The 56220-nt window shown below is 67.3% G+C and carries 50 protein-coding genes (2 of these 50 running past the window's edge); 16 read left to right on the forward strand and 34 right to left on the reverse strand.

All coding sequences use genetic code 11. The features are described 5' to 3' along the window. On the forward strand, positions 1–136 hold the 3' end of the coding sequence (locus NR101_RS11580; protein ID WP_256775232.1) for an epoxyqueuosine reductase QueH. It extends 551 nt beyond the left edge of the window; 136 of the gene's 687 nt are visible here — the last part of the coding sequence; its start codon lies beyond the left edge, outside the window; its stop codon occupies positions 134–136. A gap of 57 nt (positions 137–193) precedes the next feature. Further along, on the forward strand, positions 194–823 hold the full coding sequence (gene pncA, locus NR101_RS11585) for a bifunctional nicotinamidase/pyrazinamidase (protein ID WP_256775233.1): 630 nt from the start codon (positions 194–196) through the stop codon (positions 821–823). A gap of 261 nt (positions 824–1084) precedes the next feature. Here the strand turns inward: pncA and purU are convergent, their stop codons facing one another. The 3 genes from purU to aceE form a co-directional block, all read right to left on the reverse strand. Then, on the reverse strand, positions 1085–1936 hold the full coding sequence (gene purU, locus NR101_RS11590; protein ID WP_256775234.1) for a formyltetrahydrofolate deformylase: 852 nt from the start codon (positions 1934–1936) through the stop codon (positions 1085–1087). Between the two features lie 67 nt (positions 1937–2003). After that, positions 2004–2915, reverse strand: a complete 912-nt coding sequence (locus NR101_RS11595) for a hypothetical protein (RefSeq protein ID WP_256775235.1) — start codon at positions 2913–2915, stop codon at positions 2004–2006. A 109-nt stretch (positions 2916–3024) separates the two neighbouring features. Further along, positions 3025–5697, reverse strand: coding sequence for a pyruvate dehydrogenase (acetyl-transferring), homodimeric type (aceE, locus tag NR101_RS11600; protein ID WP_256775236.1), 2673 nt, complete (start codon positions 5695–5697; stop codon positions 3025–3027). A gap of 180 nt (positions 5698–5877) precedes the next feature. On the opposite strand from aceE, the gene NR101_RS11605 reads away from it, so the two are divergent. Further along, positions 5878–6810 carry a LysR family transcriptional regulator gene (locus tag NR101_RS11605; RefSeq protein WP_256775237.1) on the forward strand — a complete coding sequence of 311 codons (933 nt, stop codon included), beginning with the start codon at positions 5878–5880 and terminating at the stop codon, positions 6808–6810. Between the two features lie 48 nt (positions 6811–6858). On the opposite strand, the gene NR101_RS11610 is transcribed toward NR101_RS11605, so the two are convergent. The 5 genes from NR101_RS11610 to NR101_RS11630 form a co-directional block, all read right to left on the reverse strand. Then, entirely contained in the window at positions 6859–7968 is a 1110-nt protein-coding gene (locus tag NR101_RS11610; protein WP_256775238.1) for an NADH:flavin oxidoreductase/NADH oxidase, read from the reverse strand. A gap of 121 nt (positions 7969–8089) precedes the next feature. Then, positions 8090–8911 carry an NAD-dependent protein deacetylase gene (locus NR101_RS11615; protein ID WP_256775239.1) on the reverse strand — a complete coding sequence of 274 codons (822 nt, stop codon included), beginning with the start codon at positions 8909–8911 and terminating at the stop codon, positions 8090–8092. A 40-nt stretch (positions 8912–8951) separates the two neighbouring features. Then, entirely contained in the window at positions 8952–9365 is a 414-nt protein-coding gene (locus tag NR101_RS11620) for an acyl-CoA thioesterase (RefSeq protein WP_256775240.1), read from the reverse strand. Positions 9366–9820: 455 nt separating this feature from the next. Beyond that, positions 9821–10840, reverse strand: a complete 1020-nt coding sequence (locus NR101_RS11625) for a ribonucleotide-diphosphate reductase subunit beta (RefSeq protein WP_256775241.1) — start codon at positions 10838–10840, stop codon at positions 9821–9823. A gap of 234 nt (positions 10841–11074) precedes the next feature. Continuing rightward, the gene (locus NR101_RS11630) at positions 11075–13486 is read right to left on the reverse strand and encodes a ribonucleoside-diphosphate reductase subunit alpha (RefSeq protein WP_256775242.1); all 2412 of its coding nucleotides are present in this window, start codon (positions 13484–13486) and stop codon (positions 11075–11077) included. A 573-nt stretch (positions 13487–14059) separates the two neighbouring features. On the opposite strand from NR101_RS11630, the gene NR101_RS11635 reads away from it, so the two are divergent. Then, entirely contained in the window at positions 14060–14881 is an 822-nt protein-coding gene (locus NR101_RS11635; RefSeq protein WP_256775243.1) for a DUF2884 family protein, read from the forward strand. A 12-nt stretch (positions 14882–14893) separates the two neighbouring features. On the opposite strand, the gene zapE is transcribed toward NR101_RS11635, so the two are convergent. Together zapE and NR101_RS11645 are read right to left on the reverse strand one after the other, a co-directional pair. Then, positions 14894–15994, reverse strand: coding sequence for a cell division protein ZapE (gene zapE, locus NR101_RS11640; RefSeq protein WP_256775244.1), 1101 nt, complete (start codon positions 15992–15994; stop codon positions 14894–14896). Further along, positions 15991–16665 carry a CocE/NonD family hydrolase gene (locus NR101_RS11645; RefSeq protein ID WP_256775245.1) on the reverse strand — a complete coding sequence of 225 codons (675 nt, stop codon included), beginning with the start codon at positions 16663–16665 and terminating at the stop codon, positions 15991–15993. The genes zapE and NR101_RS11645 overlap by 4 nt, the downstream gene beginning before the upstream one ends. A gap of 56 nt (positions 16666–16721) precedes the next feature. On the opposite strand from NR101_RS11645, the gene NR101_RS11650 reads away from it, so the two are divergent. Beyond that, complete coding sequence (locus tag NR101_RS11650) at positions 16722–17588, forward strand: EamA family transporter (RefSeq protein ID WP_256775246.1); 867 nt, start codon at positions 16722–16724, stop codon at positions 17586–17588. Between the two features lie 537 nt (positions 17589–18125). Here NR101_RS11650 and NR101_RS11655 read toward each other — a convergent pair. The 3 genes from NR101_RS11655 to NR101_RS11665 form a co-directional block, all read right to left on the reverse strand. Continuing rightward, entirely contained in the window at positions 18126–19571 is a 1446-nt protein-coding gene (locus NR101_RS11655) for an ExeM/NucH family extracellular endonuclease (RefSeq protein WP_256775247.1), read from the reverse strand. Between the two features lie 94 nt (positions 19572–19665). After that, the gene (locus NR101_RS11660) at positions 19666–20184 is read right to left on the reverse strand and encodes a c-type cytochrome (RefSeq protein ID WP_256775248.1); all 519 of its coding nucleotides are present in this window, start codon (positions 20182–20184) and stop codon (positions 19666–19668) included. A 114-nt stretch (positions 20185–20298) separates the two neighbouring features. After that, positions 20299–20904 (reverse strand): TetR/AcrR family transcriptional regulator, encoded by a 606-nt coding sequence (locus NR101_RS11665; protein WP_256775249.1) that lies wholly within the window; start codon positions 20902–20904, stop codon positions 20299–20301. A gap of 140 nt (positions 20905–21044) precedes the next feature. Here NR101_RS11665 and NR101_RS11670 point away from each other — a divergent pair, with 140 nt between their 5' ends. The 3 genes from NR101_RS11670 to NR101_RS11680 all read left to right on the forward strand — a co-directional run bounded on the left by NR101_RS11670 (position 21045) and on the right by NR101_RS11680 (position 25875). After that, positions 21045–22208, forward strand: coding sequence for an isovaleryl-CoA dehydrogenase (locus tag NR101_RS11670; protein ID WP_256775250.1), 1164 nt, complete (start codon positions 21045–21047; stop codon positions 22206–22208). Positions 22209–22217: 9 nt separating this feature from the next. Then, complete coding sequence (locus tag NR101_RS11675; RefSeq protein WP_256775251.1) at positions 22218–23828, forward strand: carboxyl transferase domain-containing protein; 1611 nt, start codon at positions 22218–22220, stop codon at positions 23826–23828. Positions 23829–23892: 64 nt separating this feature from the next. Next, positions 23893–25875 carry an acetyl/propionyl/methylcrotonyl-CoA carboxylase subunit alpha gene (locus NR101_RS11680; protein WP_256775252.1) on the forward strand — a complete coding sequence of 661 codons (1983 nt, stop codon included), beginning with the start codon at positions 23893–23895 and terminating at the stop codon, positions 25873–25875. Positions 25876–26396: 521 nt separating this feature from the next. On the opposite strand, the gene NR101_RS11685 is transcribed toward NR101_RS11680, so the two are convergent. Then, a complete protein-coding gene (locus NR101_RS11685; protein ID WP_256775253.1) occupies positions 26397–27575 on the reverse strand; it encodes a putative peptide maturation dehydrogenase in 1179 nt (392 codons plus the stop codon). A 191-nt stretch (positions 27576–27766) separates the two neighbouring features. On the opposite strand from NR101_RS11685, the gene NR101_RS11690 reads away from it, so the two are divergent. Continuing rightward, positions 27767–28045, forward strand: coding sequence for an NHLP-related RiPP peptide (locus NR101_RS11690; protein ID WP_256775254.1), 279 nt, complete (start codon positions 27767–27769; stop codon positions 28043–28045). Here the strand turns inward: NR101_RS11690 and NR101_RS11695 are convergent. From NR101_RS11695 to aceB, 4 genes are all read right to left on the reverse strand, one after another. Beyond that, positions 28008–30560, reverse strand: coding sequence for a putative peptide modification system cyclase (locus tag NR101_RS11695; protein ID WP_256775255.1), 2553 nt, complete (start codon positions 30558–30560; stop codon positions 28008–28010). The two genes, NR101_RS11690 and NR101_RS11695, sit on opposite strands and share 38 nt — an antisense overlap. A 15-nt stretch (positions 30561–30575) precedes the next feature. After that, a complete protein-coding gene (locus tag NR101_RS11700; protein ID WP_256775256.1) occupies positions 30576–31622 on the reverse strand; it encodes a GGDEF domain-containing protein in 1047 nt (348 codons plus the stop codon). A 272-nt stretch (positions 31623–31894) separates the two neighbouring features. Next, entirely contained in the window at positions 31895–33187 is a 1293-nt protein-coding gene (gene aceA / locus NR101_RS11705) for an isocitrate lyase (protein ID WP_256775257.1), read from the reverse strand. A 63-nt stretch (positions 33188–33250) separates the two neighbouring features. Beyond that, complete coding sequence (aceB, locus tag NR101_RS11710) at positions 33251–34900, reverse strand: malate synthase A (protein ID WP_256775258.1); 1650 nt, start codon at positions 34898–34900, stop codon at positions 33251–33253. A 107-nt stretch (positions 34901–35007) separates the two neighbouring features. On the opposite strand from aceB, the gene NR101_RS11715 reads away from it, so the two are divergent. Both NR101_RS11715 and NR101_RS11720 read left to right on the forward strand, forming a co-directional pair. After that, positions 35008–35976 (forward strand): LysR substrate-binding domain-containing protein, encoded by a 969-nt coding sequence (locus NR101_RS11715; RefSeq protein ID WP_256775259.1) that lies wholly within the window; start codon positions 35008–35010, stop codon positions 35974–35976. A gap of 13 nt (positions 35977–35989) precedes the next feature. Next, entirely contained in the window at positions 35990–36892 is a 903-nt protein-coding gene (locus tag NR101_RS11720) for a LysR substrate-binding domain-containing protein (RefSeq protein WP_256775260.1), read from the forward strand. Here the strand turns inward: NR101_RS11720 and NR101_RS11725 are convergent. Further along, positions 36882–38159 carry an MFS transporter gene (locus NR101_RS11725; protein WP_256775261.1) on the reverse strand — a complete coding sequence of 426 codons (1278 nt, stop codon included), beginning with the start codon at positions 38157–38159 and terminating at the stop codon, positions 36882–36884. The genes NR101_RS11720 and NR101_RS11725 overlap by 11 nt on opposite strands. Before the next feature lie 132 nt (positions 38160–38291). Next, positions 38292–38915: a signal peptidase I gene (gene lepB / locus NR101_RS11730; RefSeq protein ID WP_256775262.1), complete on the reverse strand. Its 624-nt coding sequence runs from the start codon at positions 38913–38915 to the stop codon at positions 38292–38294. A 177-nt stretch (positions 38916–39092) separates the two neighbouring features. Here lepB and NR101_RS11735 point away from each other — a divergent pair, with 177 nt between their 5' ends. Next, positions 39093–39509, forward strand: coding sequence for a hypothetical protein (locus NR101_RS11735; protein WP_256775263.1), 417 nt, complete (start codon positions 39093–39095; stop codon positions 39507–39509). 3 nt (positions 39510–39512) lie between these two features. Then, positions 39513–39962: a 3-dehydroquinate dehydratase gene (locus tag NR101_RS11740; RefSeq protein WP_256775264.1), complete on the forward strand. Its 450-nt coding sequence runs from the start codon at positions 39513–39515 to the stop codon at positions 39960–39962. A gap of 429 nt (positions 39963–40391) precedes the next feature. Here NR101_RS11740 and dcp read toward each other — a convergent pair whose 3' ends face one another. The 3 genes from dcp to arfB form a co-directional block, all read right to left on the reverse strand. Then, a complete protein-coding gene (gene dcp / locus NR101_RS11745) occupies positions 40392–42548 on the reverse strand; it encodes a peptidyl-dipeptidase Dcp (RefSeq protein ID WP_256775265.1) in 2157 nt (718 codons plus the stop codon). A 151-nt stretch (positions 42549–42699) separates the two neighbouring features. Beyond that, positions 42700–43260 carry a lysophospholipid acyltransferase family protein gene (locus NR101_RS11750; protein WP_236546331.1) on the reverse strand — a complete coding sequence of 187 codons (561 nt, stop codon included), beginning with the start codon at positions 43258–43260 and terminating at the stop codon, positions 42700–42702. A 46-nt stretch (positions 43261–43306) separates the two neighbouring features. Continuing rightward, complete coding sequence (arfB, locus tag NR101_RS11755; RefSeq protein ID WP_256775266.1) at positions 43307–43738, reverse strand: alternative ribosome rescue aminoacyl-tRNA hydrolase ArfB; 432 nt, start codon at positions 43736–43738, stop codon at positions 43307–43309. 139 nt (positions 43739–43877) lie between these two features. Here arfB and NR101_RS11760 point away from each other — a divergent pair, with 139 nt between their 5' ends. Beyond that, positions 43878–44438: a DUF2059 domain-containing protein gene (locus NR101_RS11760; protein ID WP_256775267.1), complete on the forward strand. Its 561-nt coding sequence runs from the start codon at positions 43878–43880 to the stop codon at positions 44436–44438. 132 nt (positions 44439–44570) lie between these two features. Here the strand turns inward: NR101_RS11760 and NR101_RS11765 are convergent, their stop codons facing one another. From NR101_RS11765 to NR101_RS11780, 4 genes are read right to left on the reverse strand one after another with little or no spacing between them, the layout of a single operon-like run. Further along, positions 44571–45311 carry a pseudouridine synthase gene (locus NR101_RS11765; protein WP_256775268.1) on the reverse strand — a complete coding sequence of 247 codons (741 nt, stop codon included), beginning with the start codon at positions 45309–45311 and terminating at the stop codon, positions 44571–44573. Between the two features lie 46 nt (positions 45312–45357). Continuing rightward, a complete protein-coding gene (locus tag NR101_RS11770; RefSeq protein WP_137191330.1) occupies positions 45358–45942 on the reverse strand; it encodes a class I SAM-dependent methyltransferase in 585 nt (194 codons plus the stop codon). Position 45943: 1 nt separating this feature from the next. Beyond that, positions 45944–47602, reverse strand: coding sequence for a ubiquinone biosynthesis regulatory protein kinase UbiB (gene ubiB / locus NR101_RS11775; protein ID WP_256775269.1), 1659 nt, complete (start codon positions 47600–47602; stop codon positions 45944–45946). Further along, positions 47599–48240 (reverse strand): SCP2 sterol-binding domain-containing protein, encoded by a 642-nt coding sequence (locus NR101_RS11780; protein WP_256775270.1) that lies wholly within the window; start codon positions 48238–48240, stop codon positions 47599–47601. Before NR101_RS11780 ends, ubiB begins: the two co-directional genes overlap by 4 nt. Before the next feature lie 144 nt (positions 48241–48384). Between NR101_RS11780 and ddlA the strand changes: the two genes are divergently transcribed. Next, positions 48385–49485 (forward strand): D-alanine--D-alanine ligase, encoded by a 1101-nt coding sequence (gene ddlA / locus NR101_RS11785; protein ID WP_256775271.1) that lies wholly within the window; start codon positions 48385–48387, stop codon positions 49483–49485. Between the two features lie 98 nt (positions 49486–49583). On the opposite strand, the gene NR101_RS11790 is transcribed toward ddlA, so the two are convergent. From NR101_RS11790 to oleC, 3 genes are all read right to left on the reverse strand, one after another. After that, a complete protein-coding gene (locus NR101_RS11790; protein WP_038691201.1) occupies positions 49584–49739 on the reverse strand; it encodes a DUF1328 domain-containing protein in 156 nt (51 codons plus the stop codon). A 61-nt stretch (positions 49740–49800) separates the two neighbouring features. After that, positions 49801–50811 (reverse strand): 2-alkyl-3-oxoalkanoate reductase, encoded by a 1011-nt coding sequence (oleD, locus tag NR101_RS11795; protein ID WP_256775272.1) that lies wholly within the window; start codon positions 50809–50811, stop codon positions 49801–49803. Next, complete coding sequence (gene oleC / locus NR101_RS11800) at positions 50808–52463, reverse strand: olefin beta-lactone synthetase (RefSeq protein WP_256775273.1); 1656 nt, start codon at positions 52461–52463, stop codon at positions 50808–50810. The genes oleD and oleC overlap by 4 nt, the downstream gene beginning before the upstream one ends. 103 nt (positions 52464–52566) lie before the next feature. On the opposite strand from oleC, the gene NR101_RS11805 reads away from it, so the two are divergent. After that, positions 52567–52992, forward strand: coding sequence for a YkgJ family cysteine cluster protein (locus tag NR101_RS11805; RefSeq protein ID WP_137191336.1), 426 nt, complete (start codon positions 52567–52569; stop codon positions 52990–52992). A 137-nt stretch (positions 52993–53129) separates the two neighbouring features. On the opposite strand, the gene NR101_RS11810 is transcribed toward NR101_RS11805, so the two are convergent. From NR101_RS11810 to NR101_RS11825, 4 genes are all read right to left on the reverse strand, one after another. Beyond that, positions 53130–54020 (reverse strand): alpha/beta fold hydrolase, encoded by an 891-nt coding sequence (locus NR101_RS11810; protein ID WP_256775274.1) that lies wholly within the window; start codon positions 54018–54020, stop codon positions 53130–53132. Between the two features lie 61 nt (positions 54021–54081). Beyond that, positions 54082–55098 carry a 3-oxoacyl-ACP synthase III gene (locus NR101_RS11815; RefSeq protein ID WP_038691210.1) on the reverse strand — a complete coding sequence of 339 codons (1017 nt, stop codon included), beginning with the start codon at positions 55096–55098 and terminating at the stop codon, positions 54082–54084. A gap of 114 nt (positions 55099–55212) precedes the next feature. After that, positions 55213–55530: a DUF4156 domain-containing protein gene (locus NR101_RS11820; protein ID WP_256775275.1), complete on the reverse strand. Its 318-nt coding sequence runs from the start codon at positions 55528–55530 to the stop codon at positions 55213–55215. Between the two features lie 101 nt (positions 55531–55631). Beyond that, positions 55632–56220 carry the 3' portion of a pitrilysin family protein gene (locus tag NR101_RS11825; RefSeq protein ID WP_256775276.1) on the reverse strand. Its footprint extends 2276 nt past the window's final position, so the window shows 589 of its 2865 coding nt (coding positions 2277–2865); its start codon lies beyond the right edge, outside the window — the gene reads right to left on this strand; the stop codon is at positions 55632–55634.

Here is a 56220-nt window from a genome sequence, read left to right on the forward strand (position 1 = left end):
CTACCAGCAGGAGTACTGCGGCTGCGTGTACTCGCTGCGCGATGCCAACCGCCACCGCCGCGAAAACGGCCGTGAGCGCATCAAAATCGGCCTGCTGTATTACGGGCAGGACAACGACGCGCCCAAGGGCGATTGACGCGAGCGCGCGGGGCCGCCACGCTGGTTGCCCCGCTTTCGTTGTGTTGGATCTGCCATGACCGCCGCCCTTCCCGCCGATGTGGCCCTGCTGGTGATCGACCTGCAGCCAGACTTCATGCCCGGCGGCGCGCTGGCCTGCGAGCAGGGCGACACGCTGGTGGCACCGATTGCCGCCTTGCTGGCCCAGCGCCGCTACCGCACCGTGGTGGCAACCCAGGACTGGCACCCGGCCGACCATGCGTCCTTTGCCAGCCAGCATCCGGGACATCTTCCATTCGAAGCGATCCTGCTGCATGCGCAGCCGCAGACGCTGTGGCCCGATCACTGCGTGCAGGGCAACGCCGGCGCGGCGTTGCACGCGGGCGTGGACTGGACCGTGGCCGACCTGATCCTGCGCAAGGGCACGCGCCAGCAGGTGGACTCGTACAGTGCCTTCCGCGAGAACCATGGACCCGACGGCACGCGCCCGGCCACCGGGCTGGCAGGCTGGCTGCATGAGCGCGGTATCCGCGAGGTGCATGTGTGCGGGCTGGCGCGCGATTACTGCGTGCTGTGGAGTGCACAGGACGCAGTGAAATCCGGGTTCCGGGTGAAGTTCCTGTGGGACCTGACCCGGCCGGTGACCGAGGCGAACGACGGCATGGTGCGTGAGGCGTTGGCGAAGGCGAAGATCGCGGTTGTTTGACGGCCGACCTCCGGGCGCCGGCCGCAACGGCGTACCGACCAACGGTCGGTGCCTCCGGTAGTGCCGGCCGCTGGCCGGCTCCCGATACCGTTTGGAGCGTGCGAGTAGTGCCGGCCGCTGGCCGGCTCCCGATACCGTTCGGAGCGCGCGAGTAGTGCCGGCCGCTGGCCGGCTCCCGATACCGTTTGGAGCGTGCGAGGAGCCGGCCAGCGGCCGGCACTACCGGAGCGTCGTACCCACAAACGGTGGGTAGCTAGCGGTTCAGCGGAATACGACCGTGCGGTGGCCGTTGCGCAGGATGCGGTGCTCCACATGGCGGCGCACGGCGCGGGCCAGCACCTGTGATTCGGTGTCGCTGCCCAGGCGTACCAGGTCGCGCGGGGTCATGGCGTGGTCCACGCGCGCCACGTCCTGTTCGATGATCGGGCCTTCATCCAGGTCTTCGGTGACGTAATGCGCGGTGGCGCCGATGATCTTGACCCCACGCGCGTGCGCCTGGTGGTACGGCTGGGCGCCCTTGAAGCTGGGCAGGAAGCTGTGGTGGATGTTGATCGCCCGGCCCGCCAGCGCCTGGCACAGACGCGGCGACAGGATCTGCATGTAGCGCGCCAGCACCACCAGGTCGATCTGCTCGCGCTCAACCAGATCGATGATCTGCTGTTCCTGCACGGCGCGGTTGTCGGCGTTGACCGGCAGGTGGTGGAACGGCACTCCGTACGAACCGGCCAGCGCGGCGAAGTCGTCATGGTTGGACGCCACCGCAGCGATATCCACCTGCAGCTGGCGGCTGTGTGCGCGGAACAGCAGGTCGTTCAGGCAATGCCCCTGCTTGCTCACCAGCACCAGCAGCCGCGCACGGCGGCGCGCATCGTGCAGTTGCCAGTCCATCTGGAATTCCGCCGCCAGCGTGCCCATCCGTGCTTCCACATCGGCCAGTGACTGCGTGGCGGCACGATCGAAGTGCACACGCAGGAAGAAGCGGCCGCTTTCCTCATCGCCAAACTGCTGGGCATCGAGAATGTTGCAGCCCAGGTCGAACAGCAGACCGGACACACGGTAGACGATCCCGGTACGGTCCGGGCATGACAGGGTGAGGATGGAATCAGGGCGCATCGCGTGAGTGTAAGCGAGCACCATCACGACGCGAACGATGCTCTCAGATGCAACCAAGCGCGTGGACTCAATGTGACTCGGCGTCCAGTGCCGCGCGGATGCGGCGCAGGTCGGCACCTTCCGTTGGCCAGCCGGCCACGGTGTGGATGACCTCGCCATCGCGGAGCAGATGGAAGACAGGTGTCTGGTCGGTGTCCAGCCCTTCCCATGAGGCATCGCGCACCATCGGCTGCATGGGCAGGTCCGGATGGGTGCTGTTCCAGTCGAGCATCTCCTGGCCGGGCCATGCCTGCCCGATCGGCACCACCAGTTGCAGATGACCACGGAGCCACGCGTATTCGGGCTGGGTGATGATGGCCTGCAGCGCGCGGCGGGAGAAACCACAGTGTGGGTGCACCACCGCGACCACGCGCAGACCGTCTTCGGCCAGTGCTGCGCGCTGCACGTGGGCGATGCGCTCCAGCTGCAGCAGTGGCCTGCCGGCCGGCGCAGGACCACGGATCACCGGCAACGCAGTGGGTGCCGTCCGCAGGCGGGCGTTGAGTGCATTGGCCTGGTCGAAGCGCTGCAACGCGATAAGGGAACCGCGCATGCTGCGGTGGTGGTCATCCACGGCGAGATCACGCGCGACCAGCGCCTCATACAGGCACTGCAGGCGCAGTAACGTGGCTGGTTCACGTGCGTAGAAGGCGATCAGCGCGGTGGACTGGAAAAGATCCTGCAACCGGTCATCCGGCAACGCCGCGCAGTCGCCGGGCTGCATCACCTCCGGTGCGATGTGCGCATACACGGCGCGCATGGCCGCCAGCCGCTCGGCCACAGGCTGTGCCGGATCGGCATCCAGCGCAACCAACCGGCCATGCAGGCTACCGGGAACGGGTTCGGTGCGGGCGATGGCGCACGACGGCAGCAGCCCGCAGCACAGCACTAGCGCGAGGAACAAGACGAAGCCGGGGCCCGGCTGTCGATCGCGCTTCATCACTGCCTCCGTTCTGTCAGCTGGATACCAGGCATCCAGCATGCCAGTGTCCCTGTCGTGCCGAAGAGACTTGGGTCGCGCTATCGATGGCGTGAATGCATTGGTCTGCCTACACCGCCGCCGGGTCCACCTTCTCCACATCGATCCCGTATTTCTCGATCGCCACCTGCAGCTGCCCGCGCGCGATCCGCCCGTCATCGGCCAGTGCCTTCAGCGCGGCCAGCGCGATGAAGTGCCGGTCCACCTCGAAGAATGTACGCAGTGCCTCGCGCGTGTCCGAGCGGCCGAAGCCGTCGGTGCCCAGCGCGGTGAAGCGGCGGCCGTCGACGAACGGGCGGATCTGGTCGGCGACGATCTTCATGTAGTCGGTGGCCACCACCAGCGGACCGGCGTGCGCGGCCAGGCACTGCTGCACGTACGGTACGCGCGGTTCCTGCAGCGGGCGCAGCAGGTTCCAGCGCTCGATGGCCAGGCCGTCGCGGCGCAGTTCGGTCAGGCTGGTGGCGCTCCAGACGTCGCTGGCAATGCCGAAATCCTGCTGCAGCAGCACGGCGGCCGCTTCCACCTCGCGCAGGATCGCGCCGCTGCCCATCAGCTGCACGCGCAGCGCCGGATCGCTGTCGGCGGTGGCCGGATGCAGCAGGTACATGCCCTTGAGGATGCCTTCCTCGGCACCGTCGGGCATGGCCGGGTGCGGGTAGTTCTCGTTGAGCACGGTGATGTAGTAGTAGATGTCTTCCTGGTCCACGTACATGCGGCGCAGGCCGTCCTGGATGATCACCGCCAGCTCGAAGTTGTAGGTGGGATCAAACGACACGCAGCTGGGAATCACCGAGGACAGCACGTGGCTGTGGCCGTCGTCGTGCTGCAGGCCCTCGCCCATCAGCGTGGTGCGCCCGGAGGTGGCACCCAGCAGGAACCCGCGGGTGCGGGCGTCGGCGGCAGCCCAGGCCAGGTCACCCACGCGTTGCAGGCCGAACATCGAGTAGAAGATGTAGAACGGAATCGTCGCCAGGCCATGGTTGCTGTAGGCGGTGCCGGCGGCGATCCAGGAGCAGATCGCGCCGGATTCGTTGATGCCTTCCTGCAGGATCTGCCCGTCCTTTGCTTCCTTGTAATAGCTGAGCTGGCCGGCGTCCTGCGGCGTGTAGAGCTGGCCCAGGTAGGAGTGGATGCCGATCTGGCGGAACAGGCCTTCCATGCCGAAGGTGCGCGATTCATCGGGCACGATCGGGATGATCAGCTTGCCCAGTGCCGGGTCCTTGAGCAGGGTGCCCAGGATGCGCACGAAGCCCATGGTGGTGGACTGGCCGCGCTCACCGCTGCCCTGCAGCTGGGTGGCAAAGGCCGACAGCGCCGGCACCGGCAGCGGATCGACGTGGGTCAGGCGCGCGGGCAACTGGCCGCCCTGGGCCTGGCGGCGCTGGGCGAAGTAGCGTTCCTCCACGCTGCCCGGTACCGGGCGCAGGTACGGCATGTCTTCGAGCTGGTCGTCGCTGACCGGCAGGTCGAAGCGGTCGCGGAAGGCGCGCACTGCGTCCAGGCTCATCTTCTTGAGCTGGTGGTTGATGTTCTGCCCTTCGCCGGCCTCGCCCATGCCGAAGCCCTTGACCGTCTTGGCCAGGATCACGCTCGGGCGGCCGTTGCCGGCCACGGCCTGGGCATAGGCGGCATACACCTTCTGCGGATCGTGACCGCCACGGGCGAGCGCCCAGATGTCGTCATCGCTCATGTCCGCGACCAGGTCGAGCAACGCCGGATACTTGCCGAAGAAATGCTCGCGCACGTAGGCGCCGCTCTGCGACTTGAAGGTCTGGTAGTCGCCATCCACGCATTCCATCATGCGCTGGCGCAGCAGGCCGGTGCTGTCCCTGGCCAGCAGCGCGTCCCAGCCGCCGCCCCAGATCACCTTGATGACGTTCCAGCCGGCGGCGCGGAAGGTGCCTTCCAGTTCCTGGATGACCTTGGCGTTGCCGCGCACCGGGCCGTCCAGGCGCTGCAGGTTGCAGTTGACCACGAACACCAGGTTGTCCAGGCGCTCGCGCCCGGCCACCGAGATGGCGGCCAGCGATTCGGGCTGGTCCATTTCGCCATCGCCGAGGAACGCCCAGACCTTGCGGCCCTGGTGCTCCTTCAGGCCGCGATATTCCAGGTAGCGCATGTAGCGTGCCTGGTAGGCCGCGGTGAGCGGGCCCAGGCCCATCGACACGGTGGGGAACTGCCAGAACTCGGGCATCAGCCGCGGGTGCGGATAGGAGGACAGGCCATCGCGATCGGACTCGCGGCGGAAGTTGTCCATGCGCGCCGGATCGATGCGGCCCTCGACGAAGGCGCGGCCGTAGATGCCCGGGGCGGAGTGGCCCTGGATGTAGATCATGTCGCCGTCGAAGGTATCGGTGCGGCCGCGGAAGAAATGATCGAAGCCGACGTCGTACAACACCGCGGCCGACTGGTAGGTGGCGATATGCCCGCCGACGTTGGAGTGCTTGCCGGCGCGCAGCACCATCACCATCGCGTTCCAGCGGATCATCGCGTTGAGCCGACGCTCGATCGCCAGGTCGCCCGGATAGGCCGGCTGGCGCTCGACCGGGATGCTGTTGACGTAGGCCGTCCAGGCCCGGGCATGCAGGTCGCCATGGCGGGCCACGTCCAGGTCGCTGAGCTGGTCGATCAGGTAGTGCGCGCGCGGGCGCCCGGCCACGTCGGTGACCGCCTGCAGCGCTTCACGCCATTCCTGGGTTTCCTGGGGGTCGCTATCGAGGGGGGCGAGCGCTGGGTCCATGGTCCATCTCCGGCAAAGGCAGCCACTCCTGGCCGGCGTGCACTCACCGGGGAGGGAGGCCGCCGCGCGGAGTGGCGGGGAGCACCACCATAGGAGCCGGTCCGGGCGGCCGGTAGATGCGGCGCTCTTGGCTCTTTATAAAGACAAACTTTGCAATCACAGGCGAGAATGGCGGTCAGCATGAATATTCTCCAGTCAATCCGCAGCTTCATCCGTACCGCCGATGCCGGCAGCCTGGCCGCGGCGGCCCGTACCCTGGGCATCAGCGCCGCGGCGGTGGGGCAGAACATCGCGCGGCTCGAGGCGCACCTGGGCGTGCGCCTGTTCAACCGCACCACCCGCCAGCTGGCGTTGACCGAGCGCGGCGCGCTGTACCTGGCGCAGGTGCGCTACATCGAGCGTGACCTGCAACGCGCGCAGGCGGCGGTGACCGACCTGGACGCCACCCCCGAAGGCCGCCTGCGCATCGCCTGCAGCACCTCCTTTGGACGCCACAAGCTGGCCCCGCTGCTGCCGTCGCTGAAGGCGCGCTACCCGCGGCTGGCGATCGAGCTGCTGCTGGCCGACCGGGCGGTGGACCACGCGCGCGAAGACGTGGATGTGAGCATCCGCATCGAGCCGCAGCTGGAGGAAGGCCTGGTGGCGCGCCCGATCGCGCAGGTGCCGTTCGTGTTCTGTGCGGCGCCTTTCTACCTGGCGCGCACCGGCGTACCGCGCACGCCCGAAGCCCTGCGCGAGCACCGCTGCCTGTTGTTCCGGCATCCCAAGGATGGCCGCCACCTGCGCTGGGGCTTCGTGCGCGATGGCCTGCGTTTCGATGCGGAGGTGAGCCCGGCCCTGGTCAGCGACGATATCGATGCGTTGGCCGCGATGGCGCTGGCCGGCGGCGGCATCACCCGGCTGGCGGCATTTGTCGCCGCGCCGTATCTGGCGCGGGGTGAATTGCAGGCGTTGTTCGAAGGCAACGAGGCCGGCGATGCACAGGCGCTGCCCGAGCCGATGCGGCTGTTCCTGTGCGTCAGCGATCGGCGCGATCTCACCCCGAAGGTGCGTGCCTTGATGCAGCACATCGTGGACGGGCTGCCGGCCGAATGGCGGGTCGACGGCGGCTGACGCCGGCGTGTGCAGGCGGTGGCACGTGGCCACCGCCTGCCGGATGCATCAGCGCGGCGGTGCGATGAACACGCCGCGTGCTTCACGCGGCTCACAGCGCAGGTACTGCGGCGCCGGTTCCAGCGAATCGCCGAGTGCGGCGGCGGCATGCCACGGCCAGCGCGGGTCGTAGAGGATGCCGCGGGCCAGCGCGATGGCGTCGGCGTGGCTGTGGCGCAGAATCGACTCGGCCTGGGCCGGATCGGTGATCAGGCCGACGGCGATCACCGGCATGCGCAGCTTCTGCGCCTTGATCGCTTCAGCGAACGGCACCTGGTAGCCCGGCGACAACGGAATCTGCTGGCGCGGATCATTGCCGCCGCTGGAGACATGCAGGAACTGGCAGCCGCGCCCGTCCAGCACATGCGCCAGCGTGGTGGTCTGCTCGATATCCCAGCCGCCGGCGACCCAATCGCTGGCCGAGATGCGCACGCCCACCGCGATGCGGTCGGACACGGCCTCGCGCACGGCATCGAACACGCGCACCAGCAGGCGCATGCGGTTCTGCAGCGAGCCGCCGTATTCGTCCTCGCGCTTGTTGCTCAGCGGCGACAGGAACTGGTGCAGCAGGTACCCGTGCGCGGCATGCAGTTCGATCAGGTCCAAGCCGATGCGTTCGGCGCGCTGTGCGGCGACCACGAACGCCTCCACCACCGCATCGATGCCGGCACTGTCCAGCGCCTGCGGGGCCGGATCGGTGGGGCTGAAGGGAATGGCCGAGGGCGCGTAGGTGGTCCAGGCGCGCGGGTCGGAGGCCGGCAGCGCGCCGCCGCCTTCCCACGGTCGCGCCGAGGACGCCTTGCGACCGGCATGGGCCAGCTGCACGCCGATGGGCATCGGCGACCAGCGCTTCACCGCGTCGATCACGTGCTTGAGCGCGGCTTCGGTTGCATCGTTCCACAGGCCCAGGTCGGCCCAGCTGATGCGGCCTTCGGGCAGCACGGCGGTAGCCTCCAGGATCAGCAGGCCGGCGCCGGACTGGGACAGCTGGCCCAGGTGGATCTGGTGCCAGTCGTTGGCCAGACCATCGGTGGAGGAGTACTGGCACATCGGCGCGATGACGATGCGGTTGGCCAGCGACAGCGGGCCAAAGGACACGGGGGAGAAAAGCTGGCTCAAGTGGGGGACTCTGGCGAATGCGGAAAACCGGACGCTATTGCACTCCTGCTGGGCCTGCGAGGCAACCGTGTCGATGGATCACAGTTTCGCGGTGGCACACGTGGGGCGGCACCGTCGGCCCTCAGGCGTTGGCCGCCGACGGCAGCAGGAAGGCCAGGGCCGGGGCACAGGGCTGCTCGATCTTGAGGCTGAGCAGCGCATCGGCGCGGGTGCGGCCCAGGTTGAGCGCGGCCACCGGCAGGCCGGCCGTCGCGGCCGCCTGGACGAAACGGAAGCCGGAATAGACCATCAGCGAGGAGCCAACCACCAGCACGGCATCGGCCTGGGCCAGGTGGGCGTGGACGGCGGCGACGCGCTCGCGGGGCACGCTTTCGCCGAAAAAGACCACATCCGGCTTGAGGAGGCCGCCGCACTGCGGGCAGGCCGGGACCTGGAAAGCGCTGAAATCCACGCCCTCCAGATCGGCATCGCCATCGGGGGCCTGGGCGGCGTCGAGCCGGTCCCAGCCAGGGTTGTGGTCGAGCAGGCGTTGCTGGAACGCATCGCGCGGGGTGCGCGCCTCGCAGCCCATGCAGCGCACCTGGTCCAGCCTGCCGTGCAGGTCGATGACCGCCTGGCTGCCGGCGCACTGGTGCAGGCGGTCGACGTTCTGGGTGAGCAGCACCTCGAGCTGGCCGCGCGCTTCGAGTGCGGCCAGGGCGGCATGGGTGCCGTTGGGGTGTGCCTGGCCGAAGCGCGGCCAACCCAGCAGGCTGCGCGCCCAGTAGCGCTGGCGGGTGGCCAGCTCGCCCATGAAGGCCTGGTAGGTCACCGGCGGGGTGCGCTTCCACTGGCCATCGGCATCGCGGTAATCGGGGATACCCGAATCGGTGCTGCAGCCGGCGCCGGTGAGGACGAACAGGCGTTGGGCACGGTCGATGAAGTCGGCGAGCGGGCTGGACATGCTGATCAGGTGGGGGCGTGCGGCGGCGAACCCAATCCGCTTACGGGCCGGGGATGGCGTCGGGCAGCGGCGGCACGGCGGTGGGATGGCCGTCGGCATCCAGGGCGATCATGACGAAATGGCCGCGGGTGCAGAGCTTGCGCTCGCCGGTGTGGAGGTCTTCGGCGATCAGCTCCACTTCCACCTTCATCGAGCTGCGGCCGACCTCGGCGATGCGGCCGATGGTCTCGACCATCTGGCCGATGCGGATGGGCAGCTTGAAGTCGACCTGGTCCGAGCGCGCGGTGACCACGGTGCGGCGCGAGTAGCGGGCAGCGGCGAGGAAGGCGGCCTTGTCCATCCAGGCCAGCGCCTGGCCACCGAACAGGGTGCCGAGGTGGTTGGTGTGGTTGGGGAAGACGATCTCGGCCATGCTGATTTCAGTGGGCGGGATGGGGTCGGGGGTGGAGGACATGGGGGTGGCCGGTGTGAGGGGAGTCGGCGCGGATGATACGGCAGGGGGTGGGGTGGGTGTGTCGGGTTGTTGGCGTTTTGTCTGCCATCGCGTGGAGAAGGCTGGGCCCCCGTTGCAGGACACGCCGCAAGTACGTCCTGTAGGCTCGCATGCGCCATCCATGGCGCATGACGGTCCTGCAACGGGGGCCCAACCTTCTCTGGACGGTTTGCCTGCGCGCGGATGCGAGAGCGGGTTGGCTGGGTGGGCACGGATCTGGGGGACGGGGAGAAGAGCAGCCGAGCGTGGCTCGGCTCTACCGGGGGCTGCGTCCGGGTAGAGCCACCCCATGGGTGGCTGCCTCGTAATCCAGCACCGCGCGCAGCCACCCATGGGGTGGCTTTACCGCCGCCGCTCGGAAACGAAAAACCCCGGCGCGTGGCCGGGGTTTTTCGTTGACGCGTGTGGCGCTGGAATCAGAACGACATGTCGAACGAGACTTCGCCCTTCACACCCACCTGGTAGGCCGAGGAGCGGCGTTCGAAGAAGTTGGTCAGCTCCTGCACGTCCTGCAGCTCCATGAAGCTCAGCGGGTTGCGCACGTTGTACTTGCGCTCCATGCCCAGGCGGTGGAAATGGTTGTCGGCGCAATGCTGCAGGTACTGGCGCATGTCGCGGGTGGAAATGCCGGCCACGCCGCCGGACAGCACGTCCTCGGCGAACTGCACTTCGCATTCGATCGCCTCGGCCAGCATGTCATACACCTGCTGCTTCATCGCATCGTCGAACAGGTCCGGCTCTTCCTCGCGGATCACGTCCACGCACTCGAAGGCGAACTCCATGTGCGCGCTCTCGTCGCGGAACACCCAGTTGGTGCCCGAGGCCAGGCCGTTGAGCAGGCCGCGCGAACGGAAGTAGTACACGTAAGCGAAGGCGGCAAAGAAGAACAGGCCTTCGATGCAGGCGGCAAAGCAGATCTGGTTGAGCAGGAACTGGCGGCGCTCGTCGCGGGTTTCGATGCGCTTGAGGTCTTGGATCGAGTCGATCCACTTGAAGCAGAAGTCGGCCTTCTTCTTGATCGAGTCGATGTTCTCCACCGCCGCGAACGCCTTGACGCGCTCGTCCGGGTCCGGCAGGTAGTTGTCGAGCAGGGTCAGGTAGAACTGCACGTGCAGCGCTTCTTCGTACAGCTGGCGCGACAGGTACATGCGCGCTTCGGGCGCGTTCAAGTGCTGGTACAGGTTCAGCACCAGGTTGTTGGACACAATCGAATCGCCGGTGGCGAAGAACGCGACCAGGCGGTGGATCAGGTGGCGCTCGCCCGGCGACATCTTGCTGTGCAGGTCGCTGATGTCGATCTGGAAGTTGATTTCCTCGACCGTCCAGGTGTTCTTGATCGCATTGCGATACATGTCATAGAACTGCGGGTAGCGCATCGGGCGCAGGGTCAGTTCAAAACCTGGATCGAGCAACATCTGGTTTGGCTTGTCTGCCATGGGGATTTCCTTGGTTCAGTGGCGGCGTCCCGATCGGGGAAGCGTCGAAAGACCCGCGCGTGTGCGCGACGGGCTTCCGGCACCGCGGGCAGAGGCAACGCCCGGCGGTGTCAGCGTGTTTGGGGTGGAGCGGTGAAGCAGCCGGGCCGGGCCCGGCGGTGTCGATCATTTTTTCGTACCCACCAACGGTGGGTACCTACCCAAGGTTGCCGGCCCAGTGGGCCGGCACGCCTTTTATTGGCACGCCTCGCAGCTTTCCGGGTTTTCCAGCGAGCAGGCTACGGCTTCGTCCGGGGTGAACACCTTCTCCGGTGCGGCATGCGAGCCCTGGCTGATCGTGGTCTTGGCGATCTTGGTGGCCGGGCGCGAGCGCAGGTAGTAGGTGGTCTTGATGCCCTGCTTCCAGGCGTACATGTACATGGAAGACATCGCGCCGATGTTCGGGCTTTCCATGAACAGGTTGAGCGAGGCGGACTGGTCGATGAACGCGCCGCGGTCGGCGGCCATGTCGATCAGCGACCGCATCGGCAGTTCCCAGGCGGTGCGGTAGATGTGGCGCAGGGTTTCCGGGATCTGGGCGATGCCCTGGATCGACCCTTCGGCCATCTTGATCGCGTCGCGCATTTCCGGCGTCCAGTGGCCCAGCTTCTTCAGCTCGGTCACCAGGTAGCGGTTGACCTGCAGGAAGTCGCCGGACAGGGTTTCGCGCTTGAACAGGTTGGACACCTGCGGCTCGACGCACTCGTAGCAACCGGCGATCGAGGCGATGGTCGCGGTCGGGGCGATGGCGATCAGCAGCGAGTTGCGCAGGCCATGTTCCTTGATGCGCTCACGCAGGGCATCCCAGCGCGCGGTGTCTTCGGGCACCACGTTCCAGGCGTCGAACTGCAGCTCCCCGCTGGCCGCACGGGTGTCGGCGAAGGACGGGTGCTTGCCGCGCTCCTGGGCCAGTTCGCACGAGGTTTCCAGGGCGTGGAAGTAGATCGCTTCGGCGATCTTCTTCGACAGCGCGCGGGCTTCGGCACTGTCGAAGGCCAGGCGCTTGCGGAAGAACACGTCCTGCAGGCCCATGCAGCCCAGGCCGACCGGACGCCAGCGCAGGTTGCCGCGGCGGGCGGTTTCGATCGGGTAGAAGTTCAGGTCGATGACGCGGTCGAGCTGGCGCACGGCCAGGCGCACGGTGTCGGCCAGCTTGTCGAAATCGAACTCGCCGTGGGCATCGAAATGGTTGCCCAGGTTGATCGAGCCCAGGTTGCACACCGCGGTCTCTTCGGCCGAGGTGATCTCCAGGATTTCGGTGCACAGGTTGGACAGGTGGATGACGTTGCCCGGACGCAGGGTCTGGTTGCTGGCGCGGTTGCACTTGTCCTTGAAGGTCATCCAGCCGTTGCCGGTCTCGGCCAGGGTACGCATCATCCGCGAGTACAGCTTGCGCGCGGAGATGGTGCGCTGGGCCTTGCCCTGGGCTTCGGCCTGCAGGTAGGCCTGCTCGAAGGCTTCGCCGAACAGGTCGGTGAACTCGGGCACCACGCTGGGATCGAACAGCGACCATTCCTGGTCGCTCTCCACCCGCTGCATGAACAGGTCGGGGATCCAGTTGGCCAGGTTCAGGTTGTGCGCACGGCGCGATTCGTCGCCGGTGTTGTCACGCAGTTCGAGGAAGTCCTCGATGTCGGCGTGCCAGGTTTCCAGGTACACACAGGCCGCGCCCTTGCGCTTGCCGCCCTGGTTCACCGCGGCCACGGACGAGTCCATGGTCTTCAGCCACGGCACGATGCCGTTGGAATGGCCGTTGGTCGACTTGATCAGCGAGCCACGCGAACGCACGCGGCTGTAGCTGACGCCGATACCGCCGCTGAACTTGGACAGCTGGGCGATGTCGCCGTACTTGGCGTAGATCGACTCCAGCGAATCCTGCGGCGAGTCCAGCAGGAAGCACGAGGACAGCTGCTCATGCGTGGTGCCGGAGTTGAACAGGGTCGGGCTGGACGGCAGGTAGTCCAGGTTGCCCATGCGCTTGTACAGCGCCAGGGTTTCCGGCACGTCTTCACTCAGCGCGCTGGCGATGCGCAGGAAGAACTGCTGCGGGGTCTCGATCACCTTGCGGGTATGCGGATGGCGCAGCAGGTAGCGGTCGTACAGGGTACGCAGGCCGAAGTAATCGAAATGCAGGTCCAGCGACGGATCGATGGCGTCGTTGAGCTTGCGGGCGTTGATCTGCACGAAGTCCAGCAGGCGCGCGTTGATCAGGCCCACTTCGTGGCCACGACCGACCGACTGGGAGAACGCGTGGATTTCCTGGCCGGACACTTCCTTGGCGATGAAGTTGGCCAGCAGGCGCGCAGCCAGGCGGCCGTACTCGGGCTCTTCACCGATCAGCAGGGCGGCGGTGCGGATGGACAGCTCGTCCAGCTCCTGGGTGGTGGCGCCGTTGTACAGGCCGGAGATGGTGCGGGTGGCCACGCGCATCGGGTCCACGGCATGCAGGCCCTCGCAGCAGCGCTGCACCGCACGCACGATCTTGTTCAGGTCCACCAGTTCGGTAGTGCCGTTGCGCTTGGTGACGCTCATGGCGTTGGCCGTGGGCGGCGAGGTCAGAAGGAACTCGCTTTCCTGCTCGGTGGCTGCGCTGGTTTCGGTGCTCACGGCGTTTTCCTCTTGGCGTGATTTGGGGTCGTACAGCGTCACCTGCGTGGCAGGCGCCGGACCGGTGCACGGACTCCCAGAGTGGACCTGTGGCGTCGCAAGGGCCGCGACTGCGCAGGCAGGCCTGCGTGGCGGTTTCCTTGCGTTACAGGTCCCCTCCCCCGGGAGTGGTGCGACCGGCACCGCACGCTGTACTTACGTGCGGTTGTCAGTAGGTCTTCAGGCCATCGGCGTGAAGGCGAACTACCCGTCGACTTGTGGTCGCCGGTACCGACGGCCACAAGATAGTGGGGGTACCAGGTGTCGTCAACGCCAAATGTAGTGAAATTGGCCAATCCCTTGGGGCGCAAGGATTCGCATTTGGGACGCGCCGACGAACGGTCTGGACCTGTCGAAACCGAGTGCGCAGTCAAGGCCGGAACAGCCACGTCCGGTGAGAAACAGGCAGGCCGAAAACAGAACGACGGCATCACGCGGCGCTAACGAACAGACGGCGGTCAGGGTGACTTCCGACCCGCGCAGGCGGTCCAGCCCGGTGCCACGCTCGCCCTGCCCCTTTCCTGCCCGATGCCCATGCGCCTGCCCGTGACCGGATGTCTGTTGTTGAGCCTGGCCGTGGCCGCCACCGCGATGGCCGGAGAGAACACGCCGCCGGCGCTGTCCTCGCGCCAGTGCGGGGTCGGCACGCCCTACAACGTACTGGTGGACAGTGGCGGGATCTGGCTGCGCAACCGCGACCAGGTCCCGGCGGAGATCTTCTTCCACGACGGCGAACTCAATATCGACCGCCAGCCGATCCCGGTCAGTGCCGCCGATGCCCAGCGCCTGCGCCAGCTCGAGTGGGGCACCCGGCAGCTGGTCCCGGCCGTGGCCGGGGTGGCCGGCGAGTCGGTGGACATCGCCTTTGATGCATTGGGGGCCACGGTGGAGATCATGACCGGCAGCCGCGGCAAGGCGCGCCAGGTGGAAACCTTGCGCAAGGATGCCCACGACTACGTCGGCCGTACGCTGGGCCGTGGCATCTGGGAGCAGGACCTGTTCGGCGAACAGTTCGAGGCCCGCATCGAACACGCCGCCGAATCGATGTCCGGCGCGCTGGCCCGCGGGGTGATGTGGTCGACGCTGACCGGCGGCGCGGACCGCATCGAAGCCCGCGCCGAGAAGATGGAGGCCGACCTGGACCGCCGGATGGAGGCCCGCGGCCAGGCGCTGGAGGCGCAGGCCCAGTCGCTGTGCAGCCAGGTGCTGGCGCTGGATGCGCTGCAGCAGTCGCTGGAAGTGCGCTACCAGGGCAAGGCCCTGGCGATGATGGTGATGGACCGCGACGAGGACGCCGCCCCGGTCATCGCCCATGAGCAGCCGCGCGGCGATGCCCTGGCGCTGCCGAAACCGTAAACCGCCGCCCGGTCACGCCCGGTGCGGCGTGCCCAGGTACTCGGCGCTCTGCATTTCGATCAGGCGCGAGGCGGTGCGCTCGAAGGCGCCCTGCAGGCGCGTGCCCGAGTACAGCGCGACCGGGGAGTCGGTGGCGGTGCAGACCAGGTTGACGTGGCGGTCGTAGAGTTCGTCGATCAGGTTGACGAAACGACGCGCGGCATCTTCGTTGAGTGTGTCGAAATGCGGAATGTCGCCCAGCAGCACGGTGTTGAACTCGTGCGCGATCTCGATGTAGTCCGACGGCCCGCGCGGACCTTCGCACAGCGCCTTGAAGTCGAACCAGACGATGCTCTTGCCGCGCCCGCGTACCGGGATCTTGCGGCTTTCGATCTCGATGTTGCCCGGCTTGGCGGGCTGGCCACCGCTGAGCTCGGCCCAGCGCGTGTCCAGCCAGGCATCGCTGCCGGCATCGCGTGGGGCCTGGTACACCGGCGAGCGGGTCAGCGCGCGCATCCGGTAGTCCTCGGTACCTTCGGCGTACAGCTCCACGCAGTAGGTCTGCAGCAGGCCGATGGCGGGCAGGAAGCTGTCGCGCTGCAGGCCGTTGAGGTACAGGTTTTCCACGGCGGTATTGGAGGTGGTCACCAGGGTCACGCCCTCGGCGAACATGCGCTCGAGCAGGCGCGCCAGCAGCATTGCATCGCCGATGTCGGTGACGAAGAACTCGTCCAGCACCAGCACGCGCAGCTTGCTGCGCCATTCCTGGGCGATCTTCGCCAGCGGATCGCTCTGTCCCTGGTGCTCGCGCAGGCGCTCGTGGATGCCGCGCATGAAGCGATGGAAATGGGTGCGGTACTTCTGTTCGATCGGCAGCCCGTCGTAGAACAGATCGACCAGGAAAGTCTTGCCGCGTCCCACCCCGCCCCAGAAATACAGGCCCTTGACCGGCTCGGGCTTCTTCCAGAATGCGGAGAGGCGATCCAGCCAGCCGTCCTGGGCGCTGTCGACCAGCGCGAGATGGATGCGATCCAGCTCGGCCAGGGCGGCGTGCTGGGCCGGGTCGTTCTGCCATTCGCCCCGGGCCACGCCATCGGCGTAGCGCTGCGACGGGGTCATCACGGTGTCGCTCATGCCGCGTCGGGGGCCGCGTCGGGCAGCCACTGCTTGACGCCATGGATGAGCGCGCCGCGCAGGTCGACGATCTTGCGGTGGAAGAAGTGGCTGGTATCGGGCATGCGCACCAGTTCGTGCGGTGCATCCATACCGTCCAGCCAGTCATAGACCGCCTGCGGATCGACGATCTCGTCTTCCTCGCCCTGGACCACCAGCCACTGGGCCGGCGGCTGCATGCCCTCGAAGTCCCAGCGCCCGGCCGGCGGCGCGATCGAGATCAGCGTGGTCGGCTGCAGGTCGCCCGCTGCGCGCAACGAGACGTATGCCCCGAAGCTGAAACCGGCCAGCCATAGCGCCTGGCCCGGCCGCTGCGCACGCACCCAGGCGGCGATGGCCTTGAGGTCGTCCTGCTCGCCCACGCCATTGTCGAAGCTGCCGGCCGAGTCGCCGACGCTGCGGAAGTTGAAGCGCACGGTGGCGATGCCCAGGTCGCGCAGCGCGCGCGCCGCCATGGTCACCACCTTGTTGTGCATGCTGCCGCCCTCGGTGGACAGGGGGTGGCAGACGATCGCCACCACCGGCTGCACGGCGACATCGGCCTCGGGCAGATCGACCACGACATCCAGCGGACCGACCGGTCCGTCCAGCGTCAGCGCACCGCTTTCTTGGGGAAATGGGGGATTGTGCATGGCGTCATAATACCGTCCCTCCGCGTGCTTCACCGCCGCCCCTGCCAGGTCCGTACATGCACTATCTGGTTTTCAGCGTTTTCTGCAGCGTGCTGGTCTCGGTCCTGCTGAAGCTGGCGCCGCGCCGGCGGCTGGACATGCCGCAGGTGGTGACCTGGAATTACCTGGTCGCCAGCGTGCTCAGCGCAGTGCTGCTGCAACCCTCGCTGGCCTCGCTGCAGACCGCGCATGCGCCGTGGGCCGCTCTGCTCTGTCTGGCCGTGGCGCTGCCGGCCATCTTCCTGATGATGGCCCGCGCGGTGAACCGCGCCGGGATCGTGCGCAGCGATGTGGCCCAGCGGTTGTCACTGCTGCTTTCGCTGCTGGCCGCGTTCCTGGTGTTCGGCGAGACGGCCAACGGTTGGAAGCTGGCCGGGCTGGGGTTGGGGCTGTTGGCGATCCTGGGTATCAGCGCGCGCCCGCGGGCCGGTGCGGCCGAGCCCACCAGCGGGCGGGCCTGGCCGTGGCTGCTTGCAGTGTGGGTGGGCTATGCCCTGGTCGACATCCTGCTCAAGAAGGTGGCGTTGTCGGGCACGCCCTCGATGGCGGCGCTGCTGGCCAGCTTCAGCCTGGCCTTCGTGCTGATGCTGGCCCTTCAGCTATGGCGCCACCTGCGCGGGATCGCCCGCCTGCAATGGCGCAACGGGGTTGGTGGCGCCCTGCTCGGCCTGCTCAACTTCGGCAACATCCTGTTCTACGTGCGCGCCCACCAGCACCTGCCGGACAGCCCGGCGGTGGTGTTTGCCGGCATGAACATCGGCGTGGTGGTGCTGGGTGCGCTGGTGGGCATGCTCGGCTTCGGCGAGCGCACCAGCGTGTGGAACCGGGTCGGGCTGGCGCTGGCCGTGGTGGCGATCGGGTTGATCGCGTGGGGCACGTGGTAGGCAGCGACCAGCCTCATTGACGCAACAAACCGCGCAGTCGCGACGCGATGTTTCGATTGATACGCCGACGGAGATCAGATTCGCACCTGCCAGATCGTGGACCCCACTACATAGACTCGCGGGTCTCCACTGGCCAGGAAGCCTCCTGTGACACGACCATCCTCTGCGCGACTCCTGACATCACTGGCATGCCTGGCCTTGGGCGGCTGTGCGAGCCTGGGGGGATTCCCTGATTTCACCGCACCGGCCTACCCGCCACCATCCAATTACCCGACCTATCCCCCCGCGTATCCCGTTGGGGGCGACCGACCGGATTCAGAGGTGGTGAGCTGCCACAGTAGTGACCACCGTTTCCAACGCTGCAACGTACAGATTTCGGCAAAAGACACGGTGCACCTGATCAGCCGGGATTCGCGCTCGCCGTGCGAGTTCGGCCGCGACTGGGGCCAGGACCACAGCGACCTTTGGGTCGACAACGGGTGCCGCGCCACCTTCCGGATCGAACGCTACTACTGGCGATGAAGTGACGATGCAGGATCAGCGATCAAACCCCAGTAGCAGCGGATCATGGTCCGAGCTGCGCCATGGGCCGGCTTCGTTGCGGTCGCGGTAGCCGACATCGTCGGCCTCGTCGGCGTTGATGTGCCACTCCGCAGCGGCGCGCAGGCGCTTGGCCATGCCCGGGCTCAACAGCGCGTGGTCCAACCGGCCGGTCATACCGTTGTAGACATAGCTGTAAGGCCGTTCAACCTTGGCCAAGGCGAACGCATCCCGCCAGCCGGCCGCGTGCAGGGTGCGGATCGGGTCTTCCATCGCGTAGGCGTTGAAGTCGCCCAGCAGCACCGCATCGCGGGTGCCCGCGCCGGTGGGATCGGTCGCCAGCCACTGGTCCAGCAGCGTGGCCGAGGCGACCCGGGTGGCATTCCAGCAGGCCTGGCCGTCCTTCTGGTCAGCGTCCGCGCCGGTGGCGTCCGAGCAGCCCTTGGATTTGAAGTGATTGGCCACGACCACGAACGGCGCGCCCTTGCCCGCACGGAAGGCCTGCGCCAGCGGCACGCGGCTGCGCTCGCCGAAGGGCTCCTTCGCCAGCACTGCGGGGGCCCCGACCGGGGTCACGCGGGAAGCACGATAGAGGATGCCGACCCGGATCGGGTTGTCGCCCGGGCCCTGCCGGGCATCGATGAAACGCCAGTCGGCCCCTTCGCCTTGATCGGCGTTGAGGGCATCGACCAGCTGGGCGATCGCCGACTGCGGACCGTAACCATCGTTCTCCAGTTCCATCAGCGCGGCGACATCGGCACCGAGGGCGTTGATGGTCGCCACCAGTTTGGCTTTCTGCGCCTGATGCTCGGCTAGGGTACGGGCGCCGCGCAGGGTCGGGTAACCGCCGCCCTGACCATCACCGTTGAAGAAATTCTCCAGGTTGAACGCCGCCACGTGCAGGGCGCCCGCCACCACCGGCACCGCCGGGCGTTCCAGCGCCGGCAGGTTCAGCGGGCGGGTCACCTGCAGACGGATGTTGCCCTTGGGATCGATGCGGACGATGCCTTCGATATTGCGCAGGACCATGCCGGTGCGCAGGTTCGCGGCCGCCGGCAGGTAGGCGGCCGGGCCAGGATCACGGGCATCGCTGCCATCGTCCAGCAGCAGCCGGCGATGCAGGTTGTCGGCCACCACCTGCGCGTGCCCCGCGGTACCGGGAGCGGCCACTTCACTCGGCTGCCACAGACGCCCACCGAAGGCCACGGTCAGCTCACCGAAGCGCGACAGGCCATCGGTGCCGGCCAGGGTCAGCGGCGCGGCGATGCGCACCTGCCGGCCATCCAGCGTGCGCCAGTCGGTCGGCGGCGCGGTCAGGGTGACCGTGGCCGACGTGGTCGGCGCCGGACGCACCTGCGGCGAGGTGGCGGGCTGCGGCTGGGCGGCATGGACCGCGCCGGACAACGCCAGCGCAAGGGCGAACACGAGGGGGGTACGGCGCATCGGAAGCAGGACTCCAGGAAAGTGCGACAAGGCTAACCACATAAAGTGAAACGCCGCCCTTCGGCGGCGTCGGTGGCCTGATCCGGCAAAGCCGTCATTTCAGGTTGGCGAGCATCCAATCGACCGTGGCATGGATCTGCTCCTCGGTCAGCGCCGGATTACCGCCCTTGGGCGGCATGATGCCACCGTCCGGGCCGGTGTAGCCCTCCACCGCGTGCTTGTAGAGCGTGTCCTTGCCCTGGGCGATGCGCGCATCCCAGTGGCTGTGGTCCAGGGTCGGTGCCTTGCCCACGCCATTGGTATGGCAGGCGGTGCACAGGTTGTCGAAGATGACCTTGCCGTCGGTGGTACCGCCGTAGGCCACCTGCGAGGCGGCCTTGGCCAGGGCCGCAGCCTTGGCCGAGGCCTGCGCGGCGGCGCCGGTGCTGCCGGCATAGACCGCGCCGGCCGGGGCAATGCGCTGTTCAGTGCGCTTGGCGGCCAACGGGGAGACTTCCGGGGGAATGCTGGTGTGCAGGTAGGCAGCGAACAGAATCAGGCCGAGCGTGATGGCCATCAACAGCGCGATGACCATGGAAAAGCGTTTCAGGAACTCGAGGTCGTAATTCCGCACTCTCTATACCCCTGGCTGGTAGTCGTTGGACCACGGCTTGTCGGTCGAGTATGACCAGCGTCAGCGGGGCTCTGCAAGCTGCCGCTTTCTATCGCAATGCAGCATGGGCATGGCTCAGCCGCCCGCGGCCCGCAGGCAGAAAACACAGATCGACTCCACCAGCGCGTGTTCGTCGCCGTGCGCGTCGCGGCTGGGCGCGGTTGGACCGACCAGCGCTTCGGTGAAGGCACCGACGATGCAGGCCGCCGCCACGTGGGTGTCCTGCGGCGGAAAGGTGCCGTCCTCGATGCCGTCGGCGACGATGCGCCGGAACACCTCACCGAACAAGCGGCGGCAGCGGATGCGCTCGGCTTCCACCTCCGGATCGACCGGCTCGGCGATGAAGGCGTAGGCCAGGCCGGGGCCGGCCAGCGCCCGCCGGACGAAGGCGGTGATCGCCCGGCGCAGGCGCTCCGGGGCGGGCAATGGCTCGGCGGCAATGGCTTCAAAGATGCGCAGTTCGTGCTCGACCGCGGCGGTGAGCACCTCCACGAACAGCTCGGCCTTGGACGGGAAGTGGCGGTAAATCAACCCGGTGGAGACCCCGGCCTCCGCCGCCACGGCGGTCACCGGGGCGTTGCGGTAGCCGCCGGCGGCCACCAGCGCACGGGTCGCCAGCAGGATCCGTTCGCGGGCCCCGGCGAGGCGTTCTTCCATCAGTGCGGAGCGTTTGTAGGCCATTTGTTGATTCTATGTTCAATTTTTGAATTTGTGTTCACTTCTTCTGCAAACCCCGCTACGCTGGGCCAAATCGCCCGCGGGACGGTCCTTGCCGTCCACCTCAACCGGCGCGTCCCTTCCAGCTGTTGCGGAGTCGCCCCATGCACGTCCCGACCATGAATTTCGATCTCGGCGAAGAGATCGACCTGCTGCGCCAGAGCGTGGCCCATTTTGCCTCGGTGGAAATCGCGCCGCTGGCGGCCCAGGCCGATGAAGAGAACCTGTTCCCCAATGCGCTGTGGCGCAAGCTCGGCGAGCAGGGCCTGCTCGGGCTGACCGTGGAGGAAGCATACGGCGGCAGCGGCATGGGTTACCTGGCCCACGTGGTGGCGATGGAAGAAATTTCGCGCGCCTCCGGCAGCATCGGCCTGTCCTACGGCGCGCACTCCAACCTGTGCGTGAACCAGCTGCGCAAGAATGGCACCGAAGACCAGAAGCAGCGCTTCCTGCCCGGCCTGTGCAGCGGCGAGAAGGTCGGTGCGCTGGCGATGAGCGAACCCGGCGCCGGCTCGGACGTGGTGTCGATGAAGCTGCGCGCCGACAAGCGTGGCGACCACTACGTGCTCAACGGCAACAAGATGTGGATCACCAACGGCCCCGATGCGGACGTGCTGGTGGTCTACGCCAAGACCGACCTGGAGGCCGGTGCCAAGGGCATCACCGCGTTCCTGGTGGAGAAGGGCATGAAGGGCTTCTCCACCGCGCAGAAGCTGGACAAGCTGGGCATGCGTGGCTCCAACACCTGCGAGCTGGTGTTCGAGGACTGCGAAGTGCCGGAAGAGAACGTGCTGGGCGCGGTCGGCGGCGGCGTCAACGTGCTGATGTCCGGCCTGGATTTCGAGCGCGTGGTGCTGTCCGGTGGCCCGCTGGGGCTGATGGCCGCGGCCATGGACGTGGTGATGCCCTACGTGCACGAGCGCAAGCAGTTCGGCCAGGCCATCGGCACCTTCCAGTTGATGCAGGCCAAGCTGGCCGACATGTACGTGGGCCTCAACGCCTGCCGCGCCTATGTGTATGCGGTGGCGCGCGCCTGCGACCAGGGCCGCACCACCCGCCAGGACGCCGCCGGTGCGATCCTGTACTCGGCCGAGAAGGCCACCTGGCTGACCGGCCAGGCCATCCAGGTACTGGGCGGCAACGGCTACATCAACGACTACCCGACCGGGCGTTTGTGGCGCGATGCCAAGCTGTATGAAATCGGCGCGGGCACCTCGGAGATCCGCCGCATGCTGATCGGCCGCGAACTGTTCCAGCGCACCAAGTAAGGGCACGCCATGACCGTCTTGAGCACCCAGCTGCAACCGGGCAGCGAACTTTTCGACGCCAACCGCGCTGCGTTGCAGGCGGTGGTCGATGACCTGCGCAGCACCCTGGCGCGCACCGCGCTGGGTGGCAGCGAGGCCGCCCGCGCCAAGCACACCGCGCGCGGCAAGCTGCTGGTGCGCGATCGCATCGATGCCCTGCTTGATCCGGGCAGTGCCTTCCTGGAAATCGCGCCGCTGGCCGCGCACGGCATGTACGGCGATCCGATCCCCAGTGCCGGCGTGGTGGCCGGCATCGGCCGGGTGTCGGGCGTGGAATGCGTGATCGTGGCCAACGATGCCACGGTCAAGGGCGGCACCTACTACCCGATGACGGTCAAGAAGCATCTGCGCGCGCAGGAAGTGGCCGAGCAGAACCGCCTGCCGTGCATCTATCTGGTCGATTCGGGCGGTGCGTTCCTGCCGCTGCAGGACGAGGTCTTCCCCGACCGCGATCATTTCGGTCGGATCTTCTACAACCAGGCCAACCTGTCAGCGCAGGGCATTCCGCAGATCGCCTGCGTGATGGGCAGCTGCACCGCCGGTGGCGCCTACGTGCCGGCGATGAGCGATGAAACGGTCATCGTGCGCGAACAGGGCACCATCTTCCTCGGCGGTCCGCCGCTGGTGAAGGCGGCGACCGGCGAAGTGGTCACTGCCGAAGAACTCGGCGGTGCCGATGTGCACACGCGCATCTCCGGCGTGGCCGACCATATGGCCGACAACGACCTGCAGGCGCTGGCCCGGGTCCGCGCGATCATCGCCCAACTCAACTGGCGCAAGCCCGAGCCGGCCCTGGCCGTGCAGGCCCCGGTTGAACCGCGCTATCCGGCCAGTGAGCTGTATGGCGTGATTCCCGCCGACACCCGCAAGCCCTACGACGTGCGCGAAGTGATCATGCGCATCGTCGACGACTCGCGTTTCGACGAATTCAAGCCGCGCTACGGCGCCACCCTGGTCACCGGCTTCGCGCACCTGCACGGCTACCCGGTGGGCATCATCGCCAACAACGGCATCCTGTTCTCCGAGTCCGCGCTGAAGGGCGCGCACTTCATCGAACTGTGCACCCAGCGCGGCATCCCGCTGGTGTTCCTGCAGAACATCACCGGCTTCATGGTCGGCCGCAAGTACGAACACGGCGGCATCGCCAAGGACGGCGCCAAGCTGGTGATGGCGGTGGCCTGCGCGAAGGTGCCCAAGTTCACCGTGGTGATCGGCGGCTCGTTCGGCGCCGGCAACTACGGCATGTGCGGCCGCGCCTACTCGCCCAACTTCCTGTGGATGTGGCCGAACGCGCGCATCGGCGTGATGGGCGGCGAGCAGGCCGCCAGCGTGCTGGCCACGGTCAAGCGCGACGGCATCGAAGCCAAGGGCGGGCAGTGGTCGGCCGAGGACGAGGACGGCTTCAAATCCCCGATCCGCGACCAGTTCGAGCAGCAGGGCCACCCGTATTACGCCAGCGCGCGGTTGTGGGACGACGGCGTGATCGATCCGGCCGATACGCGCCGTGTGCTGGGCCTGGCCTTGTCGGCCAGCCTCAACGCGCCGGCGCAGAAAACCGCGTTCGGTGTGTTCCGCATGTAAGGCACGCGCGGCACCGCGAGGTGCCGCCCCCTGCTCCGCCATTGGCCCGCGCCACGAGACCTCCATGTTCACCAAGATCCTGATCGCCAACCGCGGCGAAATTGCCTGCCGTGTCATCGCAACCTGCCAACGCCTGGGCATCGCCACCGTGGCGGTGTACTCCGACGCCGACCGCAATGCGCGCCACGTGCGCCTGGCCGACGAGGCCATCGCGATCGGCCCGGCGCCGGCACGCGAGAGCTACCTGCGCGGCGACGCCATCCTGGAGGCCGCACGCCGCACCGGCGCGCAGGCGATCCACCCCGGCTACGGCTTCCTGTCCGAGAACGCCGGCTTCGCCCAGGCCTGCGCCGAGGCCGGCATCGTGTTCATCGGCCCCTCGGCCGATGCGATCCGCGCAATGGGTGACAAGAGCGCGGCCAAGGCGCTGATGCACAAGGCCGGCGTGCCACTCACGCCCGGCTACCACGGCGACGACCAGGCTCCGGACTTCCTGCGTGCCCAGGCCGATGCGATCGGCTACCCGGTACTGATCAAGGCCAGCGCCGGCGGCGGCGGCAAGGGCATGCGCCGCGTCGACGCCAGTGCCGACTTCATCGACGCGCTGGCCAGCTGCCAGCGCGAGGCGCAGTCGGCGTTCGGCAATGCGCATGTACTGGTGGAGAAATACGTCGAGCGTCCGCGCCATATCGAGATCCAGGTGTTCGGCGACAGCCACGGCAACGTGGTCTACCTGTTCGAGCGCGACTGCTCGGTGCAGCGCCGCCACCAGAAGGTGCTGGAAGAAGCCCCCGCCCCGGGCATGACGCCCGAGCGTCGCGCGGCGATGGGCAACGCCGCCGTCGATGCCGCGCGCGCGGTCAACTACGTCGGTGCCGGCACGGTGGAATTCATCGCCGCGCCGAACGGCGATTTCTTCTTCATGGAAATGAACACCCGCCTGCAGGTGGAGCACCCGGTTACCGAGTGCATCACCGGCACCGACCTGGTGGAATGGCAGCTGCGCGTGGCCAGCGGTGAACCACTGCCGCTGCAGCAGGAGCAGCTGCAGATCCGCGGCCATGCGCTGGAAGCGCGCCTGTACGCCGAAGACGCCGACCGCGGCTTCCTGCCATCCACCGGCACCCTGCACCACCTGCGACTGCCGTCGGGCAGCGCGCATGTCCGCGTGGACGCCGGTGTCGAGCAGGGCGATGCGATCACCCCGTTCTACGACCCGATGATCGCCAAGCTGATCGTCTGGGACGTGGACCGCGATGCCGCGCTGCGTCGCATGCAGCAGGCCTTGGCCGAGTGCGAAGTGGTCGGCGTGACCACCAATGCCGCGTTCCTGCGCCGGTTGGTGATGACCGATTCGTTCGCCCACGCGGACCTGGATACGGCGCTGATCGAGCGCGAGCAGGTTGCGCTGGCACCCAACGCGGACAATAGCGATCCGGCCTTGTGGGCGATGGCCGCCATTGCCGCGATCAGCAGCCAGGGTGCGGCCCGCATCGACGCGCGTGACCCGCATTCGCCCTGGCAGCAGCAGGACGGCTGGCGACTGGGTGCACGTGCACCGCGCACGTTGACGCTGGAGCACCGCGGCACCCAACAGTCGGTGACGGTGCAGCAGCAGGACGGCGCGTGGTCGGTGACCGTCGGCGATGCGCGCGTGATCGCCCACGGCGGCCTCGAGGGCGATGCCCTGCGCGTGCAGAGCGGTGATGCACTGCACCGCGCCCGCGTGGTGCGTGATGGCGATGCGCTGTATCTGTTCGGCAGCGAAGGCGCGCAGCGCTTCACCCTGCACGATCCGGTCAGCGAAGCGAACCAGGGCGTCGCCGACGCCGGCAGCCTGCTCGCGCCGATGCCCGGCCGCATCGTCGCCACGTCGGTGGCTCCGGGCACGAAGGTCAAGCGCGGCGCGCCGCTGCTGGTGCTGGAAGCGATGAAGATGGAGCACACCCTGCAGGCGCCGGCCGATGGCGTGGTGCAGGGGTACCGGGTGAAGGCGGGCGATCAGGTGGGGGATGGAGCGGTGCTGGTGGATTTCGAGGCGGAGTAAGCGTTACTGCCGGTGGGCCAAGCATCCAGTAGTGTGCGGCTGAGGCGTCTGATTCTTCGCGTTGTGCAACCCAGCCAGCGGTGCACAGTCGATGGATCAATCCCCGACCGCGCCCAACGCTACGTCTGCTGCACCGCCGAGAGTGCTTCCACACATGACCATCACACTTCTGGACCGCCCGTGCGCGGACGATGTCTTCCGCGCCCGGTTTGTGCCACAGCCAACGCAGGCGTGCCGATAGATAGGCCTGGCTTGGAATACCGATGCATACATGCCCCGACTGGCTGTGCATGAGCAACCTCGCCAGCATGGCGGAAATGCAACTGGCTCGAGACGCCTTGGTGAACTATCCGTCCAGCCACAGGGCCGCGATGACCGTGGTATTTCCGTTTGAAGCTGGGCAGGTCCACAGAGTCATCAAATAGCACCTCTGCTGTTCTGAGCGCATCGCGCTACACGCCTCAAGAGCCGTAGATCTGCTTCGCCGTCCAGCATCCTGGCAGCGCAGTAGATTGTTCCTGTCAGGCCCGGTCCGTCGACACCCATACACGCCCCACCGGATCCAACTCGGCGGTGGTCATGGCCTCGGCGCGCCAACCAAATCCGCACACGGCCAGCACCCCGTCAACCATCGGATCGAAACCAAGCAATCCCTCGATCTCGGATTCGTTGATGGCGGCGGTGACAAAGGCACCGAGCCCCTGCGCCGTGGCGGCGGTGTACAACGCCTGCGAGACATGCCCGACATCCAGGGTGACGGCGCGGTATGCCTTGACATGATTGCGGTACTTCCAGAAGTTGCGGCCAAACCGGCAGACCAGGACCACCATGACATGCGCGGAGGCGAACCAGTACTGCCCCGACAGCAGGCGCAGGCATAGCGCGTCCAGGTCGTCGGGTTGGGTGGTTTGGCGTCCCAGCTCGTGTGCGATGGCGTGATAGTGATAGATACCCGGCGAGAGTCCCTCCACATCCCGAGCGATGACGTAGGCCTCCAAAGGGTGGAGGCTTCCTGCCGACGGCACGTTCTTCTTCAGGAATCGCACGCCCGGCTCGGTCTCCACCTGGGCCTGCGCCATCAGTACGTTCTGCAGCATGCCGGCCAGCATGCTCAGTGGCACCGGGCGATCACGCGCGTAGTTGCGGCAGGTAGTGCGGCCTGCGAGCAGTTCTGCGACGGCGTCCGGCGCTGGCCGTGGGAGTGCTATGGCACCAGACACCCGGGCGGGTGCCTCGGCAGGCGGCTTGCCCAACTGCTGGACCAGCTCCTGCGCGGTGACCAGCCGGTTTTTCTCCATCTCGCCGGCGCTGTCTACGCCCGACCAGCGGGAGTGCCGGTGATGGATCGCGGAAAGCGCCCACCAATGCCCATCACGCACACGCTGATCGGCCTGCCTCGCCGCGACCGGCTCACCCCGCTCGGTGATCAGCAGACCTACGTCCCGCAATCCCAGCACCAAGGCAAGCTCCTCGGGCTCCTCGGGAAATGCCTGCCACTGTTCCGCACTGCTCTGAAGGAGGAACATGCAGGCGGGGACCGCCAAGGCAACAGGTTCGTCCAGATGGGCTGCGCGCACCAGCAAGCGGCGTTCGAACCCGATGCCTGTGCCACCTGCCAGCAAGTTGTCGAGCGAGAACACCGGCTGCTCATCTGGGAGGACGGCCACGGCGTAACACCGACGATACCTTGAGATGTTCATGCGTATCCTGCTGGCTGAAGGTCTGGCCGATTTTCAAAGATACCGAATCGGGATGCACATGGATATTGAATGAAGCTCCTTCCGACGGCAGCGTTCTCAAGACCGGCAAGAGCTGGCCGCTATGGATACCGATACCGTGACATCCGATGCTGCGCATTACTTCCTGACATACACAACTGGACCTTCTGCATATGGCGAATCACAAAGTACCGCTTTCCCTTTCCGATGCTGCCGCACTTCTGGATCTGCTGACAACCGACGATGCGTTCCGCGCCGCATTTCAAGCAAACCCGGCAGAAGCGCTTAAGCAGGTGAGTGAAGCTGCGGCGGAAGCGGCGGTCGAGTGCGCCATGCCGGGCCAGCTCGCATCAGTGGAAGAGCTGCTGGCTTCGCGCGCTCATCTCACCGGTCATCTCACCGAGAAGGGTATGTTCACCGTGCCGCATTGCTTCGTTGCGGGCGGCCAGTAATACGAGGTTCTCGTCCCGGCGCCGCCTTGGCGACGGGACACCCCGACCGGGGCGGATAGGCCACGCTGTCACGGACGTTCAACGAGCGAAGCACCGCAGATCCTGCAACCTCGCCATAGGCCAGCCCACGCTGGCTTCGCAACCACTCCTGCTGCGCTGCCTCTCCCTGGGTATCACCGGCGTCGCGTAGCGCGGACGCCAATACACTGTGCGCCTGGAAGAGCTCATTGCCATTGATGAGCACCTTTAGCTGACGTGCCGCGCCGGCCGGGTCGCCAGCCATGCGTTGTTGATTGGCCTTGACGACAGCTAACAGCTCAGTGGTCTTCGCATCGCCTATCTCACTGGATAGTGTTTGCATCTGCGGCGTGTGACGGGCGAATGCGTCGCCCAACCCCATCCGTTGTGCCGCATACATCATCGATGCGGCGAAGAATAGCCGCTGCCCGCGATCATCGGCAGAGGGATCACCGGCAAGGGCAAGCAGGGACCCGAACGTCTTCTCCACCCGAACGCGAGACGCACACATTCCCGATGCCGCCTGGGTGACGACGGCAACCACGGAAAGGAACTCGCACACCGAAGCAGAATCTTTGCAGTTTGCAGCCGCCTCTACTGCCGCCGCTGCAGCAGCCTCCGTGTCCCCGCGATCCAAGTCCAGCGAGACCCCTTCCAGCCACTGTGCAGGCCCGGGGCCTGGAATGGCCGCCAGCATCTTGCTGGCCTTTTCAACATCACCGGACGCGGCGATCGCCGCCACCATATGTCTGTTTGTCTCACCGTTTGACATCGTCAACGCGCGGCGCTGGGTGGCCAACGCGGCGTTCAATTTTCCTTGTGCCAATTGAATGCGCCCAAGCAGATGCAGCGTCACCGGCCTCAGCGGGTTCTGTTGAACGTCGGCAGCTGCAACGGCACTCTCTGCTTCTGCGTACCGCCCCAGCAGGAATGCCGCCCAGGCATGGTTCACCCGTGCCCCATGATGGTCAGGGTAGAGATTCTCCATCGTCGCCCAGGCATCCAGCGATGCGGACTCATTGTTCGAGAGCAGGTCCAGCTTCCATGCGTCCAGATACAACTGTTCCCTCGTCGTCAGGCGACTGCGCAGGCGGTCAACCTTCGCCAGGATGTCCCGCGCTTCATCCCGCTTGCCGAGGCTAACCAGCACGCGCATCTGCGCAAGCCAGGCCATCGCAAATTCGGGGTCGATGTTGGTGGCTATCTCAAAGTACTTTCGCGACTCTCTCACCTGGTCGTCGCCATACATTGCCTGGCCCTTGGCATATGCGTTCAGGGCATCCAGGTTTGCCGTCGCAACTTCCGGCAGGGGATTGGAGGCCCGCTGCACGTCCGACAGGGCTTCACCCAGGCGGCCGCGCAATTGAGCGACTACCTCATCGGTGGAGGACAGCGCCGAGCTGTAGCCCCTTCCATCGGCGTATACGCTATAGACAGACTTCTTGCTCACCGGATCGATCACGTCAATCGAGACCCGGAGCTTTCCGTGGATTTCGCGGACGGACGGTACAAGCACCGCCCTGGCACCGTCGCGTGACGCAATCTGGACCGCGGCGGCCCGGTCGATGATGCTGCCTGGCGCGCGCATCATCCGCCCCATCGTGTCGCGGGTCTTGAGATCGCTGAGCACGTTCACGTATCGGGACTGTTCAAGGCTGATACGAAACGCCTGTCCGAGCCCATCATTCAACAGCGGATTGCCGGTCGCATTCTCGATATCGGCCAACACCACCCAGTCTCGCTCGGCAAAAGCGATCGCCGGCTCAGGACGGGCAATCAGCCAGATGGTCAGAATTGTGGTCACGATCAGCGTGGCCTGCGCTGCCATCGCGATCGGGCGACGCCAAAGCGGGATATCCCGCATCGCCTTGGAAGAGGCCCGAGGACGCTGGAGCGGCGGAAGCGACGGCCCATGGACGCCAAATACTTCGAGTGGCTGCGGAACGCCCTTGAAGCGCCAGCGTCCAAACGACTTCCATTTCAAGCCATTGCCGGTCTCTCCTAGTCTGTCCACGAGTCGTCGCACCATCGACTCGGCAGTGGAGGACACCAATATCTGGCCGGGACGCGCCAGCTGCATCAGCCGGGCCGCCATCGGTTTGGCGAGGCCCTCCACTTCGACAGCCTTGGCACCGAACGCCACGGCTTCAGCGCTGTTGTTCCACAGGATCACCTCGCCCACATGCAGGCCTGCGCGCGCGCGTATCGGGATGCCGCACTGATCGCCCAACCGCTGCAGGTTGTGTTGGTAATCCAGCGCAAACCCCAGCGCATCAATCGCCCGATCAAACAACAGGAACAGCCCATCGGAGCGGTCGATCTGCTGCCCATTCCACTGCTGCTGCAACGTCAGCACCAACCGGTCGTGCTGCTGGAATAGCTCGGCGGCGGCCGCATCGCCAATCCGCTCGACCAGGATCAACGAATCGCACAGGTCGGTAAACAACAACGCCCGCATCTGCGGTGCCTGGGTCGACGTTCCGTTGTCGCCATTCATGCCGTTCTTCCCGCGTCAGGGTGTGGCGGTCGCGGCACGCGACCAGTGCAGCCGGTTGCCGCCCAGGCGCTTGGCCTGGTACAGCGCGTTGTCGGCGCGAGCGTACCACTCGCTCCAGTCGGTATGGGGCTCGAGCAGGCGCACGCCGATGCTGACCGGGCAGACGTGGGGCACGCCGTGGGCGCGGTCCATCAAACCATGCACGGCGCTGAGGATGAACTCGGCGGCGTGCTGCAGGCTGTCCTGGTCGGCGCTGCGCAGCAGCAGGCAGAACTCGTCGCCGCCCAGCCGGCAGGCCATGTCCCGTTCGGTGGCCACCGAACGCAGGATATTGGCCACGCTCTGCAGCACGCGGTCGCCGGCCTGGTGGCCGTATTCGTCGTTGACCTGCTTGAACCGGTCGCAGTCGATCAGCAGCAGGCCTTGCGGGGGGCCGTCGTCGTGGCTGCGGCATTCCTGCAGGTACAGCGCCAGGCCGCGGCGGTTGTGCAGGCCGGTCAGCTCGTCGGTGCGCACCAGCTCGCGCGTGTGGGTGAGCTGGTGGGTAGTGACGTAGAGGTTGTCCAGCGCGGTTTCCAGGTCGTGGTTGCGCCGGCGCAGCTGCCGGATCAGGACCTGTTCGTTGCTGACCACGCGCATGATCGTGCGGCGCAGGAAATAGGCGATCAGGCCGGGGTCGCGTTCGACCAGCCGCTGGAAATCGCCGTTGCCCAGCTCCAGCACGACGCTGTCGGCCACGGCGCGGGCATCGGCGCTGCGCGGGTGGTCGCCGATCAGCAGGCCGAGTTCACCGAAGAATTCATTGCGCCCCAGCGACTTCACCAGCAGGTCTTCGCCGAAGTCCAGTTCGATGCAACCGCTGACGATCACATACATGGTGTCGCCGGGTTGACCCCGATGGAACAGGTGGTCACCCTGGGGCAGGAGGCGCTCCTGGCCGAACTCGGCGAACAGGTCGAATTCGCTCGGGCTCAGGATGGCGTGCACGATCTCAGCCATCGCCGTCTGGGCGATGCCTGGTTCCTGTTCGCACACATTCGCCGCCGCAACCTTGCCGGTCATCCCGTGCACCCGCTTCCCAGCGTTCCCCCGGTGAGCGGATGAGGATAGCACCCCTAAAAACTGTGCGCCTCATCCCATTTCAGAGCACGGACGCCGTACTTTTTCGACCGGCCCGGCACATCCCCCTTCCATACGCGCTCCGGATCGGCCAGCGGCCACCGGATCCTCGCGGCGCCGGCCGTCGAGCGGTCCGAACAAGGCGACGGGCGGTCTCCTTGCCGCCCGTCACGTCGGCCTTCCCTGGCCGCCCTTGGCGGAGCTGCCGGCGCCGGTCAGGCCGCGCGCTCGGCGTTGAACTGCTCTTCCTCGGTCGAGCCGGTCAGCGCGGTGGTCGAGGACTGGCCCTGCTGAATGGCCTGGGTGACCGCGTCGAAGTAGCCGGTGCCGACCTCGCGCTGGTGCTTGACCGCGGTGAAGCCGCGATCGGCGGCGGCGAACTCGGCCTCCTGCAGCTCCACGAAGGCGCTCATCTGGCGGCGCGCGTAGCCGTGGGCCAGGTTGAACATGGAGTAGTTCAGGGCGTGGAAGCCGGCCAGGGTGATGAACTGGAACTTGTAGCCGTATGTGGCGATCTCCTTCTGGAAGGTCGCGATGGTGGCGTCATCCAGGTTCTTCTTCCAGTTGAAGCTGGGCGAGCAGTTGTAGGCCAGCAGCTTGCCCGGGAACTTGGCATGGATGGCCTCGGCGAACCTGCGCGCGAACTCCAGGTCCGGCTTGCCGGTCTCGCACCAGATCAGGTCGGCATAGGGCGCATACGCCAGGCCGCGGCTGATCGCCTGGTCCAGGCCGTTGCGGGTGCGGTAGAAGCCTTCCGGGGTGCGCTCGCCGCTGGCGAAGGGCTGGTCGTTGGGGTCGATGTCGCTGGTCAGCAGGTCGGCGGCCTCCGCGTCGGTGCGGGCCACCAGCAGGGTCGGCACGCCCATCACGTCAGCGGCCAGGCGCGCGGCGTTGAGCTTTTCGATGGCCTCGCGGGTGGGCACCAGCACCTTGCCGCCCATGTGCCCGCACTTCTTCACCGAGGCCAGCTGGTCCTCGAAGTGCACCCCGGCCGCGCCGGCCTCGATCATCGCCTTCATCAGTTCGAAGGCGTTGAGCACGCCGCCGAAACCGGCTTCGGCATCGGCCACGATCGGCTGCAGGAAGTCGATATCGTCCTTGCCCTCGGCATGGTGCAGCTGGTCGGCACGCAGCAGCGTGTTGTTGATGCGCTTGACCACCGCCGGCACCGAGTCGGCCGGGTACAGCGACTGGTCGGGGTACATCTGGCCGGCCAGGTTGGCGTCGGCGGCCACCTGCCAGCCGGACAGGTAGATGGCATTCAAACCGGCCTTGACCTGCTGCATGGCCTGGTTGCCGGTCAGCGCGCCAAGCGCGTTGACGAAGTCTTTTTCCTGCAGGTAGGTCCACAGCTTTTCCGCGCCCAGCCGGGCCAGCGAATGCTCCACGTGCACGGTGCCGCGCAGGCGCACCACGTCGGCGGCGGTGTAGTTGCGCTGGATGCCCGCCCAGCGCGGGTCGGTGTTCCATTCGTGCTGGATCTGTTCGGCGGTCGGCAGCGTGCTCATGGCGTTTCTCCAGGGGGGAATACGTTGAATGGGTGAAGCGATGCGGGAGGCGGGCGGTACAGGTCAGTCCAGACGGTCGTAAGCGGGCAGGGTCAGGAAATCGGTGAGTTCATCGCGGCGGCTGAGCTGCGCCAGCAGCGCGATGGCTTCGTCGATGCGGGCGGCACCGGGCAGCGCACTGCGGTCGCCAAGGCGTGCGGGGAGCTGGGCCAAGGTGGCGTCGAGCAGCGGCAGGTCGATGGCGGTGCCGTCGTCGAGCTGCTGGCCGGGCACGTGCAGCCACTGCCACAGCTGGCTGCGGCTGATCTCGGCGGTGGCCGCGTCCTCCATCAGGTGGTGGATCGGCACGCAGCCGTTGCCGTCCAGCCACGCGGCCAGGTAGCGCACGCAGACTTCCACGTTGCCCTCGAAACCGGCGCGGGTGATGGTGCCGGTGGGCGCGGCGATCAGCGCATCGCGCCCCACCTGCACATCCCGGCGCAGTACCGCGTGCTGGTTCGGCCCGGGCATGTGTTCGTCGAAGATCGCCTGTGCCACTGGGATCAGCGCCGGATGCGCCACCCAGGTGCCGTCGTGGCCGGCGGTGACTTCGCGCAGCTTGTCCGCCCGCACCCGCGCCATCGCCTGTTCGTTGGCGGCGGCATCGTGGTTGATCGGGATCTGCGCGGCCATGCCGCCCATCGCATGCGCGCCGCGGCGGTGGCAGGTGCGGATCAGCAGTTCCGAATAAGCCTTCAGGAACGGCTGGGTCATGGTCACCTGGCCGCGCTCGGGCAGCACCTTGTCGGCGTGGCGGCGGAAGGTCTTGATGTAGGAAAAAATGTAGTCCCAGCGCCCACAGTTCAGGCCGACGATGCGGTCGCGCAGCGCATGCAGGATCTCGTCCATCTCGAACACCGCCGGCAGTGTTTCGATCAGCACCGTGACCTTGATCTGCCCGTGCGGCAGGCCGAGCATGCCTTCGATGTGCGACAGCGCGGTCTCCCACAGCGCCGCCTCTTCCATGCTCTGCAGCTTGGGCAGGTAGAAGTACGGGCCGCGCTGTTTGCACATCAGCGTGCGCGCGTTGTGGAAGGCGAACACCGCCGCATCGAACAAGCCACCGGCGATTGCCTGGCCGTCGATGCGCACGTGCTTTTCATCCAGGTGCCAGCCGCGCGGACGCACAATCAGCACCGCCTGTTCGTTGAACGGACGCAGCGCGTACTGCTTGCCCGGCTTGCCGTCCACCGACGGGCCGGTGTGGGTCAGATCGCCGCGCACCGCGCCGATCAGCGCCTGCTGGCCGGCCAGCAGGTTGCGCCAGGCCGGTGCGGTGGAATCCTCGAAGTCGGCCATGAACACCTTGGCCCCGGAGTTCAGCGCGTTGATGACCATCTTCGGGTCGGTCGGGCCGGTGATCTCCACGCGGCGGTCCTGCAGCGCGTCCGGCAGCGGGGCGACGGTCCAGTCTTCATTGCGGATCTGCGCGGTGTCGGCGCGGAAGTCCGGCAGCCCGCCGCCATCGAAGAACGCCTGGCGCGCCACCCGGGCCTGCAGCCGGCGCTGGCGCTCGGGCTCCACCGCACGGTGCAGCGACACCAGCAAGGCCAGTACCCCCGCCGGCAGCAACGCGGACTGGCCGGCGAGCTGGGTGGTCACCGTGATCCCGGGGGTGGCGGGGGCATCGGCCGGGGTGGGCTGGGCTGTGGCGAAAGCGGCGACGGCGGACATGGCGGGCTCCTGCAATGCGGTAGGGCTTCACCGTGCGCCGCCGTACCGTATTTGACAAAACAGTTATCGCAATGCACTACATAAGGTGAGCTTATACTCGTGACACCATGCCCACACCGCGCCCGCCAAGTCCCCGGTTTTCCTATAAATCCGATCGGCTCAAGCCCTTGCGGGCGTTCTGCCAGACCGTCCGCCTGGGTTCGGTCTCACGTGCGGCTGAGGCGCTTTTCGTCAGCCAACCGGCCATCAGCCAGCAATTGCAGGCGCTGGAGCGCGAATTGGGGGTGGTGCTGTTTGAGCGCAGCGGGCGCCGGCTGGTGCCCAGCCGCGAGGGCCAGCTGCTGTTCGAGATGGCCCAGCCGCTGGTGGAAAACCTGGACGGGCTGGAAGCCAGCTTCCGCGACAAGGTGAAGGGGCTGGACGCGGGCGAACTCAACATCGCCGCCAACAGCTCGACCATCCTGTACCTGCTGCCGCGCATCGTGGAGCGCTTTCGCCAGCGTCACCCGGACGTGCGCCTGACCCTGCACAACGCGATCAGTGCCGACGGCACGGACCTGCTGCGCAGCGATGCGGCCGACCTGGCGGTGGGCTCGATGACCGACGTCCCGGCCGACCTGAGCTATGCGCCGGCCTACCGTTTCGAGCAGGTGCTGATCACCCCGCCCGACCACCCGCTCACACGGGTGAAGGAACTGACCCTGGAGGCGATCTCCGCCTATCCGCTGATCCTGCCACCCAAGCGCCAGATCACCTACCGACTGGTAGACCAGGTGTTCCAGCGCCAGCGCATGCCCTACACCGTGGCGCTGGAAGTGGGTGGCTGGGAGGTGATCAAGCAGTATGTGGCGATGGGCATGGGCATCTCGATCGTGCCGGCGTTGTGCCTCAACGATGCCGACCACGACAAGTTGCTGACGCGCTCGATGAGCGCCTGGTTCCCCGAGCGCAGCTACGGGGTGATCGTGCGCCGTGGGCGCTTCCTGTCGCCGCAGGCGCGCGCCTTCATCGACCTGATCCAGCCGGACCTGTTCACGCCGCGCAGCTATGATGAAAGCGGTCATTCCGAGCGCTGACGCACCCCCTTCCATGCCGATCGAACTGCGCCACCTGCGCTACTTCCTGGCCGTCGCCGACACCCTGCATTTCGGCCGCGCGGCCGAGCGCCTGGGCATGTCGCAGCCGCCGCTCAGCCAACAGATCCGCCAGTTGGAAACGCTGCTCGGTGCGCGCCTGTTCCTGCGCGCCAATCGCCGCGTGGAACTGACCGATGCCGGCCGCGTCCTGCAGGAGCAGGCACGTGAGGTGCTGGCCCGGGTCGACACCGCGATCGACCTGACCCAGCGCGCGCAACGCGGCGAAACCGGCGAGCTGCGCATCGGGCTGACCCGTGCCACGCCGCTGTCCACGCAGATTCCCCGGGCGATCTTCGCCTACCGCCAGCAGTTCCCGCAGGTGCAGCTGAAGCTGCGCGAGATGAACACGCTGCAGCAGATCGATGCGCTGATGGCCGGCGAGCTCGACGTGGGCCTGATCCGCAAACGGGCGCTGCCGGCGCCGCTAATGTCACGCAAATTGTTCAGTGATCCGCTGGCGCTGGTGGTGCATGACCAGCACCCGCTGCTGCGCGGTCTGGCCGCCGATGCGCCGGTGGCATTGCGGCTGTTCGCCCATGAGCCGTTCGTGGGTTTCCTGCGCGAGGTCGGCGCGGGCATCCACGATCATTTCATCGCATTGTGCCGCAGCGCCGGCTTCACCCCGCGTATCGTGCAGGAAGCCGGTGAAGCCTCGACGTTGATCAGCCTGGCCGCCTCCGGGCTGGGCGTGACGGTGCTGCCATCCTCGTGCAGCCACATCCAGGTCGACGGTGCACGTTTCGTCGCCCTGAGTGACCGCGCCGCCAGTTCGGAAGTGCACGTGGCCTGCCGACGCGGCACCGCCTCGCCGCTGATCGCACATTTCACCCGGCTGCTGCAGGGCGTCAGCGGCTGAGCGCGAGCGCGGCGGCGGCGGTCGGTTGCACGCGCTGCCGCAGCCGCCAGGCAATCGCGCCGCCGGCCGCGGTCAGCACGCCGACGAAACCGCACACGCCCAGCCAGTCCCAGTGCGTGTAGAACACGCCGCCGATCACGCCGGCCACGCTGGACCCCAGGTAATAGGCGAACAGGTACAGCGCCGAGGCTTCCGCGCGCATCGCCCCGGCACGGCTGCCGACCCAGCTGCTGGCTACCGAGTGCCCACCGAAGAAACCAAAGGTCACCAGCGCGATACCCAGGGCCATGCAGCCCAGCCACGGCAGCGCCAGCAGCACGATGCCCAGCGCGATCAGCCCGTAGCAGATCGCCAGCACGCGGCTGCGACCATGCCGGTTGGCCTGCTGCCCCATCCACGCCGAGCTGAAGGTGCCCACCAGGTACACGCTGAAGATCAGCCCGACCACGGTCTGGCTCAACCCATAGGGCGGGGCGAGCAGGTGGTAGCCCAGGTAGTTGTAGAGGGTGACGAACACACCCATCAGCACGAACGCGGTGGCGAACAGCCACGGCAGCCCGGGATCGGCGAACAGACTGCGCCAGCGTGCCGGCAGTTCGCGCAGGCCGCCGCGGCGGCTCTGGAAGTGGCGGGAGGGCGGTAGCTGGAACCACAGCAGCACGGTGCTCAGCAGCGCGATCGACGACACCACGCCGATACCCCAGCGCCAGCCCCAGTGGTCGGCCACGATGCCGGCGATGAGACGGCCGCTCATGCCGCCGATCGCATTGCCGCCGATGTACAGGCCCATGGCCAAGCCCAGCGCGCGGCTGTCCATTTCTTCGGCCAGGTAGGTCATGCCCACCGCCGGCACGCCGCTCAGCGCGATGCCGAGCAGCGTGCGCAACACCAGCAGGGTGGACCAGTCATCGACCATCGCCGTCGCCACCGACAACACGCTGGAGGCCAGCAGCGCGGCGACCATCACCCCGCGGCGGCCGATGCGATCGGAGATCAGCCCGGCGATCAGCATCGACACCGCCAGCAGCCCGGTGCTCAGCGACAGGGTCAGCGCGCTGTTGGCGGCCGAGACGCCGAAGTGCCGGCTGAACTCGGGCAGCAGCGGCTGCACCGTGTAGAGCAGGCCGAAGGTGGAAAAACCGGCCAGGAACAGTGCCGCGGCGGTGCGCCGGAACGCCGGCGTGCCTTGCTGGATATGGTCCGCAGCCGCTGCCGTGGCGGGGGCCTGGGGGCTGCGGGCGGGGACCGCTGCGGTGTCGCCATTCATGCCGGTAAGGCCCGTGTGTCCGGGCCGGAGTGAAGAGTCAGCGCTCAGGATAGGCAGCGCCGACAGGTCGATCCATAACCTGGACTGTCTGGATCGAGACGTCCGACATCTCGATTCAGATCACGCGCCGGGTTAGAGGGACTGCCAGGTCAGGCCCTCGCCGCGCCGGTAGTAGACCCGCGTGGCCTTGCCATACAGGGCGGAGGCATCCACCAGACCGAAATAGCGACCGTCGGCGCTGTTGCCACGGTGGTCGCCAAGCATCAGCACCTTGCCGGCCGGCACGGTCAGGCCGCTGATGTCCGGACCGCCGCCCTGGCCGAGGTCGAGCTGGGCCAGGTGCTGGCCGAAGTCCTCGATCTCGCCCGCGCCGGCCTCGGCCAGCGGCTGGCCGTTGATGCTCAGGTGGCCCTCGTGCAGTTCCACCCGGTCACCGCCGACGGCGGCGATGCGCTTGATCAGGCGGATGCCGTCCACCGGCGAGTCGAACACCGCCACGTCGCCGCGCTGCGGCTGGCCGGTGTGCAGCAGTTCAACCGAGGTGAACGGCAGGCGCAGACCGTAGGCGCGCATGTCCACCACCACCCGGTCGCCCGGCATCAGGGTGTGCTGCATCGAGCCGCTGGGCACCTGGTAGTGGTTGGCCAGCGAGTCGCGTGCGGCCAGCAGCAGGCCGAGCATCACCGCCAGCGGGAGCGCTTCCTTCTTCAGCCAATGCAGCATCCGGTTCGGGGCAGCAGCGGTGGAACTATCCATGGCAGGGCGCTCTCAAGGGGTCTGGTTGTGACCGGCCGGCGGTGGCCAAGTTCCCGGTGGTTGGTGCAGAAGCTACGCGATATTTACGCGCGGAAGCGGCCACCGGCATGGCGGTTTTACGGGCCCCGGTCGCATCGTGGCGTCACCGCGCCGCAGGGCGCTTGTTCGAGGTGTTCCATGACCATCCTGATGATCCGGCACACGCCGCCTGGCGCGGCGCCGGATGCCGCGCCGCTGCCTGCCCGGGTCGCCGGGCACCGCCTGGCCTGCCGCGATTGCGACTCGCTGCCGGCGCTGGTGCGTTGCCTGCAGCGGGCCCAGCGCAGCCGTCCTGCCTTGGTGCTGATTGCCACGACCGCCGTCGATGGCTATCAGTGGGCGCGTTACGGCCAGGCGCTGCGCAGTGCGCTGGAGGCGTTGCCGGCGCCGTACATCGAGATGGCCAGCAACGACGACGACGCGCTGGATGACCACCTGCACCCGCAGCACGCACCGACCGCGCGGGTGGTGTGCAGCAGCGGTCGCGACGATGCCTGCCGGCTGTCGCTGGCGATCGCCGCGCGTCGCCTGCAGGTCGTGCCGGAGGGGGCCTGAGCCATGTCGATCTTCATCATTCGCGGGCCGGAAGCAGCCGGTCCGCTGATCCGCACCGCGCAGCCGTTGCCGGCACCGGTGTTGAAATCGCTGGTGCACCGTGCGATCGATGCCGGCACCACGGTGGCAATCCGCGCCTGCGGCTCCGAGCAGGAGCTGCTGGACGCGCTGCGCGTGGCCGACCACAGCCGCGGCGAGGTGACGCTGCTCGATCCGGGCGCCTGCGTGGGCAGCGTGCGCCTGCACCGGTTGCTGCCGCATCTGCACAATGTCTACGTGGAAGTGCACGACGATGACACCCGGACGCCGGAGGCGTGCCTGCCGGCGGATGTGGGCCAGCGTATCGGCGTGGCGCACGGGTACTGCGCGCAGAGTTACATGCATGCACTGGAGATCGCGTTGGACCATCTTGGGTGCAGCGAGATCGTGGAAGGGGTGCACGTGGGGACGTGAGGGGTATTGCCGCCACGCGGGGCGGTCGGTGGGTCGGGCACTGGGCCCCATACCCTTTCCGGCGAATGTCCCCCGGTGTCGGCCTGCGGCCGCCCCCTCCTCCTTTATTTCGCCTCCAAGGGCATGGTGCCCAGCGCCCGACCCACCGACCAGCGTCAAAACGCCTGGCTTCTATTTGATTACCGCAAGCCGAGCCCCGTAGCGGCTGGTAGGCGCCTGGGCAAAATCAAGGAGGAGGCCGCCAGGCCGGGGGACATTTGCGCCAGGGGCCTACCGGCCGCTACGGGGCCCTCTCGCGCGCGGCAGCCCCCAGCGAAGCCGCCGTCCAAAAAAAAACGGCAGGATTTCCCCTGCCGTTTTCGTTTTCAGCCTGCGCCGGTAGGTGGTGTACGGACCCACGGTCGGCACCAACCCCTATCGTTCGCGCGCTTACTTCAGCCCGCGGTTGACCAGCAGCGGTTCCACCGACGGATCCTTGCCGCGGAACTCGCGGTACAGATCGGCCAGTTCCACGCTGTTGCCGCGCGAGAGGATCTTGTCGCGGAACACCTGCCCGTTCTCCGGGGTCAGGCCGCCATGCTCCTTGAACCACTCGAAAGCATCATGGTCCAGCACCTCGGCCCAGAAGTAGGCGTAGTAACCGGCCGAATAGCCACCGCCCCAGATGTGGTCGAAGTAGGTGGTGCGGTAACGCGGCGGCACCTGCGGCAGGTCGACCTTGAACTTCTTCAGCGCCGCCGCTTCGAACGGGGCCACGTCCTGCAGCGGCGCGTCGGCCGGCTGGGTGTGCCAGGCCAGGTCGAGCAGCGCCGCCGACAGGTACTCGGTGGTCGCATAGCCCTGGTTGAAGGTGCGCGCCTTGAGGATCTTGTCGACCAGCGCCTGCGGCATCGGCTCACCGGTCTTGTAGTTCTTGGCGTAGTTGGCGAACACCTTCGGGTCCAGCGCCCAATGCTCGTTGAACTGCGAGGGGAACTCGACGAAGTCGCGCGAGGTGCTGGTGCCTGCGATGGACGGGTACTTCACCTTGGAGAACATGCCATGCAGCGCGTGGCCGAACTCATGGAACATCGTGGTCACATCATCGAAGCTGAGCAGCGCGGGCTGGCCGGCGGCGGGCTTGGTGAAGTTGCACACGTTGTAGACCACCGGCTTGGCACCGGTCAGGCCGTCCTGTTCGACGAACACGTCCATCCAGGCGCCACCGGACTTGCTGTCACGCTTGAAGTAGTCGGTGTAGAACAGCGCCAGCGACGTGCCGTCCTTGTCGAACACCTCGTAGACCTTCATGTCCGCGTGGTAGGTCGGGATATCGGTGCGCGGCTTGAAGGTGATGCCGTACAGCTGGGTGGCGGCGTAGAAGACGCCGTTCTGCAGCACGTTGTCCAGCTCGAAGTACGGCTTGATCTGCGACTCGTCCAGGTCGTACTGCGCCTTGCGCACCTGTTCGGCGTAGAAGTCCCAGTCGGACGCGGCCAGCTTGAAACCGCCCTTCTGGGCGTCGATCACTTTCTGCATTTCGCCGATCTCGCCACGCGCCTTGGCGGTGGCTGCCGGCACGGTGTCAGTCAGCAGCTTGAGCGCGGCGGCCGGGGTCTTGGCCATCTGGTCGGCCAGGCTGTAGGCGGCGTAGTTGTCGAAGCCGAGCAGCTTGGCCTTCTGCGCACGCAGCTGGGCCAGCCGCTGTACGGTCTGCCGGGTGTCGTTGGCATCGCCCTTCTCGGCGCGGGTTTCGGAGGCCTTGAGCACGGCGGCGCGCTGGTCGCGGTCGCTCAGCGAGGCCAGTACCGGCTGCTGGGTGGTGTTCTGCAGCGGCAGCACGTACTTGCCGTCCAGCTTGCGGTCCTTGGCATCGGCGGCGGCGGTGTTGATCGCATCCTCGTCCAGGCCGGCCAGCTTGGCCTTGTCATCGACCACCACCGCACCGGCGGCGGTGGCGGCAACCAGGCGGGTGTGGAACTGGGTGGCCAGCGTGGTTTCTTCCACGTTGAGCTTGCGCAGCGAGGCCTTGTCGGCATCGTTCAACTGCGCGCCGGCACGCACGAATTCCTGGTAGTCACGCTCGACCAGGCGCAGCTGCACCGGGTCCAGGCCCAGCGACTGGCGCTGGTCGTAGACGCTCTTGATGCGGGCGAACAGCTTCGGGTCGAGGTTGATCTCGTCCTGGTGGTCGGCCAGCTTCGGGGCGACCTCTTCCTGGATCTTCTGGCGCGCCTCGTTGGTATCGGCCTGGACCAGGCCGAAGAAGATGCGCGACACGCGGGTCAGGGTTTCGCCGCTGCGCTCCAGCGCTTCGACGGTGTTGTCGAAGGTGGCCGGTTCGGGGTTGTCGGCGATCTTGCGGACTTCGGCCAGGTGCTGCTTCATGCCTTCATTGAAGGCCGGCAGGTAGTCACTGTCCTTGATCTTGTCGAACGGCGGCGCCTGGAACGGCAGCGTGCTGGCGCTCAACAGGGGATTGGTGGACGCATCGGCCGGCTGTTGCGCGGCGGGGGTCGGGGTATCGGTCACGGGGGTGGACTCCTTGCCGGAACAAGCCGCCAGCGCCAGGCTGATGGCAGCGGCCAAAACTACGGTACGCGACATGAAACGGGCTCCTTGGAATGGGATGCGGCTGCGGAAAACCGCAGCCGATCACCCTACTCCGATTGCCCGGAAGCGGCATGTGCCGGACGTGGCGCATGGCTGTGCGGCGCCCGCCGTGAACGGGCCCGGCGTCTCCAGGCCCGGTCCGGCCTCAGACGGTGCCGCGGTTCTTGCCCTGCCAGGGCCGGTAGTAGTCGCGGATGGCGGCCATGTCGGCGGCGTCATCGCCGGTGGAATAAAACAGCGGGCCGATCCCGATGGTCTTTTCCGGGTAATGGAAGTAAGCCGCCAGCACCGGCACGTCGGCCATCCGCGCGATCTTCAGGAACCCGGCCTTCCAGTGCGTCACCGCCTTGCGGGTGCCTTCGGGGGTGATCGCATACCACATGCGCTCGGAGCCGCGGATCAGGCTGACCGCCTGTTCCACCGTGCCCTGCGGCGAGCTGCGGTCCAGCGGGATCACGCCCAGGGCGCGCAGCAGCGGCGACAGCGGCCACCAGAACAACGAGGCCTTGCCCAGCACCTTGACCTGCATGCCCAGTGCGATCTTGGCCGCCATGCCCCAGAACCCGTCCCAGTTGGAGGAGTGCGGGGCGATGATGAAGACCAGCTTGGGCACGTCCGGGAAGGTGCCCACCACTTTCCAGCCACCCAGGCGCAACGTGCAGCGCGCCAGCCAGCGGAGGAAGCGGTTGGGTTTGACCTGCGGCATGTTGGGCGGAACGGCCGGCAACAGCGGACTTCGGTTGTTCAAGCAATCACTCCCAATTGCGTGTGGTGCGGCCGCGCTTGATCTGCGCGCGGCCCTTTTTTTCATCCAGGCGGCGCAGCTTCGCCCCGTACGACGGCTTGGTGGCCACGCGCGGCTTGGGCACGCTGAGGCTGGCCTGGATGAACTCGGCCAGGCGCTCGCGCGCATCCTCGCGGTTGCGGTCCTGGGTGCGGAAACGCTGGGCATCGATGACCAGCACGCCCTCGCCGGTCATGCGTCGGTCGCGCCGGGCCAACAGGCGCGAGCGCAACGGTTCGGGCAGCGACGGCGAGCCGGCCACGTCGAAACGCAGTTCCACCGCGGTGGACACCTTGTTGACGTTCTGCCCGCCGGCGCCACTGGCGCGCACGAAACGCTCGACGATTTCCGCGTCGGGAATCGACAGATGTGCGCTGACGGTGACTGGTCCGGTACCCATGGGCGGCATTGTAAAGGCAGGACGCGTGCCGAGGGTGAGCCCAACATCCCCGATGACGCCGATAACGTCCGCAAAATGCAGCCTGATGACATCCCGGCGGGTATCCTCGGGACTCCATGCAACGCAGGATGCTCCGCACATGCTTTCGATCCGTCCGCTGACCCTTACCGGCCCGACCCGTCCCCGTCGTGGCCTGATCCGCCTGGGCCTGGTAGTCGCCCTGGGCCTTGCCGCCGTGGCCTCGGCCATCGCCGCGCCGCCGTCCGATGCCGACATCAACCGGCTGCTGGCCGCCTCGCGCGCGCAGACCATGCTGGACAGCATGCTGCCGCAGATCGAGGCGATGCAGCGCCAGCAGTTCCAGCAGGTCGCCCAGCAGCGCCAGCTCGACGCGCAGCAGCAGGAACAGATGAAGCGCATGGAGGCACGCACCACCCAGACCATCCGCCAGGCGCTGTCCTGGCAGCAGCTGCGGCCGATGTACGTGGACCTCTACAAGAAGAGCTTCAGCAAGGAAGACGTGCTGGCGATGGCCGAGTTCTACGAGAGCTCGGCCGGACAGAGTCTGCTCGACAAGACCCCGGCGCTGATGCAGAACGTGATGGTGGCCATCCAGGAAAAGATGCAGCCGCTGTTCGTGGACCTGCAGAAGGACCTGGAGGAAATCATGAACGAGAAGCCGGCCCCGGCGAAGAAGTGACCCCGTAGAGCCGACCGTTGGTCGGCTGCACGATCCCGGGCACCGCATGTAAAGCATGCCGACCGTTGGTCGGCTGCAGATATCCCGGGCACCGCATGTAAGGCAGCCGACCAACGGTCGGCTCTACGCGGGTCAGGCCGCGTCCCAGCCGAACAGATCCATCGCCTTGCGGAACTCCCCCTGCGCCGGCGCGCTGACGTCCATCGCGGTGCCATCGGGGTGTGGGAACCGCAGGCGTTCGGCGTGCAGCAGCATGCGGTGGATGCCCTGCATGCGGAAGCTGCGGTTGTGGCGGCCATCGCCATGGCTGGTGTCGCCGATCAGGTGGTGGGACAGGTGCTTGAGGTGGCGGCGGATCTGACGGAAGCGGCCGGTCTGCGGTTGGCAGCGCAGCAGCGCATAGCGCGAGGTCTCGAACTCGCCCACCGGCACGGCGATCTCGCCCACGGCCACGCGCTGGAAATGGGTGATGGCCTGCTTCTTCACCGGCTTGCCGGGGCCGCCATCGAGGTCATGGTCGACGGTGAAGATTTCTTCGGCCGGCCAGCCACGGCAGATCGCCAGGTAATCCTTGGTCACATCGCCGCCCATCAGCGCTTTGCCGAGCACGCTGGCGCTTTCGCGGTCGAAGGCCAGCAGCAGGCAGCCGCTGGTGGCGCGGTCGAGCCGGTGGACCAGGAAGATCGGCTTGCCGAGCTGGTCGCGCAGGCGGTCGGCAAGGAAGTCGTCTTCGCCACGGGCCAGCTTGCTGTCGTGGACCATCAGCCCGGCGGGCTTGTTGACCACGGCCAGGCGGTCGTCCAGGTGCAGCAACTGCAGGGGCGCCACTGCGGGCGCGAGGTCGGTTGCGGTGTCGGTATCGATGTCGTTCACCGACCGATTATCCCCGCCCACTGCAGGCAGCGCCAACAAAGGCGATTCAGGCGACGTCACGCACGGCGATCAGTTCGCCGTTGCCGATCGGCACCCGCACGCAATGGAACTGCGGATCGCGGCGTACCTGCGCCTCGAAGGCCGCCATCTGTTCGGCATGCGAGACGGCGTTGTCGACCACCAGCAAGCCACCGGGCCGCAGCACGCGACGCAGGTCCGGCCACCAGCCCAGGTACTGGCTGCGTTCGGAATCCAGGAACAGCAGGTCGATGCTGGCCTCGGCTGCGGCACCCAGCCACACACCCGCATCGATGTGGATAAGGTCGATCTGCGCGGCCAGGCCGCTGCGCGCGAAGGTGGCCGTCGCCAGGGCGATCTTGTCGGCGGCGTACTCCAGCGTGGTGACCTGCCCGCCGACAGCCGCAGCGGCCTCGGCCAGCCACAGCGTGGAATAGCCGTTGGAGGTGCCGATCTCCAGCACCCGCCGCGCGCCGGTGGCACGCACCAGCACACCCAGCAGCTCGCCGGTGTCCGGGGTGATGTTGAGCATGCGCTGGGCACGCTCGCTATGGCTGGCATCGTGGTCGGCGCCGAACCGGGCCAGTTCGTCCTTCAGTGCCTGCAGCGTCATCTCAGCGGCGCCACCACGCGCTGGCCAACGAGAACAGACCGGCCGCGCCACTCACCCAGCTCCACACCGGTGCATCACCGAAGTACCAGCCGCCCGGCTGCATGCCGTACAGCACCGCCGCGACGATCAGCAGGCCGACACCGGCGATCGCGGCGACCGCGCGCTTCTGCAGCTTCTGCAGGTTGGTGTTGAGCGCGACCAGGTCCTGCGAGCGCATCGACAGCTCGTGTCCGCCTTCCACCTGCTGCTTCAGCCAGGCGTGTACCAGGCGCGGCATGTCCGGGGTGTGGGTCATGATTTCCGGCAGCCGCTTGCGCAGCTCCTTCAGTACCCGGCGCGGGCTGTAACGCTCGCGCAGGATGCGTTCGAGCACCGGCCGGGCCACCGCCCAGATGTCCAGTTCCGGATCGAGCTGGCGGCCGACGCCTTCGATGTTGAGCAGGGTCTTCTGCAGCAGGATCAGCTGCGGCTGCAGGGTCAGTTCATAGCGCTGCGCCACGCGGAACAGCTTGATCAGCACTTCGGCCAGCGAAATCTGCGACAGCGGCCGGGTGAAGTAGGGTTCGCACACCGAACGCGCCGCCGCTTCCAGCTCGTCGATACGCACGTTGCCCGGCATCCAGCCGGCTTCAACGTGGAGTTCGGCCATGCGCCGGTAATCCTTGTTGAAGATCGCCATGAAGTTCTCGGCCAGGTAGTACTGATCTTCCTGCGAGAGCTGGCCCATGATGCCGAAGTCCAGCGCGATGAAACGCGGGTTGTCGCGGCGCGCCGGGTCGAGGTCGACCCAGATGTTGCCGGCGTGCGCATCGGCGTGGAAGAAGTTGTCGCGGAACACCTGCGTGTAGAACACCCGCACGCCCTTGGCCGCCAGCGCCTTGCGGTCGATGCCGGCCTTGTCCAGCGCGACGATGTCATCCGACGGAATGCCCCACACCCGCTCCAGGGTCAGCGCGCGCTCGGCGGTGTGGCTCCAGATCACTTCCGGAACGTACAGGTCGTCCGAATCCATCCAGTTGCGGCGCAGCACGCTGGCGTTGGCGCCTTCGCGTTGCAGGTCAAGCTCGGCGGCCAGGGTGTTTTCGACCTCGGCCACCACTTCGCGCGGGCGGATCTTGTCGGCGCGCGGATGGGCGCGCTCGACCAGCGCAGCGGCCGAGGTGAGCAGCGCGATGTCGGCATCGATCTGCCGTTCGATATCCGGGCGCAGCACCTTGACCACCACTTGGCGACCATCGGCCAGCGTGGCCGCGTGGACCTGGGCGATCGAGGCCGAGGCCAGCGGCTGCAGGTCGAAGCTGGCGAACGCCTCGCTGACCGGGCGGCCGAGCGCCTGCTCGACGATGCGCTGGGCGGTCGCGCCGTCGAACGGCTTGACCCGGTCCTGCAGCAGGGTCAGCTCGTTGGCCACATCGGCCGGGATCAGATCGCGGCGGGTGGACAGGATCTGCCCGAACTTGACGAAGATCGGGCCGAGGTCCTGCAGCGCCAGGCGCAGCCGGGCACCGCGCGACTGCGCGGCGATATCGGCCGAGGCGCGCGGCACGAACGGCTTGGCCAGGCGCAGCCAGCGCTCCAGCGGGGTGTTCTGCAGCAGATCATCCAGGCGGTAGCGCAGGATCACCCGGCCGATGCGGGTGGCGCGGAACATCGCCTTCATGCGCGCACCTGGCGCAGGCGCTGTACCCGGGCGGCGATGCGTTCCACATCGTCGCGCATCACATCCACGTCGTCGTGGAAGGCTTCCAGTTCTGCTCGCGGTACCACGTCGCGGGACTCCTCGGTGACATATTCGGCGGCGCTGTGCGCCAGGTCGGACGCGCCACGGCGCGCATGCTGCAGCGCCGAGCGCAGGCTGTTGGCGATCTGCACGCCCAGCACCTCGCCGAACACGCGCACGAACGGCTGCTGCCAGTCCGGATCGAAACGGCTGGCCAACTGCTGCAGGCGCCGGGCCAGTTCGGCATCGCCGGAGACCTTGACCCGCCCGGCCGGGGCGTCACCGCCGCGCCGCGCATTGGCCAGGAACGGCAGCTGCGCAAGCACGCCGCCCAGGGTGCTGCGCACGGCCAGGTCCGGCTCCTGCTGCGCATCCACCGGGCCCACGGTCAGGCGCTCGCCGTCGACTCCGATACGCATCGCCAGCGAAGGGGATTCCAGGGTCAGCGCAATGTGCCGGCCATCCAGCGCACCCAGCGCGCTGCGCGTGTCCGGGTCCAGCGCCAGCGCGCGGTTGAGCGCCAGCTGCAGCGCATTGCCGGCCAGCGGTTTGAGGGAACTGAGGAAGGAACGGGCCATCGTTGCATTCTACTCGGCCCATGGCAGCGTCGGACCGCCGTACGTGCGCCGAGGCTGACGCGAGCATGAAGGCCGGTTCCACTGCAGGCCGCTGACCGGTTCATGCTATGGACCCACACACCAGGCGCAGGAGCGGCAACAGGCATGGGCAAGACCCGGGTAGGCATCATTTTCGGTGGCCGTTCGGCCGAACACGAAGTATCACTGCAGTCGGCCAGGAACATCGTGGACGCATTGGACAAGACGCGCTTCGACGTCACCCTGATCGGGATCGACAAGCAGGGCCAGTGGCATGTCAGCGACCCGCAGGCCTTCCTGCTGCACGCCGATGACCCGGCGCGGATCGCCCTGAACCGCTCGGGCATTGCGGTGGCCGTGCGCCCCGGGGTGGCGCGCCAGCAGCTGGTGCCGACCGATCCGGCCACCGCACTGGAGCAGATCGATGTCGTGTTCCCGATCGTGCACGGCACGCTGGGCGAGGACGGCTCGCTGCAGGGCCTGCTGCGCATGGCCAACCTGCCGTTCGTGGGCTCCGGCGTGCTCGGCTCGGCGGTGGCGATGGACAAGGACGTAGCCAAGCGCCTGCTGCGCGACGCCGGCCTGGCGGTGGCCCCGTTCGCCTGCTTCAACCGGGCCAGCGCAGCCAACGCCGATTACGCCGCGCTGGTCGCGCAGCTGGGCTCGCCGCTGTTCGTCAAACCGGCCAACCAGGGCTCGTCGGTCGGGGTGAGCAAGGTGGACAGCGCGCGGGAATTTCATGAGGCCCTCGCGCTGGCGCTGTCCTATGACCACAAGGCGCTGGTGGAAACGGCCATCGACGGCCGCGAGATCGAGTGCGCGGTGCTGGGCAACGACCGCCCCGAGGCCAGCGTGTGCGGCGAGGTGGTGGTGCACGACGCGTTCTACTCGTATGACACCAAATACATCAGCGAGACCGGTGCGGACGTGGTGGTGCCGGCGGCCATCAGCGACGCCGACCAGCAGCGCATCGGCGACATCGCGGTGCGCGCCTACCAGGCGCTGGATTGCGCCGGTCTGGCGCGGGTGGATGTGTTCCTGACCCCTGCTGGCGAGGTGGTCATCAACGAGATCAACACCCTGCCCGGTTTCACTCGGATCAGCATGTATCCCAAATTGTGGGCGGCCAGTGGGCTCGATTACACGGCCCTGATCAGCCGCCTGCTGGACCTGGCCCTGCAACGGCATGCGCAGGAGCAGGCGCTGCGCAGCTCGATCACCGCCTGATACGGCGACGGCCCGACGCGCTTTCGCACGCCGGGCCGTCACAAGGCAATGGCTGGGCAACCCGCGCCGGAGAGAGGGAGCGCGGGCTGCCCGGCGGACTAGCCTCGCTTGCGGAACATCGACACCACCGCCAGGATCAGGAACACCACGAACAGGATCCAGGCGATGTTGCTGGCGGCACCGGCGATGCCGGAGAAGCCAAGCACCGCCGCGATGATGGCGATGACAAAAAAGATAACGGCGTAATGCAGCATGTCGATCCTCGCGTAATGCGTGCCGGATTGGCGTGCTGCGATCTTCACCAAACCGCGGTGTTCAGGAAGTGATGGCGTCCTGTGCGCGCGATGAAGACTTCAGCCTCGTGAGGCCTTCGTCAATGCTCACCTGCGGCACGTAGCCGAAGTCCCGACGCGCCGGCGCCATGCTGTACCAATGCGGGGTGCACAGCTGCTCGGCGAGGAATCGGGTCATCGGCGGTTCGCCGCGCAGGCGCAACAGCGGCCACAGCCGCTCGGCCACCGCGCCGATGCGATAGGCGGTCCTGAAGCTGATCGACTTGTGCACCGCTGGCGCGCCGACGGCAGCCAGCAGCTTGTTGAGCAGCTCCTTCATCGGCAGCGGTTCGCCGTTGGAGATGAAGTAGGCCTTGCCCGCGCACGCCGCGCCCGGGGCGAGGTGTTCGAACGCCAGAAAGTGCGCCAGCGCGGCGTTGTCGATGTAGGTGGTATCGACCAGATTGCTGCCGTCCCCGACAAAGCGCAGCCGACCGGCGCGCGCGCGCTCGGCCAGGCGCGGCACCAGCTGCTGGTCGCCCGGCCCCCAGATCAGGCGCGGGCGCAGTGCCACGGTGGCCAGGGTGGCATCGTTGGCGGCCAGCACGCGCTGCTCGGCAAGGGTCTTGGTGGCCGCATACGGCGCCTGGAAGTCTTCGCCGTAGGGCACTTCATCGGCGCCCAGGCCTTCCACCGGGTGGGTGGCGCGATGGGTCACGCTCGGCGTGGAGGTGTAGACCAGCTTGCCCACGCCATGCGCGCGGCAGGCAGCGATCACGTTGTCGGTGCCGACCACGTTGGCCTGGAAATAGCTGTCATAACTGCCCCACGCGCCGGCCTTGGCGCCGTTGTGGAACACGGCATCGACCCCGGCCACCGCGTGGCGCACCGCATCGGCATCGGCCAGGTCGCCGCGGATCTGGCCCACGCCCAGTGCGGCCAGCGGCGGATAGTCGCCGCGGTTGAAGCTGAGCACCTGATGGCCCCGCTGCACCAGCCCACGGCACAGCGCCTGCCCAAGGAAGCCACCCCCACCGGTCACCAGGATTTTCATGCGCGCGTGTCCACGTGGGTTGCGGCCCAGACAGCCAGCTTCTCGCGGCCGATCTTGGCGTTGTGGCGGATATCCACCGGGAAGCCGGGATGCATCAGGAACTGTTCGATGCGGGGGGTGTGCGGGTGTGCATCGGCCTCGCGACGCAGGCGTTCGCGCAGCGCAGGGGTATCGGCACCGCCGGGTTGCAGCTCCACGCACAGCACCGGGCGCTGGCAACCCGCCGCACCGACGCCGACCAGCGCGGTGCGGGCGATGCCGTCGAGCGCATTGAAGACCGGTTCGACCTGTTCGGTGTACATCGGCCCCTGCGCGGTTTCCAGGCGCTGGGTCTTGCGACCGCAGAACCACAGCCGACCCTGCGCATCGAAGTAGCCGACATCGCCCATGCGGTGCACTACGCGCGCGCTGCCATCGGCGAGCACTTCGCCGATCTTGGCCGCGGCAGTGGCCTGCGGGCGGTTGAAGTAGCTGTCGGTCGCGGTGGGACCGGCCACGGTGATTTCGCCGACCTCGCCCACGCCCACCTCACGCACCTGCGACCAGTCCGGCAGCGGCGCGTCGTCGATGGCGATGATGCGCACCAGGTTGGGCGCCACCACGCGCCCGACGCAGGTGCCGGCCCCGGCTTCGGTGGCCTGGCGGGTGCTTTCCAGCTCGCGGCCTTCGATCACCGCCACCGGCAGGCACTCGGTGGCGCCGTACGGCGTCCAGAACTCGGCGTCGGCCGGCAGCAGACGGCGGATCCGGGCGACCACGTCCGGCGGCACCGGCGCGCCGGCCGAGGTCACCCGGCGCACGCCCGTCAGCGGCTGGCCGTGGTCGGCCAGCACCCGCATCAGCGCCGGTGAACCGAACAGCTGGGTGATCCCGAAGCGGGCGATCGCATCGAGCAGCTTGCGCGGGTCGGCCTTGGCCGGGCGCGTCGGGTCCATGTCCGGAATCACCGAGGTCAGGCCCAGCGCCGGATCGAACAAGGCGAACGGCGGGAAGGTCGGCAGGTCCACGCCACCGGGCTCCATGCCGAAGGCCGACCGCAGCAGCTCCACCTGGCCCACGAAGTGCCGGTGGCGGTAGACCACGCCCTTGGGCACGCCGGTGGAGCCACTGGTGAACAGGATCGCGGCAACGTCGTCGCCCTCGGTGGACGCCATCGGCTGCGGCGCGCGCGCGCCCTCGGCCTCGATCCGGGCCAGCGTGGTGCCGCCCCAGCCCCAACGCCGGCCGACGGTCACCAGGGTCTTCGCTCCCGGGCACCAGCGCAGCACCAGCCGCGCCACGTGGGCCAGGCCGATGCCGATGAAGGCCTGCGGCTGCGCCTCGTCCAGGCACTGTTTGAGGGCGCGCTTGTCGATACCGGGGTCGACCAGCACCGGCACTGCGCCGTTCTTGAACAACGCGAACATCAGCAGGAAGAACTCCGGCGAGGGCCGCACCATCACCACCGCGCGCACACCGCGGCCGATGCCGTGGGCAGCCAGGCCGGCGGCCATGGCGTCGCTGCGCGCGTTGAGGGTGCGGTAATCGAGGGTGACGTCGTAGGCGGCCATGCCGCCTGCACCGGGCTTTCCGGGGCAGCGGATGGCGATCTGGTCGGGGCGTTCACGGGCCAGCTCGGGCAGGCGCGCGGCAATGTTGGTGGCGGCGTTCATCCGTTCATTGTCGCCGCTGCAGAAAAATCTTGCGCGGGCGGCCACGGCATGGAAAATTCGCGGCCTTCCCTCCTGCTCGATTGCCGCCCAAGGCCGGTCCCCCATGTCCCATCCCTGCCTCACCTGCGGCGCCTGCTGCACCCAGTACCGTGTGGCGTTCCACTGGATGGAATCGGACGAGGTCACCCCCGGCGGCGTGCCGCACGAACTGACCCAGGTGCTGGACCCGCACCGGCTGTGCATGCGCGGCACCCTGTCCAAGCCGGTCTACTGCGTGGCGCTGGATGCGGAGATCGGGGTCTATTCGCGCTGCAGCATCCACCCCAACCGCCCCAGCGTGTGCCGCGAAGTGGACGCCTCGTGGGAGTACGGCAAGGCCAGCCCGCAGTGCGACAAAGCGCGGGTAGCGCACGGCATGCCGGCCCTGACCCTGGCCGATTGGCGCTGGCGCGACGCGGCGGACAATGACGATGATCATCCCGACGACAACGGCAGCTCGCCGGCGCCGCAGGCGCCGATCGCGGCGTGAGGGTGTGCGTCCGGGGGTGATGGCCCGGCGCGAAGGGCAGCCGACCAACGGTCGGCTCTACGGGTGGGTTCCGACCCGATCAAACGTCGGTACCCACCGGTTGCTGGGTAGGTGACGACCGTTGGTCGTTACCGCGGTCAAATCGGGTTTGCGTCCAAAAACGCGCGGATCTTCGGCACCAGGATCTCGTGCTTGTCTTCCAGCACGTAATGCCCGGCATCCTCGAAGGCATGCACCTCGGCCTGCGGCAGCGCGGCCTGGAAGCCTGCCAGGAAGTGATGGTCGAACACGAAGTCGCGCAGGCCCCAGCCGATGAAGGCGGGGCGGTCGGCGTACGACGGCAACGTCTTGCCGGAGCGCTCCAGCAACGACCACGCCTTGTCGGCCGGCGACAGGGGGATGTCCTGCATGAAGCGGATGGTGCTGATGCGGTTGGCGTAGCTGTTGTACGGCGACACGTATGCGCGGCGTACGTCGGCCGGCATCTTGCGCTCCACGCCCAGCCACGAGGCACCGGCGGAGAACGCGTTGAAGGTGCGGATGATCCACTCCCCCACCGTCCAGTGACGGCCCAGCGCGATCTGCCACGGCATTTTCTTCGCGGCCGGCATCGGGAATGCCGCCGTGTTGAGCACCACCAGGCGCTTGACCTGCGCGTGGTGCGACAGCGCCCAGCCAAAGCCGATCATGCCGCCCCAGTCGTGCACGGCCAAGGTCACCGGGCCGGTGATGCCCAGGTGCTTGAGCAGCACGTCCAGGTCGTCCACGCGCGACTGCAGCGTGTAGTCGTAATGCGCGTCATCGGGCTTGTCCGACAGGCCCATGCCGATGTGGTCGGGCACGATGCAGCGGTACTTGTCCGACAGCCCCGCCACCAGCGTGCGCCAGTAATAGCTCCACGACGGGTTGCCGTGGACCATCACCACCACCTCGCCATCGCGCGGACCTTCGTCGAGATAGTTCATCGACAGGCCGGGGCGCACCTCGAAGCGGTGCGGATGAGCGGGGTAACCGGGAAGCTGGGGCATGCAATCGCACCTGTAAAAAGGGCCGGTAGTACCGGCCCTTGGATTCAACGTAGCGGTCTTGTTACCAGACCACTTCGGCCATCGAGCAGTTCAGGCCCGAGCCGATACCGAGCAGCGCGATGCGATCGCCCTTCTTCAGCCGGCCCAGTTCCTTGAGCTTGCTCAGCACGATCGGCACCGAGGCCGGACCGATGTTGCCGTGCTCGCCGAAGATGGTCATGACCTTCTTCGGGTCGATGCCGAAGTTCTTGATGAACGCGGCGGTGTGCGGCTGGCTCACCTGGTGGATGACGAACTGGTCCAGTTCGTCCACCGCCCAGCCCAGCGCTTCGCGTGCAGCCACGAACGTCTTCTGGGCCAGCTTGATGCCCTCGATCAGCAGCATGCGGGTGTCGGTGACCATGCGGTCCAGGTTGCCGCGGCACAGCTGGTTCCACTCGGTGGCCGAGCGGGTCACGCCACCGCGGTAACGCGGCGCGTCGGGCACCAGTTCGGTACGCGCCATCACCATGGCGGCGGCACCGCAGCCCAGGGTCAGCGCGGCCATCTCGTTGCGGAAGTCATCGGCGGTCACGCCCGGCAGGGCCATGCGCTCGAGGGTCTTCTCGTAGACCAGGTTGGCGGTTTCGCCATCGACGATCAGCGCGTAGTCGATCTCACCGCGCTCAAGCATGCGCGCAGCGATGTCCATGCCATTGATGAAGGCCAGGCAGGCGTTGGCGACGTCGAAGGTCATGCACTCATCGCCCACGCCCAGGTTGCCCGAGACGATGCTGGCGGTGGACGGCTCCAGATAGTCGCGGCTGACCGAGGTGTTGACCAGCAGGCCGATCTTGTCGGCGCCGATCCCGGCATCTTCCAGCGCCTTGCGGGCGGCCAGGGTCGCCGCATCGGAGGCGAGCATGTCCGCATCCCACAGACGACGGGCGTGGATGCCGGCGATATCGCCGAGCACGTCGGTACGGATGCCCAGACGATCCAGCGTCGGCTGCAGACGTTCGTTGATTTCCTTGGACGTCAGCGTGTGCGGCGCGTCGATGTGCGCCAGGCCGGCGATAGAGACATTCTTGAAGAGCATCAGTTAGCGCCAAGGCTCAGGCAAAGGGGGCGCTATTGTAAGCCGGCCTTGCCTTCACCGCACCTTTACGAATTCACGCTTGGGCGTATGGTGCGCGGCCGGGCGCTGAAGGGTTCAGCGAGGCGGGCACTGGAAGGCCAGGAAACGCTGGCTGCCATCGGCCGGCTGGCCACTGGCCTGGACGGCATTGGCCCCGGCGCTGGGGGCTTCATTGCGTGCCAGGGTTTCCAGTTCTTCCTGCACGCGCAGGGGGTTGCGGTTGTAGAAGGCCACCTTGCTCTTGACCGTCACCACCACCTCGCCCTTGCTCTGGCAGCCGCTCGGCACCTGGCCGGGAGGCAGCACGCGCACGGTCTTGCCTACCGGTTCGATCGGCACCCACGTGCAGGCGGTGGCGCTGAGGGTGAGCAGGGAAAGCAGAAGAACGCGCATGTGGGAGACCTGGCTGGGCGACGAGAAAGGAGTGTGCGGGAAACGGCTGAATCGGGGGTGATGGGGTGCCGGGCCGAAGCCCGGCCCCCTGCTTCGGCAGGTCAGCGAGGTTGCCGGCCAGCGGCCGGCACTACCTTGCCATCTGCATCGATCACGTGGACCTCGCCCAGGTTCAGCGCGCGGACCTCCTTCTCGGTCTGCTTCAGGTCACCGACCACCACCCAGGTGAGGGTGTTCGGGTCCAGCGTGGCCGCCGCCTGCTGCACCTGCGCCGGGGTCATGGCCTCGATCTCGGCCTTGCGCTTGAACACATAGTCGTCCGGACGCTGGTAACGCACGATGCCGCTGATGGTGCCCAGCACCGCACTGGCGGTTTCATACGCACCGGGCAGGCTCAGCGTCTGGATGTTGCGGATGCGCGCCACTTCGGCGGCAGTGGCCGGCTTGGCGCCACTGGCGAAGTCGCGGATCTCCTTCTGCATTTCCCGCATCGACTCGGCGGTCTTGTCGATCTGCACCGGCGCACGGGCACCCCAAGGGCGCTGGCCCAGGGTGTTGCTGGCACTGCTGCCGGCACCGTAGGACCAGTGTTTCTCCTCACGCAGGTTCATGTTCAGGCGCGACGTGAAGTCGCCGCCGAGCACGCCGTTGGCGATGTCGAAGCGGGTGCTGCCCGGATCCATCGCCGAC

This window comes from Stenotrophomonas sp. Ste86 (genome assembly GCF_024519465.1).
In the GTDB taxonomy this organism is placed as follows: Bacteria; Pseudomonadota; Gammaproteobacteria; order Xanthomonadales; family Xanthomonadaceae; genus Stenotrophomonas.

What these genes read in the sequence shown, in the direction of transcription:
- pncA (WP_256775233.1), top strand. Translation starts at nt 194, where the DNA reads ATGACCGCCGCCCTTCCCGCCGATGTGGCCCTGCTGGTGATCGACCTG.
- purU (WP_256775234.1), bottom strand. Translation starts at nt 1,936, where the DNA reads ATGCGCCCTGATTCCATCCTCACCCTGTCATGCCCGGACCGTACCGGG.
- NR101_RS11595 (WP_256775235.1), bottom strand. Translation starts at nt 2,915, where the DNA reads ATGAAGCGCGATCGACAGCCGGGCCCCGGCTTCGTCTTGTTCCTCGCG.
- aceE (WP_256775236.1), bottom strand. Translation starts at nt 5,697, where the DNA reads ATGGACCCAGCGCTCGCCCCCCTCGATAGCGACCCCCAGGAAACCCAG.
- NR101_RS11605 (WP_256775237.1), top strand. Translation starts at nt 5,878, where the DNA reads ATGAATATTCTCCAGTCAATCCGCAGCTTCATCCGTACCGCCGATGCC.
- NR101_RS11615 (WP_256775239.1), bottom strand. Translation starts at nt 8,911, where the DNA reads ATGTCCAGCCCGCTCGCCGACTTCATCGACCGTGCCCAACGCCTGTTC.
- NR101_RS11620 (WP_256775240.1), bottom strand. Translation starts at nt 9,365, where the DNA reads ATGTCCTCCACCCCCGACCCCATCCCGCCCACTGAAATCAGCATGGCC.
- NR101_RS11625 (WP_256775241.1), bottom strand. Translation starts at nt 10,840, where the DNA reads ATGGCAGACAAGCCAAACCAGATGTTGCTCGATCCAGGTTTTGAACTG.
- NR101_RS11635 (WP_256775243.1), top strand. Translation starts at nt 14,060, where the DNA reads ATGCGCCTGCCCGTGACCGGATGTCTGTTGTTGAGCCTGGCCGTGGCC.
- zapE (WP_256775244.1), bottom strand. Translation starts at nt 15,994, where the DNA reads ATGAGCGACACCGTGATGACCCCGTCGCAGCGCTACGCCGATGGCGTG.
- NR101_RS11645 (WP_256775245.1), bottom strand. Translation starts at nt 16,665, where the DNA reads ATGCACAATCCCCCATTTCCCCAAGAAAGCGGTGCGCTGACGCTGGAC.
- NR101_RS11650 (WP_256775246.1), top strand. Translation starts at nt 16,722, where the DNA reads ATGCACTATCTGGTTTTCAGCGTTTTCTGCAGCGTGCTGGTCTCGGTC.
- NR101_RS11655 (WP_256775247.1), bottom strand. Translation starts at nt 19,571, where the DNA reads ATGCGCCGTACCCCCCTCGTGTTCGCCCTTGCGCTGGCGTTGTCCGGC.
- NR101_RS11665 (WP_256775249.1), bottom strand. Translation starts at nt 20,904, where the DNA reads ATGGCCTACAAACGCTCCGCACTGATGGAAGAACGCCTCGCCGGGGCC.
- NR101_RS11670 (WP_256775250.1), top strand. Translation starts at nt 21,045, where the DNA reads ATGCACGTCCCGACCATGAATTTCGATCTCGGCGAAGAGATCGACCTG.
- NR101_RS11675 (WP_256775251.1), top strand. Translation starts at nt 22,218, where the DNA reads ATGACCGTCTTGAGCACCCAGCTGCAACCGGGCAGCGAACTTTTCGAC.
- NR101_RS11680 (WP_256775252.1), top strand. Translation starts at nt 23,893, where the DNA reads ATGTTCACCAAGATCCTGATCGCCAACCGCGGCGAAATTGCCTGCCGT.
- NR101_RS11685 (WP_256775253.1), bottom strand. Translation starts at nt 27,575, where the DNA reads ATGAACATCTCAAGGTATCGTCGGTGTTACGCCGTGGCCGTCCTCCCA.
- NR101_RS11690 (WP_256775254.1), top strand. Translation starts at nt 27,767, where the DNA reads ATGGCGAATCACAAAGTACCGCTTTCCCTTTCCGATGCTGCCGCACTT.
- NR101_RS11695 (WP_256775255.1), bottom strand. Translation starts at nt 30,560, where the DNA reads ATGAATGGCGACAACGGAACGTCGACCCAGGCACCGCAGATGCGGGCG.
- NR101_RS11700 (WP_256775256.1), bottom strand. Translation starts at nt 31,622, where the DNA reads ATGACCGGCAAGGTTGCGGCGGCGAATGTGTGCGAACAGGAACCAGGC.
- aceA (WP_256775257.1), bottom strand. Translation starts at nt 33,187, where the DNA reads ATGAGCACGCTGCCGACCGCCGAACAGATCCAGCACGAATGGAACACC.
- aceB (WP_256775258.1), bottom strand. Translation starts at nt 34,900, where the DNA reads ATGTCCGCCGTCGCCGCTTTCGCCACAGCCCAGCCCACCCCGGCCGAT.
- NR101_RS11715 (WP_256775259.1), top strand. Translation starts at nt 35,008, where the DNA reads ATGCCCACACCGCGCCCGCCAAGTCCCCGGTTTTCCTATAAATCCGAT.
- NR101_RS11720 (WP_256775260.1), top strand. Translation starts at nt 35,990, where the DNA reads ATGCCGATCGAACTGCGCCACCTGCGCTACTTCCTGGCCGTCGCCGAC.
- NR101_RS11725 (WP_256775261.1), bottom strand. Translation starts at nt 38,159, where the DNA reads ATGAATGGCGACACCGCAGCGGTCCCCGCCCGCAGCCCCCAGGCCCCC.
- lepB (WP_256775262.1), bottom strand. Translation starts at nt 38,915, where the DNA reads ATGGATAGTTCCACCGCTGCTGCCCCGAACCGGATGCTGCATTGGCTG.
- NR101_RS11735 (WP_256775263.1), top strand. Translation starts at nt 39,093, where the DNA reads ATGACCATCCTGATGATCCGGCACACGCCGCCTGGCGCGGCGCCGGAT.
- NR101_RS11740 (WP_256775264.1), top strand. Translation starts at nt 39,513, where the DNA reads ATGTCGATCTTCATCATTCGCGGGCCGGAAGCAGCCGGTCCGCTGATC.
- dcp (WP_256775265.1), bottom strand. Translation starts at nt 42,548, where the DNA reads ATGTCGCGTACCGTAGTTTTGGCCGCTGCCATCAGCCTGGCGCTGGCG.
- NR101_RS11750 (WP_236546331.1), bottom strand. Translation starts at nt 43,260, where the DNA reads ATGCCGCAGGTCAAACCCAACCGCTTCCTCCGCTGGCTGGCGCGCTGC.
- arfB (WP_256775266.1), bottom strand. Translation starts at nt 43,738, where the DNA reads ATGGGTACCGGACCAGTCACCGTCAGCGCACATCTGTCGATTCCCGAC.
- NR101_RS11760 (WP_256775267.1), top strand. Translation starts at nt 43,878, where the DNA reads ATGCTTTCGATCCGTCCGCTGACCCTTACCGGCCCGACCCGTCCCCGT.
- NR101_RS11770 (WP_137191330.1), bottom strand. Translation starts at nt 45,942, where the DNA reads ATGACGCTGCAGGCACTGAAGGACGAACTGGCCCGGTTCGGCGCCGAC.
- ubiB (WP_256775269.1), bottom strand. Translation starts at nt 47,602, where the DNA reads ATGAAGGCGATGTTCCGCGCCACCCGCATCGGCCGGGTGATCCTGCGC.
- NR101_RS11780 (WP_256775270.1), bottom strand. Translation starts at nt 48,240, where the DNA reads ATGGCCCGTTCCTTCCTCAGTTCCCTCAAACCGCTGGCCGGCAATGCG.
- ddlA (WP_256775271.1), top strand. Translation starts at nt 48,385, where the DNA reads ATGGGCAAGACCCGGGTAGGCATCATTTTCGGTGGCCGTTCGGCCGAA.
- NR101_RS11790 (WP_038691201.1), bottom strand. Translation starts at nt 49,739, where the DNA reads ATGCTGCATTACGCCGTTATCTTTTTTGTCATCGCCATCATCGCGGCG.
- oleD (WP_256775272.1), bottom strand. Translation starts at nt 50,811, where the DNA reads ATGAAAATCCTGGTGACCGGTGGGGGTGGCTTCCTTGGGCAGGCGCTG.
- oleC (WP_256775273.1), bottom strand. Translation starts at nt 52,463, where the DNA reads ATGAACGCCGCCACCAACATTGCCGCGCGCCTGCCCGAGCTGGCCCGT.
- NR101_RS11805 (WP_137191336.1), top strand. Translation starts at nt 52,567, where the DNA reads ATGTCCCATCCCTGCCTCACCTGCGGCGCCTGCTGCACCCAGTACCGT.
- NR101_RS11810 (WP_256775274.1), bottom strand. Translation starts at nt 54,020, where the DNA reads ATGCCCCAGCTTCCCGGTTACCCCGCTCATCCGCACCGCTTCGAGGTG.
- NR101_RS11815 (WP_038691210.1), bottom strand. Translation starts at nt 55,098, where the DNA reads ATGCTCTTCAAGAATGTCTCTATCGCCGGCCTGGCGCACATCGACGCG.
- NR101_RS11820 (WP_256775275.1), bottom strand. Translation starts at nt 55,530, where the DNA reads ATGCGCGTTCTTCTGCTTTCCCTGCTCACCCTCAGCGCCACCGCCTGC.